This is a genomic window from Acinetobacter sp. 8I-beige (genome assembly GCF_902505955.1).
GTDB classification, from domain to species: domain Bacteria; phylum Pseudomonadota; class Gammaproteobacteria; order Pseudomonadales; family Moraxellaceae; genus Acinetobacter; species Acinetobacter johnsonii.
The window spans coordinates 745,951-787,959 of the sequence record NZ_LR732790.1 but is presented as its reverse complement, the minus strand read 5'-3'; the positions used below and the strand labels follow the sequence as shown (position 1 = coordinate 787,959).

The 42,009-nt window shown below is 39.4% G+C and carries 30 protein-coding genes, 1 tRNA gene and 2 pseudogenes; 8 read left to right on the top strand and 25 right to left on the bottom strand.

Annotated features, from left to right (window positions below):
- Nucleotides 1-57 precede the first annotated feature (57 nt).
- On the bottom strand, nucleotides 58-927 hold the full coding sequence (locus tag GVX98_RS03690) for a transporter (protein WP_159127293.1): 870 nt from the start codon (nucleotides 925-927) through the stop codon (nucleotides 58-60).
- Between the two features lie 216 nt (nucleotides 928-1,143).
- On the opposite strand from GVX98_RS03690, the pseudogene GVX98_RS03685 reads away from it, so the two are divergent.
- Both GVX98_RS03685 and GVX98_RS17025 read left to right on the top strand, forming a co-directional pair.
- Nucleotides 1,144-2,089: pseudogene (locus GVX98_RS03685) on the top strand (IS5 family transposase).
- A gap of 92 nt (nucleotides 2,090-2,181) precedes the next feature.
- Nucleotides 2,182-2,283, top strand: coding sequence for a hypothetical protein (locus GVX98_RS17025; RefSeq protein WP_159127951.1), 102 nt, complete (start codon nucleotides 2,182-2,184; stop codon nucleotides 2,281-2,283).
- A 26-nt stretch (nucleotides 2,284-2,309) separates the two neighbouring features.
- On the opposite strand, the gene GVX98_RS03675 is transcribed toward GVX98_RS17025, so the two are convergent.
- Nucleotides 2,310-2,690 carry a hypothetical protein gene (locus tag GVX98_RS03675; RefSeq protein ID WP_159127292.1) on the bottom strand — a complete coding sequence of 127 codons (381 nt, stop codon included), beginning with the start codon at nucleotides 2,688-2,690 and terminating at the stop codon, nucleotides 2,310-2,312.
- Nucleotides 2,691-3,083: 393 nt separating this feature from the next.
- Nucleotides 3,084-3,305 carry a helix-turn-helix domain-containing protein gene (locus GVX98_RS03670; RefSeq protein ID WP_159127950.1) on the bottom strand — a complete coding sequence of 74 codons (222 nt, stop codon included), beginning with the start codon at nucleotides 3,303-3,305 and terminating at the stop codon, nucleotides 3,084-3,086.
- A gap of 71 nt (nucleotides 3,306-3,376) precedes the next feature.
- Between GVX98_RS03670 and GVX98_RS03665 the strand changes: the two genes are divergently transcribed.
- Both GVX98_RS03665 and GVX98_RS03660 read left to right on the top strand, forming a co-directional pair.
- Complete coding sequence (locus tag GVX98_RS03665; protein WP_159127291.1) at nucleotides 3,377-3,862, top strand: hypothetical protein; 486 nt, start codon at nucleotides 3,377-3,379, stop codon at nucleotides 3,860-3,862.
- Between the two features lie 10 nt (nucleotides 3,863-3,872).
- Nucleotides 3,873-4,595 carry a metallophosphoesterase gene (locus tag GVX98_RS03660; RefSeq protein WP_159127290.1) on the top strand — a complete coding sequence of 241 codons (723 nt, stop codon included), beginning with the start codon at nucleotides 3,873-3,875 and terminating at the stop codon, nucleotides 4,593-4,595.
- 262 nt (nucleotides 4,596-4,857) lie between these two features.
- Here the strand turns inward: GVX98_RS03660 and GVX98_RS03655 are convergent, their stop codons facing one another.
- The 5 genes from GVX98_RS03655 to GVX98_RS03635 form a co-directional block, all read right to left on the bottom strand.
- A complete protein-coding gene (locus tag GVX98_RS03655; RefSeq protein ID WP_159127289.1) occupies nucleotides 4,858-6,207 on the bottom strand; it encodes an ISL3 family transposase in 1,350 nt (449 codons plus the stop codon).
- Between the two features lie 12 nt (nucleotides 6,208-6,219).
- Entirely contained in the window at nucleotides 6,220-9,504 is a 3,285-nt protein-coding gene (locus tag GVX98_RS03650; RefSeq protein WP_159127288.1) for a type I restriction endonuclease subunit R, read from the bottom strand.
- A gap of 10 nt (nucleotides 9,505-9,514) precedes the next feature.
- Nucleotides 9,515-10,558, bottom strand: a complete 1,044-nt coding sequence (locus tag GVX98_RS03645; protein WP_159127287.1) for an Abi family protein — start codon at nucleotides 10,556-10,558, stop codon at nucleotides 9,515-9,517.
- A 143-nt stretch (nucleotides 10,559-10,701) separates the two neighbouring features.
- Nucleotides 10,702-11,913, bottom strand: a complete 1,212-nt coding sequence (locus GVX98_RS03640) for a restriction endonuclease subunit S (RefSeq protein ID WP_159127286.1) — start codon at nucleotides 11,911-11,913, stop codon at nucleotides 10,702-10,704.
- A gap of 2 nt (nucleotides 11,914-11,915) precedes the next feature.
- Nucleotides 11,916-13,922, bottom strand: a complete 2,007-nt coding sequence (locus tag GVX98_RS03635; RefSeq protein ID WP_159127285.1) for a class I SAM-dependent DNA methyltransferase — start codon at nucleotides 13,920-13,922, stop codon at nucleotides 11,916-11,918.
- Between the two features lie 168 nt (nucleotides 13,923-14,090).
- Here GVX98_RS03635 and GVX98_RS03630 point away from each other — a divergent pair, with 168 nt between their 5' ends.
- Nucleotides 14,091-14,756 carry a hypothetical protein gene (locus GVX98_RS03630; RefSeq protein ID WP_159127284.1) on the top strand — a complete coding sequence of 222 codons (666 nt, stop codon included), beginning with the start codon at nucleotides 14,091-14,093 and terminating at the stop codon, nucleotides 14,754-14,756.
- Between the two features lie 677 nt (nucleotides 14,757-15,433).
- On the opposite strand, the gene GVX98_RS03625 is transcribed toward GVX98_RS03630, so the two are convergent.
- Nucleotides 15,434-17,782: an AAA family ATPase gene (locus GVX98_RS03625; protein WP_159127283.1), complete on the bottom strand. Its 2,349-nt coding sequence runs from the start codon at nucleotides 17,780-17,782 to the stop codon at nucleotides 15,434-15,436.
- A 365-nt stretch (nucleotides 17,783-18,147) separates the two neighbouring features.
- Nucleotides 18,148-18,621 (bottom strand): annotated as a pseudogene (locus GVX98_RS16855) (transposase); the annotation flags it as partial.
- 84 nt (nucleotides 18,622-18,705) lie between these two features.
- On the opposite strand from GVX98_RS16855, the gene GVX98_RS03620 reads away from it, so the two are divergent.
- Nucleotides 18,706-20,322, top strand: a complete 1,617-nt coding sequence (locus tag GVX98_RS03620) for a flotillin family protein (protein ID WP_228716286.1) — start codon at nucleotides 18,706-18,708, stop codon at nucleotides 20,320-20,322.
- A gap of 298 nt (nucleotides 20,323-20,620) precedes the next feature.
- On the opposite strand, the gene GVX98_RS03615 is transcribed toward GVX98_RS03620, so the two are convergent.
- From GVX98_RS03615 to sdhC, 10 genes are all read right to left on the bottom strand, one after another.
- A complete protein-coding gene (locus tag GVX98_RS03615) occupies nucleotides 20,621-20,995 on the bottom strand; it encodes a hypothetical protein (protein ID WP_228716261.1) in 375 nt (124 codons plus the stop codon).
- A gap of 377 nt (nucleotides 20,996-21,372) precedes the next feature.
- A complete protein-coding gene (gene sucD, locus GVX98_RS03610) occupies nucleotides 21,373-22,263 on the bottom strand; it encodes a succinate--CoA ligase subunit alpha (protein ID WP_159127281.1) in 891 nt (296 codons plus the stop codon).
- 11 nt (nucleotides 22,264-22,274) lie between these two features.
- Nucleotides 22,275-23,441 (bottom strand): ADP-forming succinate--CoA ligase subunit beta, encoded by a 1,167-nt coding sequence (gene sucC / locus GVX98_RS03605; protein ID WP_159127280.1) that lies wholly within the window; start codon nucleotides 23,439-23,441, stop codon nucleotides 22,275-22,277.
- Between the two features lie 172 nt (nucleotides 23,442-23,613).
- Entirely contained in the window at nucleotides 23,614-25,047 is a 1,434-nt protein-coding gene (gene lpdA / locus GVX98_RS03600; RefSeq protein WP_159127279.1) for a dihydrolipoyl dehydrogenase, read from the bottom strand.
- A gap of 59 nt (nucleotides 25,048-25,106) precedes the next feature.
- On the bottom strand, nucleotides 25,107-26,321 hold the full coding sequence (gene odhB, locus GVX98_RS03595) for a 2-oxoglutarate dehydrogenase complex dihydrolipoyllysine-residue succinyltransferase (protein WP_004982740.1): 1,215 nt from the start codon (nucleotides 26,319-26,321) through the stop codon (nucleotides 25,107-25,109).
- A gap of 16 nt (nucleotides 26,322-26,337) precedes the next feature.
- Nucleotides 26,338-29,160 (bottom strand): 2-oxoglutarate dehydrogenase E1 component, encoded by a 2,823-nt coding sequence (locus GVX98_RS03590; RefSeq protein ID WP_062034018.1) that lies wholly within the window; start codon nucleotides 29,158-29,160, stop codon nucleotides 26,338-26,340.
- Nucleotides 29,161-29,964: 804 nt separating this feature from the next.
- Nucleotides 29,965-30,675: a succinate dehydrogenase iron-sulfur subunit gene (locus GVX98_RS03585; RefSeq protein WP_004982744.1), complete on the bottom strand. Its 711-nt coding sequence runs from the start codon at nucleotides 30,673-30,675 to the stop codon at nucleotides 29,965-29,967.
- A gap of 14 nt (nucleotides 30,676-30,689) precedes the next feature.
- The gene (locus tag GVX98_RS03580) at nucleotides 30,690-32,588 is read right to left on the bottom strand and encodes an FAD-binding protein (protein ID WP_010327291.1); all 1,899 of its coding nucleotides are present in this window, start codon (nucleotides 32,586-32,588) and stop codon (nucleotides 30,690-30,692) included.
- A 12-nt stretch (nucleotides 32,589-32,600) separates the two neighbouring features.
- A complete protein-coding gene (gene sdhD / locus GVX98_RS03575; RefSeq protein ID WP_004695554.1) occupies nucleotides 32,601-32,966 on the bottom strand; it encodes a succinate dehydrogenase, hydrophobic membrane anchor protein in 366 nt (121 codons plus the stop codon).
- Complete coding sequence (sdhC, locus tag GVX98_RS03570) at nucleotides 32,966-33,364, bottom strand: succinate dehydrogenase, cytochrome b556 subunit (protein WP_005400408.1); 399 nt, start codon at nucleotides 33,362-33,364, stop codon at nucleotides 32,966-32,968. The genes sdhD and sdhC overlap by 1 nt, the downstream gene beginning before the upstream one ends.
- A gap of 1,027 nt (nucleotides 33,365-34,391) precedes the next feature.
- Between sdhC and gltA the strand changes: the two genes are divergently transcribed.
- Nucleotides 34,392-35,666, top strand: coding sequence for a citrate synthase (gene gltA, locus GVX98_RS03565; RefSeq protein WP_004695551.1), 1,275 nt, complete (start codon nucleotides 34,392-34,394; stop codon nucleotides 35,664-35,666).
- Nucleotides 35,667-35,814: 148 nt separating this feature from the next.
- Here gltA and GVX98_RS03560 read toward each other — a convergent pair whose 3' ends face one another.
- From GVX98_RS03560 to GVX98_RS03545, 4 genes are all read right to left on the bottom strand, one after another.
- Entirely contained in the window at nucleotides 35,815-37,407 is a 1,593-nt protein-coding gene (locus tag GVX98_RS03560; protein ID WP_159127278.1) for an NAD(P)/FAD-dependent oxidoreductase, read from the bottom strand.
- An 18-nt stretch (nucleotides 37,408-37,425) separates the two neighbouring features.
- Entirely contained in the window at nucleotides 37,426-38,271 is an 846-nt protein-coding gene (locus tag GVX98_RS03555; protein ID WP_159127277.1) for an SDR family oxidoreductase, read from the bottom strand.
- 15 nt (nucleotides 38,272-38,286) lie between these two features.
- A complete protein-coding gene (locus GVX98_RS03550; RefSeq protein ID WP_159127276.1) occupies nucleotides 38,287-39,243 on the bottom strand; it encodes a metal-dependent hydrolase in 957 nt (318 codons plus the stop codon).
- Between the two features lie 183 nt (nucleotides 39,244-39,426).
- Nucleotides 39,427-39,933, bottom strand: a complete 507-nt coding sequence (locus GVX98_RS03545) for a type IV secretion protein Rhs (protein ID WP_151835868.1) — start codon at nucleotides 39,931-39,933, stop codon at nucleotides 39,427-39,429.
- Between the two features lie 203 nt (nucleotides 39,934-40,136).
- Here GVX98_RS03545 and GVX98_RS03540 point away from each other — a divergent pair, with 203 nt between their 5' ends.
- A complete protein-coding gene (locus GVX98_RS03540; RefSeq protein WP_004982772.1) occupies nucleotides 40,137-41,762 on the top strand; it encodes an NAD+ synthase in 1,626 nt (541 codons plus the stop codon).
- 117 nt (nucleotides 41,763-41,879) lie between these two features.
- On the opposite strand, the gene GVX98_RS03535 is transcribed toward GVX98_RS03540, so the two are convergent.
- Nucleotides 41,880-41,956: transfer RNA gene (locus tag GVX98_RS03535), tRNA-Met, on the bottom strand.
- Nucleotides 41,957-42,009 lie beyond the last annotated feature (53 nt).

Sequence of the window (42,009 nt, the reverse complement as noted above, 5' to 3'; positions counted from 1 at the left end):
GTTTTAAAGACAAAAAAAATGCAAGATAACAATCCTGCATTAATAATCAATAATTAATTAATATGAATATACATATCTCAACTTAATACCTCTAGTCTCGAATGCATTATTAACCTCTAGATCATGGTTATATTCAACTTGAATATTATTTGATTTGTTGAATTGTTTTGCTAAACCGAATGTTAATTTATGCGTTTTAACTTTATCATCTTGGTCGATATGGTCTAACTTCGTTTCACCACCAGTAAGATAACTGTATTTAGCTGAAGCCCACATGCTAGGAGTTAAGTTATAGGAATAGATAGTTTGTAGACTAAATACGGGATCTTTTTCTTGGTTCATTCCCATGTAATTATCATTTTTTCCATAGAAATCAACAGCAGCAATGAGATCAATAAATGATTTATCACCTATGCCTTTAGACATCCCGAACTCAGTAGTATAGCTCCAACGATTAGAACCAAGGCTAGTAGTTGGAATATTTGCATCATAACTACCTGTGGGAATGGTTAAGTAAGGAGTAAATGCAAAATAAGTCTTACTTACAGGATCATTAACAAACCAAAAAGAACTCAGAAGAATGATATCTCCAATACTTGAATTTTTATTATCCACAGCATTCGGAATAGTCATATCTAGGCTGCCAAAAGGAAGAATGACCTGAGGGTCAATCATCATTCCACCAACTTCCATAAAATGGACGTAACGTGCGACACCTGTATTCACATTTAAATCAGCATCAACTTTTTTATTATTTGAAACAAATGTATCCGATTGTTTATGTTCATAATACATGACTGCAAGGCTCAATCCATCAGGGCCAGCGACATAATCTCTTGCCATCGCTTCACCAGCGGCATGTGTGGTTTGGAATGTTGTTAATGAACTTACTAAACATCCAAATAGTGCAATATAATAATTCTTCATTAAAGTCCTCATGAGATTAGATTCTTATAATCACGAAGACTCGTGATCCTTAAATCATAGTAATAAGGTTTAACTTTCTTTACTTTTCTCAACTAGACAACTTATTTTCTCTAATTGCCAATTTCATATTCTTAATTTGGATGACGATTACTACAATTGATCAGCTTTGTTGCACAAACCTACCGATAAGGTCTTATTTAGCAATCTAATTCTCAGATGAATAAGCCTACACCTAAAGTTTATCGTACGACCAATTGGTCATCCTATAATCGCGCTTTGATCAATCGTGGGAATATTGCCATTTGGTTCGATCCAAAGACTCAGTGATATGAACAATCACAAGACAAGCATGGTCGAAATCAAACCTATTCTGATACTGCCATCCAGTGCTGTCTGATGATCATATCCCTATTTTGATTGTCTTTACGCATGATCACAGGTTTTGTTCAAAGTCTGATTAACCTTTGCGGATTAAATTGGGCAGCACCAGATTACAGTATGTTTTGTAGAAGACAAAAGCATATTGATATTCAAATTAGCTATGAGAAGAGTTGCAATGGACTGCCTTGCGCAGTGCACTGCACATCGTCGATTCCACGGGCTTGAAGTTTTTAGGTGAAGGTGAATGGAAACGTAAGAAACATCAGCCCGAATATCGTCGTCAATGGCGTAAATTACATATTGGTATAGATGCTAAAACCCTGCAAATACGAGCTGTTCAGCTTACAACCAATAACGTAAGTGATTCGCAAGTCCATGGTGATTTACTTGATCAGATTCCACAAGATGAACAGATTGACTCTGTTTATACCGATGGATCTTATGAAACCAAGAAATGCCGTCAGGTCATGCAGATCGGCAAGCGCATGCAGTGATTCCACCTACAAAAAATGCGAAACCATGGAAAGATACAAAGAGCAGCTCGCTAGAGCGAAATGAATTACTTAGAATAGTTAAACGCTTAGGCAGGACACTATGGAAAAAATGGTCAGGCTATCATCGGCGAAGTTTGGTTGAAACTAAGATGCATTGCATCAAGTTATTAGGCGATAAATTAATGGCAAGAAGCTTTCAGAGCCAAGTCAATGAAATTCATGCACGTGTAGCAATCCTAAACAGATTTACGGAATTAGGTCGCCCTCATACCCAACTTGTATCTTAAATTTGAGTTGCTTAGGAGAACTCTGCCTTTTAAGCCTTTATGCAACAAAGCCGATTAGCTATACAATCTTTAAATGAAGAAAATGAAAAACAATAGAACTTGTTGCATTTCGTCTAGGTTATAGCTCTGGTGCTGCACTTACGCGTGCGTATAAACGTATTGTCGGTACAACACCAAAAGCCAGATTAAACTAAATTTATTATTTAAACTCAAAGTTTAATTAAGGTCTGAAAGTCTTTTCACTGATATTCCCTAATACATTGTAAACCTTGGCCAAACCATCTGTGCTTTCAATTTTTTTAATAGGAATATCACCTATTAAACCATTGAGATTTCTAATGAAATAACACATAGTATCTACATCACCACCAGATAGTTTATGGAGTAAATTGAAGATTGAAACAAATAATATTGCGATCTCTTCGTCAAAAGATATTGGATTTGGATAATTCAAATTGTTCAGCAGGGCTATACTTGTTTTCTTTATTTTTAAAATTTTGAAAAATTCATCATCAGACAGTTCAAGAATTTCAGCAGCATTGATTACAGCCTTTATAAGAGTTTTTCTTCTTTCATTTTGATAATCTAAAGATATCTTCATGTCATTACTTTGATAATATTTTAACTAACTAAAATAATAATTTTAAAATAATGCCCAATATTGTACAAGAAATAACACTTAGAAAATGCGGTAGTACAGTTTGATGATTTTAGAAAATTTAATTTGATAATTTATTGTTTTTTCTCATAAAAACTACGATTTTCATCAGCAACCATATGCTTTATCGACTCACCTGATAGCTGCATAATCTCAATTAAATTATTGACCATTTCTAGCCCTAACCTTTCTTTTTTCAATTTCCGATTCATTACACGCAGTCATCATTTTTTTTTAATAAGGATCTTTGATGACTATATTTTACCAAAAAAAATAGCCATCATTTCATGCAAATGAAGCTAATCTTAAATAGTTCTAACTTCTAATTTTTAAAGCTTATGTTTTAAAAAAAACAGATATTTTTGTGTCTAAAACCACTAACCAATCGTGCAATTCAATAATATCAAGGCGTCTCTCGAAATTTTCAACTTTTGCTATGTACGATTGAGGCTTTTTTAAAGATGAAGCAAGTTCTACTTGAGTCATTCCTTTAGACTCACGTATTTTTCTTAACTTATTGATAAGTGCCCTATATCTAGGATCATGCAATGAACTCATAGCCATAGATATTGAACTATGAGTAAAAATATCCCAAAATAGGATATTTCTTATTGTTCTTTGGTTATAGGATGCATGATACTCACACTTTAAAGCAGAAAATAATCAAATACTTATGTGAAAATACATTTAAAAACAGTGAGTTCAAACATATTTATGCTGGGTTTGTCTTAAATTTTCCAGAATTTAAGTCTAAGAAATTCTATCAAAAAATTTATATAATCATTAGAGAATTGGGGGAAACACCTTTCATGTCTATTGATCGTTCAGGTTGTAACTTCAAATACAGTACAAATAGCAATCAAATGGATTTTTTGGGTAATTTAGACAATATTTTTGATAAAGATGCTGTTCAAAAAAAACTTCTAGTTGATTACCATCAAGCAAATTCTAAAGTACATAAGTTAAAAGCAGAGTTAGAGACTTTTGATAAATATGTTGCTTTATATCCAGATATTGAAAATAGAATATCTAGTTTTACCTCCGAACGTAGCAAAAAACTCTTAAAGCTTGAATCAGAGTTGTCCGCGATAGATATAATATTGAATAATATATAGTTTTATAATAATGATACCGACTTCTGAATTGGATTTATTTCCAGAAAATTCACTAATTGAAGAATTTGATGCATCACATATTCAACGACTGTTCGTTGTTGGTGATCTACATGGATGCTATGTCGAGCTAATGGATCAACTTAGCATTATAAATTTCGATTTTTCCAAGGATTTACTGATATCCGTTGGTGATTTAATAGATAGAGGTCGTGATAGCTTAAAATGTTTGGAATTAACAAAAGAACCTTGGTTTAAAGCTATACGGGGAAATCATGAACAGATGTGCTTAGAAGCAAGGCTGGCTGATGAAATGATTAACCTCCACTGCAAGCATGGCGGAGATTGGTTATACAGACTCACTTTTGCAGAACAGGTAGATTGTTTAGACCTATGTCTTAATTTACCGATAATCCTAGAAGTTAATTTTAGAGGAAAGCTATATGGATTTGTTCATGCTGATATTGATTTCAATGACTGGCAAAAGTTTAAAAAATCAATCCTAAAGAATGATTATTTCACTAACTATAAATCTTCCACACTTCAAAATGCATTATGGGGAAGAAGTCGTATTTTACATGGCCAAAATAATAAAAATTTTCAAAAAGTTGAAGGAATTGATGGTATATATTTAGGACATACCCTAGTTCAACAGCCTATAAAGATTCAAAACTGTTTTTATATTGATACAGGTATGGTGATTGGGAAAAGTCTAACTATTCAAGAACTAATTTAATCTTACAATAAACTCCATAAGCATATTTATAGTTAAATCAGACTCATTACTCCTCTATAAAATTATTGATCTGGACTGCTCCCAGTACCCTAGACATTGAAGTAGCCTCATTTTGAAGCTGCTTCAAAGGCTTCTGGACTCATTCCATCAAGATGCGAATGGCGCCTGTTTCGATTGTAAAACATCTCAGTTTAATCGTGAATATGCCCGACTATTTGGATTACCCCCATTGCAAGACACCACGAAATTACGGCTATTTGCATTATATGGTTGAAATTAGTTCTTCATCTAAATATTCATCACCGCCATACAATTCAACCAAGGTTGGAATATAAGCGCCATATTCCAACTTAGTATTCTCTTGCTTGGTTGGAAATGCAGTTAAACCCTCATAACCTTCGGTTGATTTTAATGAAGATGATGGAGTCTTTAAAGTTGTAATAGATCGAGCCACTTTGTTATATAACATTTTTGCTCGAAGCACCTCAAAGGTATATCCTCGTCCCATTCGATTTGCGACCCTTGTAATACCATTATGCCCCTCAGTATAAGCATTGGTAATTCTTATTGGCGCATCCCAATAGGTGAATATATCCTCAAAGTGATTATTCACAGTTTTAGCAACGTCACGGAAAGACTTTAAATATTTGGGAATACTGCTTTCCCATTCATGAAACCTTTGTATGGCATCGTCTTTGGTTGTTGCTTCATAAATATTATAAAACTGCTCTTTGAGGTCATAAGCTTCCTTAAATTCAGGATGCCATTTTTCTAAATTTCCTAAAATTCTTTGTTGATCTTCGGTCAATGAATTTGGTCGTCTAAGCAGTATCCACCGTAAATGTTTTTTCATATTCAGTCGGGCATCACGATCCAAACTACTTTGTAAAGCTTTACGTTCAGTGTCTAAAGCTTCACTTGCCATTCTCACTACATGAAACTTATCAATAACCAACTTGGCATTTGGTAGGTGCAGACGGAATGACTTTTTGAAGGGTCGCCACATATCACTACAAATCCATTCTACTTTTTCTGCATCAGGCAGTTTGGCGAAGTATGGTATCAATGTATCTTGAGTTCTTTCAGGCAACATATCATATAAGCTGTTCATAGCAAGGTTGGTGATGACACAGCGATATGTTCCCATCAATTTAAGTTCATCAATACCCATAATCGTTGGAGTTTCAAACTTAATATCTCGTTCTAATTCCTCCACGAAATCGAGCGTAATGTTTTTAATGGTGTTCACGACTACACCCGTATCTTCGGCAAGCTGTGTAAAAGTTCGATCTAAGCAACGCTTGCGTACTTGCTGAATCAGCCGATGGGTCGCTCTGCGTTTTTCATCTAAGAAGCTGAGTTGAGGGGTTATCATGCTTTTGCATTCAGAACAGCGATAGCGTGTTCGTATCACCTCAATTTTTACTGGTTGCATCTGCAAGGGGGTATCAGCAAAATGATTGATACGCTGACCGTGCTTATATAAGCGTCCACCGCATTCAGGGCATGTTTCCAAATGCTCACCGCTTGGCTGTACGGTAATCATAATACAGCCATCTTCATTACGGTAATCTATCGGCTGTACACCTTCCAGTTGCAGAATATCAATCATTCCAATACTCCGTTATGTTAGACGATGCACATCAATGGTTTCACCATCTTTAAGCAATTTATACAGCACCTTGATCACATTCTGCATCGCTTGTGCATCGGTCTTGAGCAACAATGCTGATAAGTCTTGATGTGAGGTCAGTGCTTGAATAATTGCGCCTTTCGTTGCCGATGGCAAATTACCTTGCAAGGCTGTGGATTCAGGATTATTTTCAATCTGAGCCATAACTACATCGTTATTTCGTAGAATGGTTACTAAATGATTGATGTACACCACCTGTTCTTCACGGGTAGAAATATCCCCAAAGGTCTGTGCAATCAGCTCGATCACTTCTTTGAGATAAGTCATTTTGTTTGGCTGTAAGTCACCGTTCGCTGTGCCTTGGATGGGGGCTAATGGTTGAGGTTCATCCGCTTCGGGATGATCGGTATCATCGGTTTTAAGTTTCTTTTTAAAGATGCCAAAGCCAGTCAGTACCAAGCCTGAAATATCAATTTCTTTAGCAGACATACCATTTAATCGTTTGGATAAGAGCTTGGTAAATGCCGAGAAGTTTTCAAGTTCAGGATCGCCAAAGTCAATAAGCTGTGCTACATAGGAATAAATACGGCCAAACTTATCCAAATTGCCTTTAAAGCGCATTAAAGTTTGTAATTCTACGTCTAACTGCTTGCGCTCAAATTCGGCTTTTTCTGCGCCTTCATCATTACCGTCTGCTTTGGCTTGATCAAATGCAGTTTCCTGTAGCTCAATCGCCTGTTTGAGCATTTTCAGTTTTTGGTTAAACAGGCGGGCGACACGATCAGTTGCTTTAAACAGGTCGGGATGCGTGGTTTCTTTGAAATCATGATTACTAATATCGCGGATAGTTTTAAAACGAGCTGCTTTAAACTCCTCCAAATCATCTTCGGTAATCAGATCAAGTTCTTCAATATTATCTTTGATGGTATAAACCACGTTCGGGTCTTGTACATCCACCATTTTTGCCCCGTTGTCGTATTTTTTGAAACACTTTAAAATCCATTCGGGGTCATTTACAAAGTCAATTACAAAGGTTTGATCTTTGCCTGTGGTGGTACGGTTTAAGCGTGACAAGGTTTGTACCACTTCAACTTCATTGGCAATGACTTTATCAATATACATGGCGCAGAGTTTGGGTTGGTCAAAGCCTGTTTGGAATTTATTCGCCACTACCATTAAGCGATATTCAGGGCGGTCAAATGCGATGCGTAAATCAGAATTAGGTGCATCGGCATTCATATTGGCTTCGGTAAATTCAGCATCTTCACCAACTTGAAATAGCGCCCCGTTTTCGCTATCACCATCTGCTTCATGGCTAATCTGTTTGCCCGTGAGCTTACCCGAAAATGCCACCAAGACACGGTAGGCACTGTATTCAGGGTTATCTTCAATATATTTTTCCAAGGCAATTTTATATCGTGCTGCCGCAGGGCGTGAACTGGTCACGATCATGGCTTTGGCTTGACCATTAAGCAAATTGGCAACATTGTGGTGAAAGTGTTGAATAATAAACTGCACCTTTTGGGTGACATTGGTCGCGTGTAAAGCCATCCAACGGGCTAAGGCTTTTTTGGCTGCTTTAGAATTGACCCGTTTATCATCATCAACAGCTTCACCGCCGAGTTTAAAAGCGGTTTTATAAGGCACGTAGCCTTGCAGTACATCTAAAATAAAGCCTTCTTCGATGGCTTGACGTTGTGGATATAAATGAAAGGATTCAGGCAAGTTGTCATCACTGGCAGGCTCACCATTTTTAGTGCGCCCAAACAGCATTTTAGTCGAGTGTTTTGGGGTTGCAGTAAAGGCAAAGTGACTGATGTTTTTAGACTGTACACGGGCTTTTTGAATCTGCTCAAGCAATTCCTCAATCGTCAGATTCGCCATCGCTTCACCCGACTGCAATGCCAATGTCGCTTGTAGTTTAGATGCCGTTGAGCCTGTTTGCGAGGTATGTGCTTCATCAATCACAATACCGTAGTTACGGTCGCTTAAACTGGTATTGGTCAGAATCGCTTCCATCACATGCGGGAAAGTCTGAATGGTCACAATAATGATCTGTTTATTGGATAACAGTGCATCTTCAAGCTGTTTGCTTTTCGATTTGCCCGCATGTTCTTTGTCATCACGGTTAATTGCAGCAATTAAGCCTTTTTGATGGTCTAATTGTTGAATAGCTTCTTGTAACTGGTCATCCAGTACAGTTCGGTCAGTGACGACAATGACGGAGTTATAAAACGGTGTACCGTCATTATGACGCAATCGCACCAGTGAATGACACACCCAAGAAATCGTAGAGGTTTTACCTGACCCTGCGCTGTGTTCACACAGATAATTCAGTCCTACGCCTTTTTCTTGCACATCGGCAATGATTTTATTCACCGCATCAAACTGATGATAACGCGGGAAGATCAGACGTTCCTGTACAGTCCAGTTGCCATATAGATCGACTTTGTTTTTCTTTTCCACGTAGACAAAATTATGGAAAATTTTCAGCCAATTATCACGTTGGCAGACATAATCCCAAAAGTAAGCTACTGGATAATCCTCACCTTTGGCTGCATCCGCAGGGGGGTTGCCTGCATGTCCCTCATTACCTTTATTAAACGGCAAGAAATAGGTGCTTTCACCATCTAAAGCCGTGGTCATGGCAATTTCAGATTCAGACAAGGCAAAATGCACAATTGCACCACGCTTGGGTGTTAGCAATGGCTCTTTACGTCTTGTTTTAGGGTCTATCGGCTTACGGTCATTTTTATACTGCTCAATGGCATCTTCTAAAGACTGGTTAAACTCGGTCTTAATTTCCACCGTTGCCATTGGCAAGCCGTTAATAAACAACACAAGGTCCAAAATGCCTGCGTCTTTGGATGGATGATATTTGAGTTGTGGAACAACACGTAGGATATTGGCGTTATAGCGATCAATGACAGCTTGATTGCGTCCATCTTCGGGTGCGCTTTCACTGAGGTCGATTGTGCCTGCGCCCGCCATGCTAAAGCCATTACGAAAGATATGGATTGTGCCTTTCTTATTCAGTTCATCATCCAAGCGGTCGATGATGCGCTTTTCGGTATTATTGCCATTCAAGGCTTGCAGTTTTTCCCACTTTTCAGGCTGTGTGGCTTGAATCCATGTGATTAAATCTTCGGGATACAGTGCATATTCGGTATGATAATTTTTACTTTGCCCAACTACCCAACCTTGCGCTTGCAGTTTTTGCACAATATAGGCTTCTAAGTGACTTTCATAATGGGCTTTGTCTGCCAATATATTCATGTGATTCCCCTTATTCTTCATTTTGTTGTAATGCGTGTTGCCAAAACGGGTCTTGATGCCATAACTCAGGCATTCCCATGTTGGCTTTGGATAGTGATGGATACTGCTCGATTAAGTCTTTGAGTCGTTTTGCCCATGTTGAATTTGGGCTGATCTTGTAAAGTAGGGTTTGCATTGCCACCAAAAGCATGTAGCTGCGCTTCTCATAGCGGATTGCACTATTACTCAAGGTGACAGGGTTGTGCAGCCATTGAATCGCATTTGACGTTGGAATCTTGATGCTGCGACCATGTTCTTTATTCCATAGTCGGCTATGGTGAGCGCAAATATTGCGTACATCATTCAGCGTTTTCAGCCATGATTCTAAAACTTCGGCATGTAATCCTAAGTTTTGAGCAATCTGTTTTTTGGCTTGAGTCGATTTGAGTCCAACATAAAGATGGCTGAGTTCACCCCAAGTCAGCATTTCAATCATCATCCACGAAGGCGGTAATTTTGGACTGTCATATTTAGATAAATAGTGGCGTAAGAAGTTTTCTTTACGCACTTTGTCTTTTAAAGCATCTTTATCAGCTTGCGAGAGTGGACGTTTATCAATGGCTTTCTCGTCACGTATCAAGCGTTCTTTTTCATCTAATAATTGCCGTTCGATACTGGCAAGTAAACGCATGTGGGCATAGCTATAATTAAAATGCTGTTCATCGGTGTACCAAAAGGCATCACCCGATTGATGGCACAGCACATTGCAAATTTGCGCCCGTATTGCGACTTCAATGCGTTCAATCGCATCCATGACCAAGAGCCTTAACTCCCGATCAAAGATATATAGGTTGAGTACATCATTAAATGTTGTATTGGCTTTAAATTGATGTAATGCGCTTGAATTGACTGTAACTGGTTTTTGAAAAGGAATGGTATAAGCCGATAAACGATAGTAGCCAATAAAGCTTAAATAGCGGTCTGCCCGTGCAAGATCAGGAATGATTAAGCCACGATCTTGCCAAGCTTGAAGATGCTCTTGGTTGCTTTTTGCCTGTTTAGTGAATTGAACCATGGCAATTTCTCAGGCAAAAAAAACCTGCCGATTTGTGCGTGAACAAGCGAACTTGAACCTAGGCATGGCAGGTATGTTGGATAGAATAATGCAATATTTATGCACCAAAGTACATAAATATTGAGCCATGATCGAAAAATCCATTAACAGAAATCCCGAACGTCAATTTTGCCTGTAACCGCATGGGAGATAATCGAAGCACGATATTCTTTAAGCTTTTCGATTGTTTTATTAACATTAATTTCTAGAATGGATTTCTCCAAAAGAAGTTTTTTAATTTCTTGTTGGGTTTTATCTGATGGTATCCTTATCTTTTGTTTTAATAACATATTGATATTTAATGGTCTATTTCGACCTGCTGAACCACGAGAACAATCATTAAGCAAATAAGTACCATAATCACTCATAAAAAGTGCTAGGAGGTACTCTGTACTAACTAAATTTCCTCTTAAAACAGGATAACGATGAGAAACAACACAACCATCCTCAGCATTTGTGGCCATTGCAACAGCACCTTCCCAAGCAAATTGCCCACTAAGGATCAAATCTCCACAATTTATATAAAAGAAACTTGAATCTCCCATGTCACAGCCAAGAGTTAATGGTTTATGAAATAGCCCACGACCTCTGTTATATATACCAAGTGCTGTGTACTCAATGGCGTTATTTAGGTGAACAGGTCTATATACTTCAGATACAACGCTACTAAGTCTTACAAGTTCACCTTCACCCTGCATTTGCTCTAGCATAGCAAGCGTGATTATATTTTCTTTAAAGAGTCCAATTAGCTTTTTTTGCTTGGTAATGAGGTTGTCAATTCGTGCTGTTTCAGCATCGAGGAATGAAACTATGTATTTTTGTTCATCCTTACTTGGCAAAACAACAGGCATTTTATTCAATTCGTCCATCTTTAAAGATTGACGCATACCTTCGCCCATTGAGTAAAATACTTTCTGTAAATCGTAAGCACGAAATAAATAATTATAAAAATCTGCATTTTGTTTAGTTTTGACACCAATATATGCAGACGTAATAATCCCATGATATTTTGATATAGCACTTCTTAAGCTACGTTTATCATTTTGCAAATCAGTAAAGCGAAAAATAATGTCATTTGGTTCAATAATTTGATAAGTTTCAAAGGATTCAGGTAATAGACCTTTGTTATCGTCAATATTCTTTTCTTTAATATTTCCATAACTTAAAGACAAAACATTGGTTTCCTGTAAGCCAATATTTTTCTTTTTGTTTTCATCAAAAAGATAACAAAACTTTTTCAGATTCCAATGCTCAGGTACATCACCTAACCATTCCACACCACTTGGTTTATAACTTGGGTATTGCTTAAATTCCATTTTTAAACCTCCCCAAGTAATTGCGCAACTTCGGCAGACAACTCTTTGATCTCCGCCATAATTTCATTTGGGTGGCGTGGCTGCTCGAACACATAGAAATAACGGTTAAAGTTAATTTCATAACCCACTACACCTACTTGACCGTCTTTGGCATCGGTATAACTGGTATCAATTACCGCATCAGGCGCATGAGGAAGTACCTCTTTTGCCATATAAGCAGCAATATCTTGATTGAGTGGTATGTTCTCGTAATCGGTAAGTTCACTGTCCATTTGCACTTCACCATTAATTTCTACGGCTACGGCATCAGGATTTTGCACCCCAAACGCAGCGATCAAAGCATTCTTTAAGCCCTTACTGACTTTGCTGAGTGGTAGATTTTTCAGGAATGTATTCTCAAACCAAGCATAGTCTTTACTGTCACCAAATTGCTGCTCAATATAAGCTGATACCGCATTTTGGTCGCTGTCTGATAACTTGCCAAATTCTTTCGATGCTTTAAACGATTCCAGTTTTTCCGCATCAAATTGAAGATCAATGCGTAGAGGGCGCAAGACTTTGACTCGGCGATAGCCAAAATCAGTATAGTCAAAGATTTTACTGACCGAACTTTCTTCAAAATCGGCATAAATACGACTAATTTCATCAATCGAATTTTGGTCAATAAACTTGCGCTTGTTGCCCTCATTCTTGCGCATAGATGAACCCATGCCTGTAGCATCAATGAGCTGTACTTTGCCTTTACGCTGTTCAGGTTTACGGTTTGAAATCAGCCAAATATATGTACCAATACCTGTACGGAAGAAAATATCAGTCGGTAATGCAACAATTGCTTCGAGATAATCATTTTCTAAAATGAAGCGTCTAATCTCCGACTCGCCTGAGCCTGCACCACCGTTAAACAATGGTGAACCTGATAGCACAATCGCACCACGACCACCACCATTTTCAGGCAGTTCTAGTTTGGAAATTAGATTTTGTAAAAAAAGCATTGAGCCATCACTGGCTTTAGGCAAGCCCGCACCAAAACGACCACTTAAACCCTTTTCTTTATGCTCTAACTGTACGGCTTTGGCATCGTTTGCCCAAGACAGTCCAAAAGGCGGATTGGAACATTGGTAATGAAAACGCTGATCTAAAAAATGATCTTTGCTTAATGTACTGCCTAATTTGATATTTTTGGAAAGATCACGACTTGGGTCAGATTCTAATTTTTTGAGTAACATTGAACCCAATGCGACAGCATGAGTTTCTTCTATCAGCTCTTGACCATAAGGCACAAGTACAGGAGCAACACTATATCGGTCTTTATAGCCTTCTACATAGTTCATCATGTCGGTTAAAAAACCCGAAGTACCACAGGTTTGATCGTAGATGGTACGAATTAAACCGTTCTTTTGTTCAAACAGCTCATTATCAGGCTCAAGCAATAAAGTTGCTGCTAAATGTACAATATCACGCGGAGTCATGAAGTCCTCAGACCCCGTACCGACTTCTGCACCAAACTTAGCAATTAAATGTTCATAGACATTACTCATGGTACGGTCAGGCACAACATTCGGATGTAAGTCGATGGCAGCGAAATTATTGCAAATACGCAGTAATAGATTGGCTTTGGCTAATTTATTAATTGTTGTATTGAAATCAAATTGTTCAAAGATGACACGTACATTTTCAGAGAAATTGGCGATGTAATCTTCAAGATTGGCTTTGGTTTTTGTACCACCTAAATTAGAAAGATTATAGGTGGATTTGTTATAAAACGGATTTGTACTGACATTGGTTAGAATGTCATCAATGGCTAAACCTTGATCTTTAAATTGCGTATAAGTATTGAGAACCGCTTCTTTCGTTGGCTCAAGTACACATTCCAAACGTCTTAAAATCGTAAAAGGTAAAATCACCTTGGCGAAATCTATATGCTGAAAGCCACCTCCACGAAGGTCATTGGCATTACTCCAAATAAAACTAGCGAGAGTAGATTCGGTATTGTTTGGTGCAGAAGCCATTTTGTTTTTCAACCTTATTTTGCAATAGTTAAATATTATGCAATTAACGTAGATTTTTCAACCTTGAAATGCAATATTTAAAAATTTCAAATCTGACTACTTTTTTATTTCATAATAAAGACTTAATGTTAAAATTTATCACAGGATAATCATTAGGCTTGGTGTGAGATGCCAAATAAGCAAGAAAAAATGACAGCATTTGGACAGTTTCGTATCTTAAAAATTGGAACAAAGTATATTCAAGCTGAACTGATCGGTAGTGTAAAAAATTATCAAGCCCAACTTGTCAAAAATACCGTGCTATCAGATATAGAAATAGGTGCAACCATTTTTCTGCGAGTAAATGATCAATCTACCCAAAACAGATACGGCACTAAAGTTCAGTTTGAACCAATTGAGCTTTTAACTGACCAAGCTGAAATTGAGAAATACATTTTGGCTGACAGGAAGCGAGTAGCAGAAATTTACATTCAAGCAGCACAAGAAAATTTGGATAAAGGTTGGTATAGCGGTGATGCCATAGATAAGGCACTATTTTTTAGCGCAAGCCATCCAACTTATAAACCAATCAATATTGAGCTACGCCACAGACGACTCAAAAATATCATTCATGCTTGTTGTAATTATCAGCACAAAACAACAGCACACTTCATTCATTTGTGTCGAGCAACTATAGATATGTACAAAGATGAACAACGATTGAGTGATTTGGAATTAAGACAGTTTGAACAAAGCATCATTAAGATTCAATCCGATTTGAATTTATCAGAAGAAAATGCTCAACAAAAAGCAAATGAATATTTGAGTCAACTAAAAGGATTATTAAAAAGCTAAATTCACTTTCAACCTTATAATGCAAATTTTAAAAATGATTAGCTCAAGTAGTTTCAACCTTAGATTGCAAAATTATAGTTTGTTAAGTTAAAAATAAGGTGAGATTTATAAAAATCCCACCCTAAAATGCAAATAGCCGAAATTACATGACTTATCTGTATTGGAATAACACACTGCAAAATCAATAACTACTTGGAATTCTATTTTATTTGATCTGGTCATTTTTTCTGTTTTAGGTTTAAATGAGACTACACAAAGCCGTGGAATATTGATCAATAAATGAGCGTGGAACATGAAAAATCAATAAAAAGGCCCACTCTAGAGGGAATGGTCTTGGGTACAGGAAATATCAGTTTGAAATTAAAGAATAATTATACAGTATTACGTATAACGTGCATTATGTGAATTTTAGAATAATTAAACGTTATATAAATTTAATATCTTATTTTTACAATAATACCTATTGCATCAAATACGCCCTCCGACTTTGGTTATATCTAGTAGATAGTGTATAAAATATCTAGTAATTACTAAATAATAATTATTTAGTAATTACTTATTGTGGTTATATTTTATTATAAATACATAAAATTGAGTATAAAAAGTTACGTATTATGAAATAAGATAAAGCTTGTATACTGCTTAAATAGTGTAAATAAATTTCTTGTATCTAGAAACTAAAGCTCGCAATATATAAAATCCATCATTTGTTCTGCATATGATCTAGAATCATCTACTGTCCAAAGCTCTAATTCATGAGCTGGGAGATTAAGAGTTGTTCTAAACTCATGAAGTGATTCGGCAACTGTACTAGAAATATAGTGATTATTTTTTAAACCCTCAATGCAGTCGTTGAAACTAGTTCTATCATTTAAGCCAATTTTTGAAAGGGACAATCTATAACGCTGTCTCATTTCATCTTCGATGAAAGGTCGAAGTTTCGTGAATTTATTATCCATAGTTCTACGTTCAATAAAATCTATGATTTCCATATATCTTTCATCATGTGCTGTTGCAGTCATTTCCTCTTTGGTTGCTTTTACAAGCATTGACCCATTCTCAGATTGCACAATTTTCAGTGCTTGAACATCACTAAATTTTTTCATTACTGCGGATGCCATTCCCTTGTAATGAGTAGTGATAATTAATTGTTTAATTGAGTTGTTCAAGGTATATAGAATTCGCAATATGCTAGAAATTCTTTCATTATCAAAACTGGTTACAGGATCATCTAGCACCAGAATCGCTTTTTCCCTATCTACTGGAGGTAATCGATGGATTTTGGCAAGAAAAATACAAAGTGCCAAAGCTCTCCGATCTGATTCACTAAATAAACAATGCAGCTTATTTCTATCAATAGGACAACCTTTAAAAGTTACTTCCAAGTCATATACCGTTCGAGTACCACTACGATTAATACTTTTAGATATTTCAAAATCGGATGAGCCTATTCTACGAAATAAGGTATTTATTTCTACAAAATATGTATCTAGGAATTCATTTTGGGCATTTTCAAGTGCTGTCTTATCAGTATCATAAGATGCTTGATCGCTTTCAATTTGAGCTTTTAAATTGATATAGCTTGTACATAGACCATCTAAGTCGTGCCTTTTTTTAAATTTTGTTAAAGCTTCTTCATTACGGGCTTCTTCAGTGAGATGGCCTTTCAATAATGTGACATCTTGAGATTCTTTAAATTGATTTAAAATGTTGTTTACATCACTTTTGATGCAGTTGTATTCCCCAACTAATAAACAATACTCATTAAATTTGGCCTCCAAATTAGAGAAGTCTATTGTATCAATTGAGTTGTAAGGGGTTTGTGACTTTTGTTCTAGCGAGGTTCTTATTACGACATCAAATTCGCTATTAGTTTGTTCTAATTCTGAAAAAACATATTCAAGACATTCGAATTTTTGTGCTAATTGCTCAATGAAATTTTCGGCATGTATTCGGCCTTGGACTTCTCTTTCAATATAAGTATTTTCTAATAGATTTAAATTTCTTTGATGCTGCTCTTTTACAGATCCAAAATTTGAATCGACAAGATTGATTTTTAACAAGGAAGATACTTGAGTGCTTATTTCACGCAGAAAATTTTGAAATGTAGTATCAAAAGCCGTTTTATAGCTATCAATTAATATTTGAGCACTTTCCTTTAAATCCTGTCCACAAAAAGGGCAATCATCTTGCAAATGTTTCAAGCCATTCGATGCCCACCCATTAAATAAATTTGTGTTAGCAACCTTATTTTTGTGTCCATCTACGATAGCTCTTGATACTTCATGTACATTCTCCATATTCAAGGATAAGCATTTGTTAATTGACAGTAAATTATCTTTAATTGCTTGTATAATGCTAATATCGTCTAGGATTGGTCTTCGAATTACATGATCAATATTGGAAATTTGAGTATTTAAGGTGGTCTGTTTGTCTTTAGATGCCTGTAATGCTAAATCTAGTTCTTCTACTGTTTTTTCTGTTAAAGACATGGATACAAAAGTATCAACATTGCCAACACCATGTGTATTAAGTTGATTCTTAATACCTGTTAAGTCTCTTCTATCATTTCTTAATTTTTGATTTCGTAACTCAAGTGCTTCAAATTGAATAGCATTTTCACCTAAGATAAATCCCGACATATTTGTAGAATTTTCACGAGTATAATTAACACCAGTCATTACATTTCTATGTATGAATCCATGATCAAAAATATACAGTCGTGAATCATCAGGAGGGATTGAGTCCCAATTGTTATTTTGAAATTGTATGGCCCTAGATTGCCCAGAGAATTTCATTTTGATTGTCTGATTAATTTCGCTTGGTGCTTTATTAGCTATTATTGACTTTCTATCAAGAATTAATTGAGGGTTATTAAGAGCTAATGAATAAAAGATATCACAGAGAGTACTTTTACCATTTCTATTTTCCCCATAGATAATATTTACAGGCTGAAATTGAATACTACCTGTATTCACTTGAAAATAATTCCCAATATTTTCAATTAATTGAATTCTTTCTAACATAACACCCCCTAATATGCTTAATTTTAAATTATTTATAAAATAAATATTTATATGATATTCTCCATGCTTTTAGGATTTAATCAAGACTATATTTTATATGAATAATTAGTTTAAGAGGTTTGCCATTCGATAAACCTCTTTTCATATTTCATGTAACTTTTATAATTGTGATAATATTTTCTGTATAGCTAAAACAAAGCCATTTTTAAAAATTGGCCGCTCATATTCATCTTTCACCGCATCATACTTTGAGACAGTCCAACCTCGTTGTAACATTTTATCTAACTAAAAGGTGTCTACCAAATTAGTGGCTATTCAACGTCCATACGTACATGAATTTCATTGACCTGCCTCTGAAAAATTCATGCACTTAACTTTTCTCCCAATAATTTAATGCAATGCATCTTTATTTCGAACAGACGTCGGCTATGATATCCAGACCAGTTTCTCCATATCTTTCTTCCTAAATGCTTAATTGTTCGAAGCAGTTCATTTCACTCTAGCGAACTAGCTTTTTTATCTTTTCATGGTTTCTCATTTTTCCTAGGTGGGTTTACTGTATGAGCTTGCCGATCAGTAATTATCTGACAGTACAGCTGGGTATCATAAGCTCCATAGGTATATACGGATTCAATGTACTCATCTTGTGAAGTCTTCTCGAGTAAATTACCAAGTAACTTTTAATCACTGACAATGTCGGTCGATAGTTGAACTGCCCGTATTTGCAAGATTGAAGCATCTACACCAATATGTAATTTATACCATTGGCGACGATATTCAGTCTGATGTTTCTTTCGTTTCCATTCGCCCATACATTTGAGAATTATAGTATTGAATAAGCCTTTAATGGGGGGTAACAAAGCCCATCTAGGCAGATAAATGTGTTAACAAAAATGTTAATTTATATTAATTATAAAAATAATATAAAAAACAGAACTTTAACAAAATTATTAACATATTGTTATGACATTAAAGTTTTTTTAGGTGGCGGTGCAATTGTACTGCCTGTATTACATGAAATTATCCCTGTTAACATGAACACGCTACGTTTAGAGGTTCGCCGTGCTGATGACCAAGCGCTCATTACCCGTGACCGTATGCGCGTCGATGTCATGGCAGAGTTCTATGTCCGTGTGAAGCCACTAGCAGAATCAATTGCAGTTGCCGCGCAGACTTTGGGACAAAAAACCATGTCTCCAAATGAGTTGAAGAACCTTGTGGAAGGTAAATTTGTCGATTCCTTGCGTGCAGTCGCTGCTGAAATGGCGATGGAAGAATTGCATGAAAAACGTGTGGACTTCGTGCAAAAAGTACAACAAGTGGTTTCCGAAGACTTACATAAAAATGGTCTAGAACTTGAAACTGTGTCTTTAACAGGTTTAGACCAAACAGGTTTCAAATACTTTAACCCTCAAAATGCATTCGATGCCGAAGGTTTAACTAAGCTAACTGAAACAATTGAAGACCGTCGCCGTAAACGTAATCACATCGAGCAAGACGCTGACCTTGCCATTAAGACCAAGAACTTAGAAGCAGAACAAGCTCGCCTACAAATCATCCGCGAAGAAGAATACGCAAAACTACAACAAGAACGTGAAATTGCAATTCGCCGTGCAGAACAATTGGCTGAAATTGCCTCACAAGAAGCTGAGAAAAAACGTGAAGCAGAAGAAGCACGAATTGCAGCTGAGCGTGAAGTCGAGTTAAAGCGTATTGGTGCAGCACGTGATGTGGAAAGCCAAAACATTCAAAAATCACAAATTATTGAACAAGCGCAGGTTGAACAAAAGAAAACCATCGAACTGGCAGAACAGTCACGTGCTATTGCAATTGCGGAAAAGTCGCGTGAAGAGTCTGAAGCCAAAGCTTCTGCTGACCGTGCCCGTGCTGAAGCAGTTAAAGCCGAAGAAGAAGTGATTACCGTACGTGAAACCCAGCGTGCTGAGCGTCAAAAAGCAGTTGAGTTGGTTGCGGCGAAGCAGGCTGCAGAAAAAGATGCGATTGCGATTACAGTTGCAGCTGAAGCAGGCAAACAAGCCGCTGCCGATGATGCCGAAGCCGTTCGTATTGCAGCGGAAGCTCAAGCCGAACAAGCTCGCTTAAAAGCCAAAGGTGAAGCGGATGCCAAAATACTGTTGGCTCAAGCGATGGAAAAACAATACCAAGTCGATGCGGATGGTACACGTGCGGTGAATGAGGCGAACAACGTCTTATCTCCTGAGCAAGTCGAAATGCAAATTCGCCTAGCATTGTTAAAATACTTACCTGAAATCATTCGTGAAAGTGTTAAGCCGATGGAAAACATTGATGACATCAAAATTCTACAGGTTAACGGTTTAGGTAATGTCAGCTCAGCAACAACTGGAGGTGATGGTGCGGAATCTTCACAAGTTGCTTTGTCTGATCAAGTGGTGAATAGTGCGCTACGCTATCGTACCCAAGCACCATTAATTGACAGCTTGATGAATGAACTGGGAATTCAAGGCGGCGACATCAATGGTTTAACCCAAAGCTTAAAACCGCAAAGCAAAGCTCAATAGTAGTTAGACTTACAATCAAAAAACGCGACGATCTGTCGCGTTTTTATCATCTGCTTTAATATTCAACTTTCTACAAAATAAACATTTAAGCTTTTAAAACGATAAACCTAAGAATTCACTCAGCACCTTAAGCCCATCATCTATTATAAAAATTTAAGTTATCTTCGTTCTTAAGTCGATTCACTCGCCACCAGTGAATTCAAAGAAGTCATGTAAACATCCTAGACCTTACAATTGAGTGAAAACATTCTAAACAGTAACGGAAAAAACTTTTTATGAATAAATAGAATTAAGCTATTTAGTGCAAACGCACCCAAAAGAAACGGATCAATTGCCCACGATCATAAGGAAAATTTGAAAGGTACTCATATCCCACTTTATTTCTTTTATTGACTTTAATTTCAATACCATACCCAAATGAAATGCTGAGTGCATCCAAGTCTGAACTATGAAACTCCCCTGTCCCCAATTTATGGCTTAAACTATCCGAGTTATAGCCCGAGTAGTTAAATACGCGAATATATTCATTCTCATAAAAATCATTATTGATCAATGTATAATCGTTTTCCGCTTCATCATGTTGTGCAGCTAACTGCTGATAATAGTGGAAAATATCATCACTCAAAGACTCCGCCAAATAGACATCTTCATTTTCAGCATAAGCGATATTCATCGCTAGCCCGAACAAAAATAAGCAACGACAAAACAATAAATGAATAGGCTTTAACATCTGTAATATTATGTCTTCAAAAGAATTATTTTAATTATGAATATAGCATAGTCTCCTATATAAACAGTGAACACCAAATATTTATCAATTCTCAGATTGTTAAGTACATAGCAAATCTTGCTCTAATTTAACCATTTTGTCTTTTGTCCAATATTGCTTTTTCAATGTGGCTAAATATAGTTTTCAGCTGAGATTAAACACTCTAACCCCCATATTATTTTTATACAGAGAAATGTATTAGGGCAAACCAATATGCTCTCCACAAAAAAGCCGTATGTGCAATTAAGACATACGGCTTTTTCCTTTAAAATATAAAAGGCTTAAACTAAACCTTTGTCCTTTAAAAGTTGGAACATCGTTGAACCGAGTTCTGCTGGGCTACGCGTGTACGCCATCCCCGCCTTTTCAAATGCTGCAAACTTTTCTTCAGCAGTACCTTTACCACCAGAAATAATTGCTCCCGCATGTCCCATACGCTTGCCTTTCGGTGCTGTTACACCTGCAATATAACCCACCACAGGTTTAGTCACATACGATTGAATATATTCAGCTGCTTCTTCTTCAGCTGTACCACCAATCTCACCAATCATGATAATCGCTTCAGTTTGCGGATCTTCTTGGAACAGTTTCAAACAATCAATTTGGTTCATGCCCGGAATTGGATCGCCACCAATACCAATACAGGTTGATTGTCCTAAGCCTAATTTCGTCGTTTGAGCAACCGCTTCATAAGTCAACGTACCTGAGCGTGAAATAATGCCAATTTTACCTGGTTGATGAATATGACCCGGCATAATCCCGATCTTACATTCACCTGGGGTAATAATACCCGGACAGTTTGGACCAATCAGACGCGTACCATTGCCATTTGTTTCAAGATAACGCTTAGCTTTGAGCATGTCTAAAGTTGGCACGCCTTCTGTGATGACCACAATCAGTCCAACACCTGAATCCACTGCTTCAATAATTGAATCCAAGACAAAAGGAGCTGGGACATAAATCACAGTTGCATCTGCACCTGTACCTGCAACTGCATCTTTCATGGTGTTAAATACAGGTAAATCTAGATGAGTTGTGCCGCCTTTACCAGGAGTTACCCCGCCAACGACTTTGGTTCCATAATCTAGCGCTTGTGCTGAGTGGAATGTACCGTTTTTGCCTGTGAAACCTTGTACCAATACTTTGGTGTCTTTATTAATTAATACGCTCATATTGATACTCCTTACGCTTTTACTGCAGCAACAATTTTTTCTGCGGCATCCGACAAGCCATTTGCAGAAATAAGTTTTAAACCTGATTCATCAAGTAATTTGGCACCTAATTCAGCATTGTTCCCTTCTAAACGAACAACCACAGGTACGGTCACATTTACTTCTTGAACCGCTGCAATAATTGCTTCAGCAATCATGTCACAACGTACAATTCCACCGAAGATATTAATCAATACCCCTTGTACAGAGGTATCTGCCAGAATAATTTTAAACGCTTCAATCACACGGTCTTTGGTTGCACCACCGCCGACATCAAGGAAGTTCGCAGGTTGGCCGCCATAGAGTTTAATAATATCCATGGTTGCCATCGCAAGGCCCGCACCATTGACCATACAGCCAATGTTGCCTTCAAGCGCGACGTAGTTGAGGTCAAATTCAGACGCTTTTAACTCACGTTCATTTTCCTGTGACTTATCGCGCAGCGCAGCAATTTCTGGTAAACGATACAGCGCGTTTGAATCGATCCCCACTTTGGCATCGACACATAGGATGTCACCATTTTCACGCACAGATAGAGGATTGATCTCAAATAAAGCAAAGTCATTCTCGATGAATGCTTGATACGCAGCAGACATCACTTTCACAAATTGATTCACTTGACCATCTTTAAGGTTCAACTTAAATGCAACTTCACGCGCTTGAAATGGCAATAAGGCAACCAAAGGATCGACTTCAACTTTAATAATTTTTTCAGGGGTTTCTTCTGCAACCTTTTCAATTTCGACGCCACCTTCGGTCGAAGCCATAAAGGTCACACGACGACTTGAGCGGTCAACCACTGCACCTAAATACAGTTCACGCTCTACAGGATACACATCTTCCGCGACAAGTACGCTATTTACTGGTTGGCCATGGCTATCGGTTTGATAGGTAACAAGGTTGGTCCCGATGATGCTTTTTGCATATTCAGCAGCTTCCGTTGCTGACTTTACAACTTTTACGCCACCCGCCTTACCACGACCACCCGCATGCACTTGGGCTTTCATGACAGCAAATTTTCCGCCTATTTGTTCAAAGGCTTTTACTGCTTCTTCTGGAGTGGTGGCAAGTACGCCCTCTTGGACAGGCATACCATATTTTTTTAATAGCGCTTTAGCTTGATATTCATGTAAATTCATCGACTAACCTTTTTATTACTGCTTATTTACTTTTTGTTGCACCGAAACTGTTTACTATCACAGTAACCATTTTGGATTTTTAAAACTTCTTGTCTTTATTTTTAGATGATTCTTCATGAGAAGACAACACCTGAAACAAAAAAGAGCGACCGTAGTCGCTCTTTTCGTTGTCTTATTTGCGTTTACGCTGAATTGCGTGAATCGCTCGACCATCCACTGCAAGTGCAGCTTCATGAACCACTTCAGAGAATGTTGGGTGACCGAAAGTCATCAACTGTAGATCTTCAACCGAAGATACAAACTCAAGTGCAATCATACCTTGGTGTACGATATCAGACGCAGCAGGCCCAATCACGTGCATACCCAGTAAACGGTCAGTTTTTGCATCAGCAACAAACTTCACGAAACCAGCATTTTCACCCGCAGCCATTGCACGGCCGTTTGCAGCGAAACCAAATTGACCCGTTTTCACTTCGTGGCCTTTCTCGATCGCTTGCTGTTCTGTTAAACCGACCCACGCCGCTTCTGGGTGTGTGTAAATCACAGAAATGATGGTGTCATAGTTCACTTGAGCTGCATGACCGTGAATACGCTCAACAGCCATTACACCTTCTTCCATCGCTTTATGCGCAAGCATTGGGCCACGAACCAAGTCACCAATAGCATATACGCCGTCAACAGACGTCGCACACCAATCGTTCACATCAACTAAACCACGTTCAGTTAGTTTGATGCCGCAATCATCAGCCAATAGACCTTCAGCATATGCACGACGACCTACACAAACGATCAACTTATCAAACGCTTGAGTTTTTTCTTCGCCGCCTTGAGTATATTTAACAGTAACTTCAGAACCATTAACTTCTGTGCCCGCAACTTTAGCGCCAACACGGATATCAAGACCTTGCTTAGTTAAAAGTTTTTGGTAGTCTTTCGCCAATGCTTTATCAGCCATTGGTAAGAATGCGTCCATTGCTTCAAATACAACAACTTCAGCACCTAGACGACGCCATACTGAACCAAGCTCTAGACCGATTACGCCCGCACCAATTACACCTAAACGCTTAGGTACTTCTTGGAATTCTAGTGCGCCAGTTGAGTCAACAATGATGTTCTGATCAACTGGTGCTGATGGAATGTTAATTGGCACAGAACCCGTTGCAAGAATCACATATTTAGGCTCTAAAACTTGAGTTTCACCTTCGTGAGATACAAATTCTACTTTTTTACCTGCAAGTAATTTACCTGTACCTTTTAACCACTCGATACCGTTACCTTTTAAAAGGCCATCAATACCCATAGTAAGTTGGTCAACAATTTTGTCTTTACGTGCAAGGAGTTTAGACAAATCAAAGTTCACTTCACCTGTTGTAATACCATGATCAGCTAAGTGATGCATTGTATCTTCGTAGCGGTGAGAAGAATCAAGCAATGCTTTAGACGGAATACAACCCACGTTTAAGCACGTCCCACCTAAAGATGGTTTGCCTTTGTGAATACGTTTTTCAATACACGCAACTTTAAAACCAAGCTGCGCTGCACGAATTGCTGCTTCGTAACCACCTGGGCCACCGCCAATTACAACAAGATCAAATTGTTGAGACATTTTTATCTCCAAAAATGGGCTTAGAGGATCTCTCTAAGCCCATGTTTTATTCTTTAGAATTAAAGGTCAAGGATCAATTTAGCTGGTTCTTCTAACAATTCTTTGATTGTTACCAAGAAACCTACAGCTTCTTTACCATCGATTAGACGGTGGTCATAAGAAAGCGCTAAATACATCATCGGTAAGATTTCTACTTGACCGTTTACAGCCATAGGGCGCTCTTGGATTTTATGCATACCCAAAATCGCAGTTTGTGGTGTATTCAAGATCGGAGTCGACAACAATGAACCGAAAGTACCACCGTTGGTGATTGTGAACGTACCGCCAGTCATGTCTTCGATGCCCAATTTACCATCACGTGCTTTGTAAGCAAAGTCACGGATACCATTTTCAACTTCAGCATAGTTCATGCGGTCTGTATCACGAAGCACAGGTACAACTAGACCACGCTCAGAAGATACTGCTACACCGATGTCATAGTAACCGTGGTAAACAATGTCATCACCGTCAATTGAAGCATTAACTGCTGGGTAGCGTTTAAGCGCTTCAGTTGCCGCTTTAACAAAGAAAGACATAAAACCAAGACGCGCACCATGACGCTTCTCAAATGCGTCTTTGTATTGTGCACGCATTTCCATGATTGGCTTCATGTTCACTTCGTTAAACGTCGTCAACATTGCAGTTTCTTGAGTTGCAGCAAGCAGACGCTCAGCAACACGCTTACGAAGACGTGTCATTGGAACACGCTTCTCAACACGCTCACCCACGGCAACACTTAATGGTGCTGCAGCTGGAGCTGCTGGTTTAGTTTGGTGATTTGTCACATCTTCTTTCGTGATACGACCACCACGGCCTGTACCTGCAACATCAGCAGCTGGAATGCCAGACTCAGTCAATGCTTTACGCACAGCAGGCGCTTGATCAGCAACTTGAGCACGTTCAACGACTGGTGCAGCACCCGCTTCAGTTTGAGTAACTGCTTGTTCTACTTTCGCTTCAGACTGAACTGCTTCAGTTTGCGCAGCGCCAGATACAGCACCTTCTTCAAACTGTGCAATCACTTCATTTGAAAGAACTGTGTCACCTTCACCTTTAATGATCGATGCAATTGTACCGTCAGCAGGAGCAACAACTTCTAAAACAACTTTATCTGTTTCAATATCACAGATCACTTCATCACGTGATACTGCTTCACCTGGTTGTTTGTGCCAAGTTGCGATTGTTCCATCCGCAACTGACTCAGGGAATACCGGTGCTTTAATTTCGGTTGCCATTACTAAGAATCTCCTGTTATTCAGCTACGATCGCTAAAGCGTCATTTACGAGCTGAGCTTGTTGTTTTGCATGCAAATATGGTGAACCACAAGCCGGTGCAGCAGAAGCTTCACGACCTGCATAACTGATACGTACTGGTTTAGCCGACTTCATTACATCATCATATAGACGAGGAGCAATAAATAACCAAGCGCCTTGGTTCTTCGGCTCTTCTTGCGTCCAAACAATGTCTTTTACGTTTGGATATTGAGCAAGAACTTCAGCAATACGTTGTTCAGGGTATGGATACAATTGTTCAATACGAACGATTGCAGTGTTATTCAACTCTTGCTCACGACGTTTCTCAAGCAAGTCATAGTAAACCTTACCACCACAAAGCACTAAACGGGTTACGTCTGCTTTGTTGATGTTGTCGATTTCATCAATCACAGTTTGGAATGTACCGTTTGCAAGTTCACTTAAAGTAGACGTTGCAAGCTTGTGACGAAGTAAAGACTTCGGTGACATAATGATCATTGGCTTACGAATTGGGCGAATCGCTTGACGACGTAAAGCATGGAAAATCTGTGCAGGCGTAGTCGGTGTCATCACTTGCATGTTGTCTTCAGCACATAGCTGTAAGAAACGCTCTAAACGTGCAGATGAGTGCTCTGGACCTTGACCTTCAAAACCGTGAGGAAGAAGTAAGGTTAAACCACACACACGCTCCCACTTGGTTTCACCTGATGCGATGAACTGATCGATTACCACCTGTGCACAGTTTGCGAAGTCACCAAATTGTGCTTCCCAAATGATCAAACTCTTAGGCAGAGTCGTTGCATAACCATACTCAAAACCTAACACCGCCATTTCAGACAACAATGAGTCATAAATAGCAGTACGTGGTTGATTTTCTTTGATATGACAAAGTGGAATGTACGTTGAACCATCCACTTGGTTATGCAGTTTTGCATGACGGTGTGAGAAGGTACCACGACCAACGTCTTCACCAGTCAAACGAACCAAATAGCCATCATCTAAAATAGATGCATAAGCCAAAGTTTCTGCAGCACCCCAGTTCAATGGAATTTCGCCAGTTTGCATTTTTAAGCGATCATCAATCACTTTTGCAACTTGACGCTGCATCACAAAACCTTCAGGAAGCTCGCGCATTTTGCGACCAAGCTCTTTTAAGCGATCTTCAGAACATGTGGTATCCCATACGTCTGTATAGTCATGCCCTAAGTACGGTGCCCAATCTACAAACATTTTTGTATTTGGTTCAAGTACCAATGCATTTGCAACGTGCTTACCTGCTTCTAAATCAGCACGGTAGTCTTCAACCATTTGATCCGCTTTAGCACGGTCTAATACGCTTTCTTGAACCAATTGGTCTGCATACAGCGCACGCGTTGTCGTTTTCTTATTGATGACTTGATACATCATTGGCTGAGTTGCAGCTGGCTCGTCCGCTTCGTTGTGACCACGGCGGCGGTAACAGAACATGTCAATGACAACGTCTTTACGGAAAGTATGACGGAAGTCATGTGCCAATTGCGCAACAAACAATACTGATTCAGGATCATCACCGTTCACATGGAAAATCGGTGCTTGGATCATTTTCGCGATGTCCGTACAGTATTCTGTAGAACGCGCATCACGTGGATCAGATGTTGTGAAACCAACTTGGTTATTCACCACAATATGAACCGTACCACCCACTGTATAGCCACGTGTTTGTGACATTTGGAAGGTTTCTTGGTTAACACCTTGACCTGCAAATGCAGCATCACCGTGAACAATTACTGGCAATACATCATCGCCACCAATATCTTTACGACGTACTTGACGTGCACGTACTGAACCTTCAACCACAGGGCCGACGATTTCTAAGTGTGATGGGTTAAACGCCAATGCCAAGTGAACTTCACCACCTTGAGTCATTACGTTTGAAGAGAAACCTTGGTGGTACTTAACGTCACCAGAACCTTTTTTATGTAAGCTCTTACCTTCGAACTCACCAAATAGGTCTGCTGGGTTTTTACCCATGATGTTTACAAGAAGGTTCAAACGACCACGGTGAGGCATACCAATGACCACTTCTTTACAACCTACAGAACCTGCACGCTGAATCAAAGCATCAACCATTGGAATGAAAGATTCACCACCTTCCACGCCGAAACGTTTTGCACCAACGTATTTATTACCTAGGAATTTTTCTAGGCCTTCAGCCGCAGTCAAACGCTCTAATACGTGTTTTTTCTGTTCTGCAGTGAAGTTGAATTGACCACGTGCACCTTCAAGGCGTTGTTGAATCCAACGTTTTTCTTTGGTATCAACAATGTGCATGTATTCTGCACCAATTGAAGCACAGTACGTTGCTTCCATGGCTTGAACCATTTCACCTAGAGTTGCTTCATCTTTACCAATCAAAAGATTACCTGTATTGAATACAGTGTCGAAATCAGATTGGGTTAAGCCATGTGCAGCAAGGTCAAGATCCGGCACGATTTCACGTTTTGCCAAACCTAAAGGATCAAGCTTCGCTTTTTGGTGACCGCGGTTACGGTACGCTGCGATCAGTTGTAGTACGCCAATTTGACGACGTTCATGTTCTGTACTAACAGAACTTTGTACCACTGCTTGAACACGACTTGAATTACGACCTAGTAATAAGAATTGCTCACGTACATTGCTGTGTGGTTGATCACCTTTCGGGTATTTATCGAAGTATGCACGCCAGTCAGCTTCTACTGAGTCTGGTGCAGCCAAGTACTGCTCATAAAGTTCTTCAATATACGCTGCACTATCAGCGGAAAGTTCAGTGTCAAGACGCAATGCGTCAGCAACTTCTTGCATTTGTGGACCCATTTCCTATTGCAAAAACATTTCAGGATGCTTTTTAAGCGAACCCATGATTAGTAATGTCAAATTGGTAACATGACATTAGTCCCCATAAGGCGGATGCCATGAGGCGTTATCACTACATTAGAATTACCCAATGTGACAATGAATCATAACGCCCTCAGCGGCATCATCACTCATTCATACCCGGCCAAAACCGAGCAATTTTTTGCAAATCGACTTAGAAAAAATAAGGCGATGCATTATTTTTTCTAAAGCGACTAACCCTTCATTTATACTCGCTCTAATGCGGCTTAAATGTTGAATTAATGTACATATTTAGCGCGCATTTTTTAAATATAAACGTGCAAAAATTTTAACATACTCCCCATATTTCAATTGATTTTTTTGACACATACCTTTCATAAATTGGCGAAATACACATATCAAAATTTCATCTAATATATGGTGCTTTAAATAAAACCGAGTTTCAACGTAGACCAAAGTCTACTCCAAAAAACACATACGAAAAGAGAGCATCATCTTTCAATATGCCCTCCCCATCAACAACATCCATATTAACATCTTCATAACTTTTTTTGCAGACTCATACTTGCACTTATTTATGACATTTGTTTTAAATCGCCGCGCTTTTCACCAATCTGGTGCAATTTATACAAAAGCCACCTATCACAAACAAAAATAGTGCCAAGCTCACGCTTTCACTCAACTTTATTTTTTACAGCAAAAATCTCGCTATAAAATAAAAAAGCACACCCTATAGGTGTGCTTTTTCTAACTGATAAATCAGCCTACAGATTAACCCGCAGCATCTAAAAGCATGTTACGGATGTGACCGATTGCTTTAGTTGGGTTCAAACCTTTAGGACACACTGATACACAGTTCATAATACCTTTACAACGGAATAGCGAGAATGGGTCGTCTAGACGAGCCAAACGCTCTTGAGTTGCTGTATCACGAGAGTCAATGATGAAACGGTATGCATTCAACAATGCTGAAGGACCCAAGAACTTGTCTGGGTTCCACCAGAATGATGGGCATGAAGTTGAACAACATGCACAAAGAATACATTCGTATAAACCATCTAAGTGTTCACGCTCTTCAGGAGACTGTAAACGCTCTTTTGGCGGCGCAGGTTGGTTGTTGATCAAGAATGGGTGAATTTTGTTGTACTGATCGTAGAACTGATTCATATCCACAACTAAATCTTTAACCACCGGCAAACCAGGTAAAGGACGAACTGTGATCACTTCTGGTAAGTCGTTTAGGTTCCAAAGACACGCTAAACCATTTTTACCATTGATGTTTACACCATCCGAACCACAAATACCTTCACGGCATGAACGGCGGAATGTTAATGATTCATCCTGTACTTTCAATGCAAGAAGCGCATCAAGCAACATACGGTGCTTATCAGTCAACTCTAACTTGAAAGTTTGCATGTACGGCGCTGCATCCTTATCAGGATCGTAGCGGTAGATATTAAATGTACGAGTACCTCTACTCATCTTACTTCTCCCAATTAGAATGTACGTGGTTTAGGTGGAATTGCAGCAACAGACAATGGCTTATAACGTACTGGCTTGTACTCAAGACGGTTATCGCTAGAGAACCATAATGTGTGCTTCATCCACTCATCATCACGACGACCATATGGGTAAGCTGGATGATCTGGCGACTCTTCAAAGTCTACAACCGTATGCGCACCACGGCACTCTTTACGAGCTGCTGCTGAGATCAATGTTGCTTTAGCCACTTCATACAAGTTTTCAACTTCTAAAGCCTCTACACGCGCAGTGTTAAATACTTTAGATTTGTCTTTCAAGTGAATATTGCGTACACGCGGTTCAATCGCAAGAATCTGCTTCACACCTTCTTCAAGAAGTGCAGTTGTACGGAATACACCAGCATGGTCTTGAACGATGTCACGAATTGCATCTGCAACTTCTTGGGCATTTTCACCAGTTGTTGAATCATCCAATTTACGGATACGTGCAACAGTTTGCTCAAGCACAGTCGTAGGAAGCGGTTGGTATTCATCACCGTGATGTTTAGTCACGTAGTCAATGATGTGCTCACCCGCAGCTTTACCAAATACAACCAAGTCTAGTAGCGAGTTCGTACCTAAACGGTTTGCACCATGTACAGACACGCAAGAACATTCACCAATTGCATAGAAGCCTTTAACAGGTTTCGTAAAGTTACGATCGCCCGCATTAGTCGAATAGATATCGCTATCTTTGTCATAATGTGCTGCAAATGCTTCAGTTTCAGAACCTTCAGGCACAACCACTTGACCGTGGATATTCGTTGGAATACCACCCATTTGGTAGTGAATTGTTGGTACAACTGGAATTGGCTCTTTGGTGATGTCAACGTTCGCAAATTTCTTACCAATCTCGAATACAGATGGAAGACGTTTCATGATCGTTTCAGCACCCAAGTGCGTCATATCAAGCAAGATGTAGTCTTTCTTCGGACCACAACCACGACCTTCTTTAATTTCTTGGTCCATAGAACGTGATACGAAGTCACGTGGTGCCAAATCTTTTAAAGTTGGTGCATAGCGCTCCATGAATGGCTCGCCAGCATCATTACGAAGGATTGCACCTTCACCACGACAACCTTCAGTTAACAATACGCCTGCGCCAGCAACACCCGTTGGGTGGAACTGCCAGAATTCCATATCTTGCAATGGAATACCTGCACGAGCCGCCATACCAAGACCGTCACCAGTGTTGATATAAGCATTGGTTGATGCACGGTAAACACGACCCGCACCACCTGTAGCAAACAATGTCGCTTTGGCTTGGAATACTGCAATTTTACCTGTTTCTTGGTCAATTGCTGTTACACCAAGAACATCACCTGCTTCGTTACGAATCAGGTCAAGCGCGATCCACTCAACAAAGAATTGCGTACCCATTTTCACATTGCTTTGATAAAGCGTGTGAAGAAGTGCGTGACCTGTACGGTCAGCAGCAGCACATGCACGTGGAACCGCTTTTTCACCGTAGTTTGCAGAGTGACCACCGAATGGACGTTGGTAAATCGTACCGTCTGCGTTACGGTCAAATGGCATACCCAAGTGCTCTAACTCATAAACCACTTGTGGCGCTTCACGCGTCATAAATTCGATCGCGTCTTGGTCGCCTAACCAGTCAGAACCTTTAACAGTGTCGTAGAAGTGGTAGTGCCAATTATCTTCTTGCATGTTACCAAGAGATGCACCAATACCACCCTGCGCTGCAACTGTGTGCGAGCGAGTTGGGAATACTTTAGTTAAAACAGCAACTTTCAAACCAGCTTGAGCAAGTTGGTAAGACGCGCGCATACCTGAACCACCACCACCAACGATAACAGCATCGAAAGTTTCGTGTGGAATATTTGTGTAATCTTCTTTAGGGGTTATAGCGCCCATGATCTATTCCTATCAATTCGCCCAAAAAATCTGGATTGCCCAGATCGCATATGCAAATACAGCAATAATTACTGCTGAAGTCAGTACAAGGCGTAAACCTGAAGCTGAAGGACCCATTTGACGAGTAGTCACATAATCCGTGAATACCTGCCACATACCAATCCAAGCATGTGCAACAAGAGATAAGACGGCCAATAAAGATAAAATCTTCATTGGAGCTGTCATCATAAAGCCGTACCACTGTTCATAGCTAAAACCGCCATTGCATAGGATCCAACCTAAAACAACAACTGTATAAACCGCTAATACGACAGCACTTACACGTTGGATAAACCAATCGCGAGAACCTGAACCCGTTAAACCAGTAGCACTTTTCATTAGATAACAATCCATACAAATGCCGCAACGATACCGATTGCAGACAAGATCAATGAAATAGTAGCTGCGATACGACCACTTTGCAGTTCTTCAGCAATACCGATATCTGCAAGTAAGTGCTTAACGCCCGCAATAAAGTGGAAAATTAAGCCGGCTACAAATACCCATACGACAAAACGCACAATGAAGCTATTAAAAATAGCCTGAACTTGAGCAAATCCTTCAGGCGAAGACAATGACTTGTCTAAGATCCATAGAAGTACCGGTACGAGTAAAAATACGATGACACCTGATAGACGGTGTAAGATTGATGCAATAGCCACAGGGGATTTTAAGTTTACTTCTAAAACTTGACCCATGGACAAATTGACAGGTCTGTTGCTTTTCACAGCGGGCATCCTGTAAGTAAAAACTCCATCCGGAGTTTGTTGGAATTAATTCGAAGGAAAGCTGGCATTGTTCAGCAGCTACTTTAAAACTCTAAATTAAATAGCGTTTGAACTTAAAACGACACTGAATTATAAGACGTGAACTATCAAAATACAAACAATGCCCTTGGCCTTTTTGCATAAAAATTCTTTAAATAAGAATCATTAACACATAGATAAATACCTTGCGCTACAACACTTTAGCTTCAAATCTCAGCTATATGGTTGGTTTTTATAAAATAAACACCAAATTCAAGCGCTAAAATTTATACAAAAACGGTAAAATTCGACTTTAGACTAAAGATGCACAAAAAAGTCTTGTTTTTAAAACTGGCTAATTTCACTGCATTATTTTAAGCATTTTTTATTTATATATAAAATGTTCATTATTTTATTTTAATATAGTGGCATAAATATGCATGATGTTGGTGCAACAGATTAATCCCCTACAAGATTGAAATATCTCGTAATAAATTTTAATTAAAACAATTTTTTCACATCCGTATAAATAAAAAAAGTGACTTATATATCGTTTTCGAAATACCAAATAAGCTATTTTTTATACAATTAAATCATTTTTTTTGAGTCACTTATTGTTTTTAACAATGACTACGAAAGCAGCATTTTCTTTTTAAAATGATGCGTAAGTTACGAGAATCATAATAAATGTAAATATATGACGACTTGAATTCTGTTTCTTTTCAAGCGCTTTTTTCAATATAAAACTGCTTACAATTGCGCCAGCAACATTTTTTATTTATGCACTTGCTCCTTGAATTAACTTATTATAGTGTGTCGGTGCTGTGATTTTATGCAAATTTTAATGGATTAAATCTTAACTATAACTTCGGAAGTCATCATTTTATCCATAAGTATAATTGACAAAATTTCAGCACTCTCTACTCTTAGAGCAAATTTTTAATCCGTCTGATTCGTGCATTAAAAGATGAGTATTTCGAGTCAGATAAATCATTCACCAGGACAGGAGATCTATTGAATGTCTGAAGCAACTGGCAAAAAAGCCGTTTTACAGCTTGATGGCAAAGAAATTGAATTACCAATTTACAGCGGCACATTGGGCCCAGATGTAATCGACGTTAAGGATGTATTGGCCGCAGGTCACTTCACTTTTGATCCTGGTTTTATGGCTACTGCTGCATGCGAGTCTAAAATCACTTTCATCGACGGTAACAAAGGTGTGCTTTTACACCGTGGCTACCCAATCGACCAGTTAGCAACTAAAGCTGACTACTTAGAAACTTGCTACTTACTTCTCAATGGCGAGCTTCCAACAGCTGAACAAAAAGAAGTATTTGATGCTAAAGTTCGTAACCACACCATGGTTCACGATCAAGTTAGCCGCTTCTTCAATGGTTTCCGTCGCGATGCTCACCCTATGGCGATCATGGTTGGTGTAGTTGGTGCGCTTTCTGCGTTCTATCATAACAACTTAGACATCGAAAATGTTGATCACCGTGAAATTACAGCGATCCGCTTAATTGCTAAAGTACCTACTTTGGCTGCGTGGAGCTACAAGTACACTGTAGGTCAACCATTTGTTTACCCACGTAACGACTTAAGCTACGCTGAAAACTTCTTATACATGATGTTTGCTACTCCAGCAGACCGTGATTACAAAGTAGATCCTATCCTTGCTAAAGCAATGGACCGTATCTTCACGCTTCACGCAGACCACGAACAGAATGCTTCTACGTCTACAGTACGTTTAGCTGGTTCTACTGGCGCGAACCCATATGCATGTATCGCTGCGGGTATCTCAGCACTTTGGGGCCCTGCTCACGGCGGCGCGAACGAAGCTGTTCTTAAGATGCTTGATGAAATCGGCACTGTAGAAAATGTTGCTGACTTCATGGAAAAAGTGAAAACTAAAGAAGTTAAACTCATGGGCTTCGGTCACCGTGTGTACAAAAACTTCGATCCACGTGCGAAAGTAATGAAAGAAACTTGCGACGAAGTTCTTGGTGCGCTTGGCATCAACGATCCACAGCTTGCTCTTGCTATGGAACTTGAACGTATCGCGCTTTCTGATGAATACTTCATCAAACGTAACCTATACCCGAACGTAGACTTCTACTCAGGTATCATCCTTAAAGCGATTGGTATCCCGACAGAAATGTTTACAGTAATCTTCGCGCTTGCACGTACTGTTGGTTGGATCAGCCACTGGTTAGAAATGCACAGCGGTCCGTACAAGATCGGTCGCCCTCGTCAGCTTTACACTGGCGAAGTTCAACGCGACATCAACCGTTAATTCGGTATGCGTTGATAGATAAAAAAAACCACCCGCATGGGTGGTTTTTTTATATATTAAACTCTAAACCTGCAATCCATGAATGACGCACTTAAAGTATTAAAAGGCCTGGACAGACTCAGGCTTTTTTATTATTAATGAAGCTACTTTAAGCCTCAATAACCTCGTAGTGCTTTAGCTCAAGCGCAGATAAACGTTGCTTTAACTCGGCCAAGGACCACGGCCAAGCCGCGAAGTTACGCCCATTTTGATCTAAATAATAGCTTGAGCAACCACCTCGGTTAAATACTGTGGTTTTCAAATGGGTTTGCACCTTGGCATTGTGATAACGTAGAACATCTCGTTTCACCATCATACGTTTAAAGCCTTGCTGCTTCATTTTTAGTAGACCATCTACAATGTACTGAATCTGCGCTTCAGCAATGCCAATAAAAGAGTCATAGACCAAGATATTTGACCCCAATACCAAAAAGGCATTCGGCACATTTTCCAAACTTGTCCCCAAGTACGCTTCTGGAGAACTGCCCTTCCAAAGGTCGGCCAATCGCTCACCTTGAGCATCCCATACACGTTGGCCAATCGGAGGATGTGCCACTTCAAAACCAGTTCCCCAGATAATGACATCGACCTCAAATCGCTCCCCATTTGCCGCAATGACACTCTGCTCATCAATCTCGACCAAACCTTGTGGCAACAACGTGACATTGTCTTGTTGCAGTGCTGGATAATAATTATTGGCAAATAAAAGTCGCTTACAGCCGATCGAAAAGTTAGGCGTTACGGCTTTACGTAAGGAGTCATCCTGTATTTGCAATTTTAATAATTGACGGCTTAAAACATTGACTGGCTCAAGCAGTGACGGATGACGCAGACCAAAGTTGATCCCATTTAAAATACTGGAAACACTGTTCCTCCAGCCTTGCTGAATCATCGGGAATTTGGCCACCAGCGACTTCACTGTAGTATTGAGCTGCATATCCGCTTTGGGCAAAACCCACGGTGCAGTCCGCTGAAATACGATCAACTCTTTCGCCAACGGCTGAATTTGTGGAATAAACTGAATTGCCGATGCGCCAGTTCCAATGACTGCAACCCGCTTTCCCGTTAAGTCATAATCATGATTCCAACGGGCTGAATGGAACATTTCTCCTTTAAACCCCTCTATCCCTTTAATTTTAGGTAAGGACGGTTCTGTAATCGGCCCTGTGCTAAAGATCACGGTTCGTGCTTGATATGCCCCTTGAGAAGTTTCGAGTTGCCAAATACTTGCCTCTTCATTCCATTTTGCACTGAGCAACTCATGCTGAAAACGGATTTTATCTTGCAGCTCAAACTGCTCAACCACCTGTTCCAAGTAACATAAAATTTCAGGTTGTTTCGCAAATAAATGGCTCCATTGATGACTAGGTGCAAAGGAAAATGAATACAACGCCGAAGGTACATCACAGCCACAACCAGGGTAATTATTATCACGCCACGTACCGCCGACCCTATCCGCTTTTTCTAAAACCAGATAGTCCTGATAGCCGACTTGTTTCATTATATAAGCCGCAGCAATGCCCGAAATCCCAGCCCCTACAACAATGGTATCGTAAGTATGTACAGCTTTAGGACGAAGCACAGCCTTTTTACGGGTCTGCTTAGGTTGAGCTTCCGTACTTTTTGACGTGGTAGTTTGATCTCGCATTTGATCAGACGGCGCTTGCACATCTGCTTGCTCTATCTCTAATTGCATTTCCATATTCATTTTTCTCTATTCTTATTTTGTGATTTGATTAAACAGTGGATACCCCAAACCTAAAAGCTTGACGTATAAGCTTGGCGATGCGCGTTTCATCCACCAAAACAATTTGGCATCGGGTTGTGGAATGGTATAAAGCTTGCCTGCATCTAAGCGATTTAATGTTTTTTTGACTACAGCATCACTGGTGGTAAACGCATGGTTCATCAGCAGTTTGTCAGCCAGTCCAGAATAGCGACTTGGCAAACGCCCATTCTTCATAATATTGGTCGGTACCAAGGTTGGACACAGTACATTGACTGCAATGTTATAAGCCTGAAGCTCTGAAGCTAAGGTTTCTGATAGTGCCAAAACACTAGACTTAGTCACGTTGTACGCTGTCATTTCAGGGGCTGCGGTATAGCCCGCTGCCGATGCCACATTGATAATGGCACCAAAACCTTGCTGTTTAAATTTGGGTACAAAGTAGTGGCAACCATGAATCACCCCCCACAGGTTGACATGCATACACCATTGCCAATCCTCCAGCGACACCTCATCAAACTTACCACCTAGCCCAACTCCGGCATTATTGATGAGCAAAGTAACAGGATGTCCCAAAAGCTGTTCCGCTTGCTCCGCCAAAGCGTATACAGATTCGTTTAATCCAACATCACAATGCACCGCATAGGCTGACGAAGATGTCATCGACTGAATCAAATCTACCGTCTCCTGTGCCGAGCTCAAATCAATATCTGCACAGATGACATCACCACCACGCTTTGCCAGTTCCAGTGCAAAGCTACGACCAATTCCACTGCCTGCGCCCGTTACAACTGCGTAGGCCTTTTGACTTGGTTTATTTTTTTTACTCAACAGTCCCATGTCATAACCTCCTTTTTATGATTTAAGTACTGGAGTAAATTCTTTGGTGAAATAGGGGGCTAACACTCCTGTTTCAGGATGTAGTAAACGTTCTTTGTAATAATCTAAAAATGCAGAAGTGTCATAGTCATTCGGGTGAAAACTTGGACGTAAATAATCAAAAATATGCATCCAACTGCTGCCATAAACACCTCGTTTCAGCCCAAACAAGAGGCCGAAACTGCGCGGCACATCCTTCCAATAACTAAGGCTCACCAAATTAGACGGTTTGCGATAAAACGGGACAAAAACTGACGCCACGGAAATTAGCAGCAAAATGGTGATAAGGGCTGGAAAAAAGCCTGCAATACGTAAGGCATAGTTATTGGAAAGTGATTGAAACACATCATACGCAATGTCTTTATGCTCAGATTCTTCTAGCATGTGCCACATCCAAATCGCCCGTTGCTTTTCATCTTGAGAATCGAAGAAAATCTCTTCATGGTTCATCATGTATTCAGACAGCACTGCAGTAAAATGTTCAATGCCTGCCATCAAAGACAATTTCATCGGCTGCGGTAAGCGGTTAAAACCGTAGTCAAAAACGATTTCAGCTAAATAGCGAAAAATACCAACGGGTAAATCAACCTGTTTAAAAGTATCGTTCAATTCTTCATGTAGCTTTGAATGCAGTGCCTCCTGTCCAATTAAAGAAGTCACACGTTGTTTTAATACAGGGTCTGAGAGGAAATCGCGGTGATAACGGGCGGTATCAATCACCAAGTCTTCACCATAGGTCAGAAAGATCGAGAGTGATGCAAAGTAAGCACTCGCTAGCTCTGCATTTAAGTAAAATTTGGGATCAATTTTCTCAGCTTCAAAGTCAAATTTCATATGCCGAATCGGAATAATCGCAGACTGTTTTTCAGCATTGAATACTGGTCCTGCAAAAATTTGGCTGGCTTTACCTTTCAATGGAAGAGCAATACGCATAGGACATTCCTTCTTATTTTTAGCTCATTTTTCAGGCTCAATCTCACGATTTTTACCTGTGCTTTGCATTCAAAATAAGAGTCCGCTTCCCCCATGCCACTGGCATTTTTCTTCAAATGATTTGCAATTTATGACTTTAAAATCTGTTGTCTAACAATCACTCCACAGATTTATCTATCGGGGTCAGAACGAGGCTTTGTGTGCCACAAAAGGAATGCACTGCTCATAGGCTGAGCACTCTTCGCCATAGTGTTTTTTGAGAAAATAGTCTTGCACCATTTGCGCCTGCTGTTCAATGCCATAGCTTAAAAACTGCTTCCCTTGTTTTAATGCATAGCGATATTGACGGTTAAAAAGTGCCTTACGGACTACAGCGAGTCCCTGCTGAATTTGCCAAACATGCGTTAGCTCATGAATCAACCAGGCTTGTTGATGAATGGATTGATCGGCAAAATTTTCGCACCAGTCTTTGATATTAAAATAGACATGTCCATTGGGGCTAATCGCATAATGAGGCAGCACTGCCCGATGCGCGATAATTCGAACCGAATCCATGTTCAGACTGTTCCCAAAAATGCTGCTGGCGAGCTTTTGCTCCCCTTCAGTCAAGGGCCGATTTTTAAGTTCAAACTTTTGCTGTATTTTTTGTAAAAGCGGTTGAAACCACACAATCACACTCCATAAAGACATTAGAATAATTTGTTCTTTTTAAGGACATTTACGGATTTTTTTTAGAATATCCCTTAAAAAAAATCGCATTTCGTATATAGTATTCGCACTTATTATTGATTAATACTTCTATTTGTTTATCGTCACTTACACCACGTAGAACTTATAGCTATAACAAACTCAATCGTCGTGTATATCCCTATAGGTATAGGATTTAGTTGGAAATGAAAAGTTTTAAAATTGCACTTGCACAGTTCTCTCCGCACATTGGCAACCTTGAAGCAAATGCCCAAAAAATGTTGGAGCAGGCCAATGAAGCAAAAAAACAAAATGCTGATTTAATTATTTTTCCAGAACTTTCGAGCATTGGTTACCCAGCAGAAGATTTACTTCTACGTCCTAGCCTAACCAAACGCACGCAACAAGTTTTTGAACAACTTAAAACAGTAAAAGACATTGTGATGGTCTTTGGTTTTGTCAACCAAACTGAAGACGGTCAACGCTACAACGCCGCTGCGGTCATGAAAGATGGACAAGTTTTGGGTGTGTATAACAAACAAAACTTGCCAAACTATAGCGTGTTTGATGAAAAGCGTTACTTCACCGAAGGGCATCAACATCTTGTTTTTGAATATATGGGACATAAGTTTGGTGTGTTGATTTGTGAAGATGTTTGGTCACTTTCAACAGTACAACAACTGGCACAGCTCAATGTAGAAACGGCTTTGGTCTTAAATGCTTCACCATATGAAGTCGGTAAGCCACAGCACCGCGTTGAAACCATGTCTGCACTGGCAAAACAAATGAACCTCAACTTGGTTTATGCCAACCAAGTCGGCGGTCAAGACGACCTGATCTTTGATGGTACAAGCTTCGTGATTGCCAAAAATGGTTCAGTTGTACTTCAAGCTGAAAGCTTTAAAGAGTCTCTGTATTTCGCTGAATACGAAGCAGAACAACAAGCCTTTAAGGCCAATGCGCTGCCGCCTGCTTTAGACACTATGGCAGAGATTTATCAAAGCTTAGTGATGGCGACTCGCGACTATGTACAGCGCTCAGGTTTCCCTGGGGTGATTTTGGGTTTATCAGGCGGAATCGACTCAGCTCTAACTCTTGCCATTGCAGCCGATGCGATTGGCGCCGATAAAGTCCAAGCCGTAATGATGCCATATACTTATACCGCTCAAATCAGTGTAGAAGATGCAGCTGAACAAGCGAAGAGTATGGGGGTGACTTTTGGGATTGCTGAAATCAACCCGATTGTGAACAGCTTTATGCAAACGCTTTATCCGTTTTTTGGCAACAGCCCTGCGGATGCAACTGAAGAAAACTTACAAGCGCGTGCCCGCGGTACACTGCTAATGGGTTTATCCAACAAATTTGGTAATTTAGTCCTGTCTACAGGCAATAAATCAGAATTGGCGGTGGGCTATTGCACGCTCTATGGTGACATGGTCGGTGGTTTTGCCGTACTGAAAGATGTGTATAAAACCATTGTGTTTGAACTTGCGAAATACCGTAACAGCATTTCAGACAAGCCTGTGATTCCTGAGCGTGTGATTACTCGCCCACCTTCAGCAGAGCTACGTCCAGATCAAAAAGACCAAGACTCTTTACCGCCATATGATGTACTGGATGCCATTTTGTATGCCTATATCGAAGAAGATATGAGCCAAGATGACATCATTGCCAAAGGCTTTGATGCTGAAATGGTTTCAAAAGTAATTCGTTTGGTCGATTTCAATGAATACAAACGTCGCCAAGGCGCAATTGGTCCGCGTATCAGCTCACGTGCATTTAGCCGTGAACGTCGCTACCCTATCATAAATGGCTGGAAAGCTGGCGTATAAGCACTTTCTCCAATAAAAAAGCCCAAACATGTGTTTGGGCTTTTTTATATCGACATATTCAAATCTATTTTTTAAGCACAAAAAAAGAGACCAAGCTGAGAGCTTGGTCTTTTAAAATGGTGGCTATGACGAGACTTGAACTTGTGACCCCCGCATTATGAGTGCGGTGCTCTAACCAACTGAGCTACATAGCCGTAAACTGTGGGGGCATTATCTATACATATTAAACACCCGTCAAGCCCCACCC

Bases quoted from the DNA above. Each gene is read 5' to 3' on its own strand.
- GVX98_RS03690 (WP_159127293.1), bottom strand. From the start codon at position 927: ATGAAGAATTATTATATTGCACTATTTGGATGTTTAGTAAGTTCATTA.
- GVX98_RS03675 (WP_159127292.1), bottom strand. From the start codon at position 2,690: ATGAAGATATCTTTAGATTATCAAAATGAAAGAAGAAAAACTCTTATA.
- GVX98_RS03670 (WP_159127950.1), bottom strand. From the start codon at position 3,305: ATGAGTTCATTGCATGATCCTAGATATAGGGCACTTATCAATAAGTTA.
- GVX98_RS03665 (WP_159127291.1), top strand. From the start codon at position 3,377: ATGCATGATACTCACACTTTAAAGCAGAAAATAATCAAATACTTATGT.
- GVX98_RS03660 (WP_159127290.1), top strand. From the start codon at position 3,873: ATGATACCGACTTCTGAATTGGATTTATTTCCAGAAAATTCACTAATT.
- GVX98_RS03655 (WP_159127289.1), bottom strand. From the start codon at position 6,207: ATGATTGATATTCTGCAACTGGAAGGTGTACAGCCGATAGATTACCGT.
- GVX98_RS03650 (WP_159127288.1), bottom strand. From the start codon at position 9,504: ATGAATATATTGGCAGACAAAGCCCATTATGAAAGTCACTTAGAAGCC.
- GVX98_RS03645 (WP_159127287.1), bottom strand. From the start codon at position 10,558: ATGGTTCAATTCACTAAACAGGCAAAAAGCAACCAAGAGCATCTTCAA.
- GVX98_RS03640 (WP_159127286.1), bottom strand. From the start codon at position 11,913: ATGGAATTTAAGCAATACCCAAGTTATAAACCAAGTGGTGTGGAATGG.
- GVX98_RS03635 (WP_159127285.1), bottom strand. From the start codon at position 13,922: ATGGCTTCTGCACCAAACAATACCGAATCTACTCTCGCTAGTTTTATT.
- GVX98_RS03630 (WP_159127284.1), top strand. From the start codon at position 14,091: ATGCCAAATAAGCAAGAAAAAATGACAGCATTTGGACAGTTTCGTATC.
- GVX98_RS03625 (WP_159127283.1), bottom strand. From the start codon at position 17,782: ATGTTAGAAAGAATTCAATTAATTGAAAATATTGGGAATTATTTTCAA.
- GVX98_RS03615 (WP_228716261.1), bottom strand. From the start codon at position 20,995: ATGAATATCGCTTATGCTGAAAATGAAGATGTCTATTTGGCGGAGTCT.
- sucD (WP_159127281.1), bottom strand. From the start codon at position 22,263: ATGAGCGTATTAATTAATAAAGACACCAAAGTATTGGTACAAGGTTTC.
- sucC (WP_159127280.1), bottom strand. From the start codon at position 23,441: ATGAATTTACATGAATATCAAGCTAAAGCGCTATTAAAAAAATATGGT.
- lpdA (WP_159127279.1), bottom strand. From the start codon at position 25,047: ATGTCTCAACAATTTGATCTTGTTGTAATTGGCGGTGGCCCAGGTGGT.
- odhB (WP_004982740.1), bottom strand. From the start codon at position 26,321: ATGGCAACCGAAATTAAAGCACCGGTATTCCCTGAGTCAGTTGCGGAT.
- GVX98_RS03590 (WP_062034018.1), bottom strand. From the start codon at position 29,160: ATGCAAGAAGTTGCTGACGCATTGCGTCTTGACACTGAACTTTCCGCT.
- GVX98_RS03585 (WP_004982744.1), bottom strand. From the start codon at position 30,675: ATGAGTAGAGGTACTCGTACATTTAATATCTACCGCTACGATCCTGAT.
- GVX98_RS03580 (WP_010327291.1), bottom strand. From the start codon at position 32,588: ATGGGCGCTATAACCCCTAAAGAAGATTACACAAATATTCCACACGAA.
- sdhD (WP_004695554.1), bottom strand. From the start codon at position 32,966: ATGAAAAGTGCTACTGGTTTAACGGGTTCAGGTTCTCGCGATTGGTTT.
- sdhC (WP_005400408.1), bottom strand. From the start codon at position 33,364: ATGCCCGCTGTGAAAAGCAACAGACCTGTCAATTTGTCCATGGGTCAA.
- gltA (WP_004695551.1), top strand. From the start codon at position 34,392: ATGTCTGAAGCAACTGGCAAAAAAGCCGTTTTACAGCTTGATGGCAAA.
- GVX98_RS03560 (WP_159127278.1), bottom strand. From the start codon at position 37,407: ATGGAAATGCAATTAGAGATAGAGCAAGCAGATGTGCAAGCGCCGTCT.
- GVX98_RS03555 (WP_159127277.1), bottom strand. From the start codon at position 38,271: ATGGGACTGTTGAGTAAAAAAAATAAACCAAGTCAAAAGGCCTACGCA.
- GVX98_RS03550 (WP_159127276.1), bottom strand. From the start codon at position 39,243: ATGCGTATTGCTCTTCCATTGAAAGGTAAAGCCAGCCAAATTTTTGCA.
- GVX98_RS03545 (WP_151835868.1), bottom strand. From the start codon at position 39,933: ATGTCTTTATGGAGTGTGATTGTGTGGTTTCAACCGCTTTTACAAAAA.
- GVX98_RS03540 (WP_004982772.1), top strand. From the start codon at position 40,137: ATGAAAAGTTTTAAAATTGCACTTGCACAGTTCTCTCCGCACATTGGC.